The organism is Avibacterium sp. 21-599, from assembly GCF_026226765.1.
GTDB lineage: Bacteria > Pseudomonadota > Gammaproteobacteria > Enterobacterales > Pasteurellaceae > Avibacterium.
On record NZ_JAKKOB010000001.1, the window covers coordinates 172,029 to 229,699 of the forward strand.

Below are 57,671 nucleotides of genomic sequence, written 5' to 3' on the forward strand. Positions count from 1 at the left end.
GCTAATACCCTCAGACGTTGGCAAACTGTCATAACCATTAAATAAAGCAATCCACACCACGGCAATAGCGAAACAAATACTCTTAATTAAACCATTGAGAATATCCGTTTTCCAAGTTACAGCGTTTTGCATTACCGACCAAAAACTCCCCGCATCAACGCCTTTCCAATCCACACCAACCAATGAACCGCCCCAAATACCAATAGCGATAAAAATGATTGATAAAATTGGCATTGCAATCACCCCCGCCCAAAAACGTGGTGAAATCACACGGCGAAGAGGATCTACCGCCATCATTTCAAGGCTTGAAAGTTGCTCCGTTGCTTTCATCAATCCTATTTCAGCCGTTAGCGCTGAGCCAGCCCGTCCCGCAAACAATAATGCGGTAACCACAGGCCCTAATTCACGCAATAAGGAAAGCGCGACCAATTGCCCAAGGCTCGTTTCAGCAGAAAAATCCACTAACACCACGTAGCCTTGTAGTCCAAGCACCATACCAATAAACAAGCCTGAAAGCATAATAATAAGTAAAGACTGTACACCTAAAACATATAGCTGTTTAATAAGTAACGGAAAATGTTTTCTCAATTGCGGTGTACCAATCAGCGCGCCCCACAGCATAAACCCTGAACGCCCAGTCCCTTTACAGAAATTAATTGCACTACGACCCAGTGCGCAAATCATCTCACTTATCATTAAATAACTCCTGAATATAGTCTCCAGCAGGATAATGAAAACGTACTGGACCGTCCGCCTCTCCACGGATAAATTGCTGTACCTGTGGATCTTGACTTGCTAATAAGGCTTCAGGTTTTCCTTCTGCAATCACCCGTTTATCCGCAATAATATAAGCATAATCAGCAATGCTTAATACTTCTTGCACATCGTGAGATACGACAATCGAGGTGAGTTGTAACGCTTCATTTAATCGTTTAATTAAGCTGACAATTACCCCCATACTTATAGGATCTTGCCCAGTAAAAGGTTCATCATACATAATTAACTCAGGATCAAGGGCAATAGTTCTCGCTAACGCGGCACGTCTTGCCATACCGCCAGATAACTCAGAGGGCATTAACTCTGCCGCCCCTCGCAATCCAACTGCTTCAAGTTTCATTAATACCATTTCTCGAATTAATTGCTCTGGCAGAGTTGTATGTTCACGAATCGGAAAAGCGACATTATCAAAAGTAGACATATCGGTAAATAATGCCCCAGATTGAAATAACATACCAATACGCTGACGTAATTTATACAGCTCTGCACGGGACATTCGACAAATATCTTTGCCATCAACGAGAATTTCACCGCTATCAGGCGAAAGCTGTCCACCAATAAGGCGCAATAATGTCGTCTTGCCAATCCCTGATGGCCCCATTATGGCGGTAATTTTCCCCTGTTCAACGCGTAAATTTAGACGTTCATAAATGATACGCTCACCGCGTTTAAAAGTGAGATTTTTTACTTCTACAAAAGAACGAGCCATAGCACGTTTATTCACCTGTATTATTCAAAATGTGGCAATGATATGCGATGCAAGCAGAATGTCAAAGGCTGTTTTCCTATTTTCTTTATTCATTTTGCGGTGAATTAAGCTTAAAATACAATAAAAGTATGCAAACTTAGTCTTTTTTAGCTGAATTTCGCTGAAAATAAACTTTGTAAAAAATTGTAAAAATTTATACCGCACTTTGATTTACGTGGAATTATTCTTGCTTTTGGCAAAATTATGCTATCATTTCGCACTTACATTAATCTTGAAGAAATGAGCCATTCAAACTATGAATATTCGCTTGAATATTGTTTTGTCGGTGATTGCCTTTGCATTATTTGCTTGGTTTTATAGCCTTCAACAGACGGATACAGAAAAACTTGCCGGTTTGATTAAATCGCAAGATAGTCCTGAGTATATCGGTGAGAAAATGCAAACTACGGTTTATTCTCCGACCGGAGAAAAGCAATATGTTGCGATCGCTGACAAAGTGGAACACTATGCCTCTAATGGAAACACCGATTTTCAGAATCCTGTGGTTTATCTTTATAATGTAGAAGATGAAACCTTAGGCTCACAAAGTTGGAAGATCAGTGCTAAAAATGCCAAATTAACCAAAGATAATCTTTTATATTTAGACGGTGATGTATTGGTACAAAGTCTATTGCGCGATTCCCGTTTACAGCGTGTTAGTACAGAACGCGCGACAATAAACCTAAAGACGCAAGATATTCACTCTGATACAATGGCAACCATTACTGGCTTAAATTTTACTTCCAGTGGTTCGCAGCTCACTGGGAATTTACAGCAACAAATTGCAACCTTAAAGGAACAGGTGAAAACTTACTATGAAATTAACAAGTAAATCGCTTTTATTTTTTGCCACACTGATGACGTCAATGTCAGCTTTTGCTTTAAAAGATGATACAAATCAACCGATTAATATTGAATCAAACAACCAAGCACTCGATATGGAAAATAAAACCGTTACCTTTACAGATAACGTTGTGATCACCCAAGGGTCAATTTTAATTAAAGCCGATAAAGTCGTCATTACTCGTCCAGATGAGAATAGTAACAAAAAAGAAACCGTCGATGCTTATGGACGTCCAGTAACGTTCCATCAACAATTAGACGATGGTAAGCCAGTAGATGGCAAAGCGAATAAAGTCCATTACGATCTTGGTACTGAATTTTTAACCCTCACAGGAAATGCAGAATTAAAACAACTAGACAGTAAAATTACGGGACAACGCATTACTTACGATGTAAAAAAACAACAACTAAAAGCCACCGGTTCCAGTAAGTCTCGCGTGAAAACCGTATTAATTCCGGCACAATTAAATAATAAAAACAAATAGGACAAGCCTTATGCCAACGCTTTATGCAGAACATTTAGCCAAAAGCTACAAGAGCCGAAACGTGGTTTCTGATGTGAGTTTAAACGTGAAATCCAATGAAATTGTGGGATTACTTGGGCCTAATGGTGCAGGCAAAACCACGACATTCTATATGGTTGTCGGCTTGGTGCAACAAGATGAAGGCAACATTCGTATTGATGATGAAGACATTAGCTTATTACCAATGCACGATCGCGCAAGAAAAGGCGTGGGCTATTTACCCCAAGAGGCGTCGATTTTCCGTCGCCTAAGTGTATATGATAACTTAATGGCTGTGCTTGAAATTCGTAAAGACTTAAATAAACAGCAACGGCAACAACGTGCGGAAGAATTGATTGAAGAATTTAACATTGGTCATATCCGCGATAATCTAGGTCAATCGCTTTCAGGCGGGGAACGTCGCCGTGTGGAAATTGCTCGTGCTTTAGCCGCCAATCCCAAGTTCATTTTACTTGATGAACCCTTTGCTGGAGTCGATCCCATTTCCGTCATTGATATTAAAAAAATTATTATGGATTTACGTGATCGCGGATTAGGTGTATTAATAACCGATCATAACGTGCGTGAGACCCTTGATGTGTGCGAGCGTGCTTACATTGTAAGTGCAGGAAAAATGATCGCCACAGGTACACCTGAAGAAGTGATGAATAACGAACAGGTGAAACGGGTTTATCTAGGTGAAGAATTTAAACTATAACTTATGACTAAATTTACACAATTACTGAGTCTTGAAAATATTCGCCAAGGACTGGTTTGTTCTAGCAAGAAACGTGTGTTTGAAACAATCAGCCGTATTGTGGCAGATCAAATTCAAGGCGATGAAGATCCCGAGCATAGCAGTTTTGATTGCTTATTTAACCGAGAAAAATTAGGTAACTCTGGTTTAGGAAATGGTGTTGCAATGCCAAAAGGGCGTTTACATACAGGCGATAAACCTATCGCCGTATTTTTGCAGCTCGCCACACCTATTGATTATGAGGCGGCAGATCACCGTGATGTGGACTTAATTTTTGCCTTGCTTATTCCTTCCGAGGTGTGTGGCGAGTTTTCCCAATCTGTTCTACCTGAATTAGCCGAAAAATTGTTGGATAAATCGCTTTGTAAGCAATTAAGAGCAGCACAAAGTGCGGAAGAAATTTGGCAAATTTTTGAATATATAGATAACCATTCTGATGACGAACAAGAAAATCAGAATAATGAACAAGCGATAGAAACAGAAACTGAACAGTAATCATCATTCAGGGGAGAAATCAGATGGAAATCATCATTATTAGCGGACGCTCTGGTGCAGGTAAATCAGTTGCATTACGGGCTTTAGAAGATATTGGTTACTATTGCGTTGATAATCTCCCTGTTACACTTCTTCCTGAACTGGCTACTATTTTGGCAAAGCAACAATCTTCTGTTGCCATTAGTATTGATATTCGCAATCTTCCTTCCTCACAAACAGAGCTAGAACAAAGCCTTGAGCAACTGCAACAGACCTATCAAGTAAAAATTATTTTCCTTGATAGTGAACGAAACGCCTTGATTAAGCGTTATAGTGATTCACGTCGTTTGCACCCACTTTCATCTGATTCACTTTCTCTTGAAGCCGCGATCGATGCAGAACAACACTATCTTACCCCACTCATTGATGCCGCCAATTTAATCATTGACACCACCCATCTTTCCACCCACGAACTGGCAGAACGCCTGCGTGAATTTTTACTCGGATATAAACAAAAAGAATTAAAAATTATTGTAGAATCTTTCGGCTTTAAATACGGCATACCACTTGATGCCGATTACGTTTTTGATGTGCGTTTTCTCCCTAATCCCCATTGGAATCCAGAGCTTCGTCCAATGACAGGATTAGACCAGCCAGTAATAGATTTTCTCAATAAACACAATGAGGTAAATCATTTTATCTATCTTACCCGAAACTATATTGAAACCTGGCTTCCAATGCTTGAACAAAATAACCGTAGCTACCTCACCATTGCGATCGGCTGTACAGGTGGAAAACATCGTTCAGTCTATATAGCTCAACAACTTGGCGAATATTTTCAAGCAAAAGGGAAAAATGTTAGCATCCAACATAAATCTCTTGAGCAACATAAATAGAAAACTGCTTACGATAATATCCTAAGCAGTTTCATCTATTTTAGCTCGCAATCTTCCCAAACTCCTCAAAAAAAGTGGGGAATGTTTTTGCTGTACATTTCGGATCGAGAATGGTAACTGGCGTATTTGAAAGGGCGATAAGTGCGAAGCACATTGCCATTCGGTGATCATTATAAGTTTCAATTTCTGCGTGCTTAAAATCTGTTAAAGAGAGCGGTTGGATACGGATATAATCCTCGCCTTCTTCAACTTCAGCGCCAACTTTACGCAGTTCGGTTGCCATTGCACTTAAGCGATCTGTTTCTTTGACGCGCCAATTATAAATATTGCGGATAACCGTTTCGCCTTCGGCAAATAATGCTGTCGTTGCAATGGTCATTGCGGCATCAGGGATATGATTCATATCCATATCAATGCCTTTTAATTGCCCTTTTTCGGCTTGAATAAAATCCTCTCCCCAAGTAATTTTTGCACCCATTTTTTCTAACACATCGGCAAATAAACGATCGCCTTGAATGGAGTGTTTACCAATGCCTGTTACTTTCACCTTGCCTTTAATTGCACCTGTAGCAAGAAAATAAGAAGCTGAAGAGGCATCGCCCTCCACTAAATAGCGTTTAGGTGAAATATAGCACTGATTACCTTGCACAAAAAAGGTATGGTAGTTATCGTTGCGTACGGTTACCCCAAAATCTTTCATCATTGCTAGCGTGATGTCAATATAAGGTTTGGAAACCAGCTCTCCGATGATCTCTATCTCCATATCCCCTTCTGCCAATGGGGCAGCCATTAAAAGTGCGGTCAAAAATTGCGACGAAATTGAACCATCAATTCGCACTTTTCCGCCTTTTAACCCTGTATTTTGAATGGCAACAGGGGGATAGCCTTCATTTTCTAAATAGCGAATATTCGCCCCGACTTGGCGTAATGCGTCTACCAAATGTTTGATTGGACGCTCTTTCATTCGAGGCTCGCCAGTAAGAACCACTTCAGCAAGCTGTTCGCCTTTTAAACATAATGCTGCTGCCAAAGGGCGCATTGCTGTACCTGCGTTGCCTAAATAGAGAGATAAGCCACTTTGCCATTGAAACGCACCGCCAATGCCTTCAATTTCGCACACGGATTTATCTTCAGAAAGCTGATATTTCACCCCAAGGGCTTGCAAGGCGTTGAGCATATGGCGAATGTCATCGCTATCAAGTAAATTGGTCACTTTTGTTGTGCCTTTCGCAAGCGCCGCAAGTAACAAAGCACGGTTTGATAAACTTTTTGAACCCGGGAGGTTAATTTCTCCCTCTACCAAAGAAATAGGTTGTAGTGTTAATTTTTCCATCTTCTCTTTAGCCCTTATTTAATACATTTAAAAGTGCGGTGAAAAATTTATCATTTTCTTCCGGTAAACCAATACTCACACGCAAGTGATTAGGCATTCCGTAACCTGCGATAGGGCGAACGATCACCCCCTCACGCAATAATTCTTCATAAATAGGCTGAGCAGGACGTTTAAAATCAATGGTAATGAAATTGCCTTTGGACGGAATATATTCCAATTGATGTTGCTGACAAAATTGCTCATAGCGTTGCATTTCAGTGCGATTATTTGCCGCCACTTTTTCTACGAAAGCATCGTCTTTCAACACAGCACTAGCGGCAGAAAGTGCCAGTACATTACAGTTAAACGGCTGGCGCACGCGGTTTAATAAATCGGCAATTTCAGGGTGAGACACCGCATAGCCAATACGTAATCCTGCTAATCCATAGGCTTTAGAAAGAGAGCGAGAAATAATTAAATTTGGATATTTTTTTGCTAATGCAAAAGAATCAATACGTTCTTCTGGACGGGTAAATTCGGTATAAGCCTCATCTAGCACAACAATAATATGGGCTGGTACTTGAGCCAAAAATTGCTCAAGCTCTTGCTGTGTAAGAAAATTTCCTGTTGGATTATTTGGGTTAGCAATAAAGATAAGTTTTGTTTTGTCATTAATGGCTTGCAAAAAACCGTCTAAATCGTGTCCCCAATTTTTTGCCGGAATTTCTCTTGCCACTGCATTAATGGCTTTGGTAACCAAAGGATAAACAATAAAAGCATATTGCGAATAAATAATTTCATCTTTTTCACTGGCAAATGTGTGGGCGAATAATTCCAATAAATCGTTTGATCCATTACCAAGGGTAATTTGTTCTGCTTTAACGCCAAATTTTTCAGCAATGACGGTTTTTAATTCAAAACCGTTGGCATCGGGGTAACGAGTGAGATGTGGCAACTGTGCTTGAATGGCATCAATGGCACTTTGTGGAAAGCCAAAAGGATTTTCATTAGAGGCTAATTTCACAATATTTTGCACACCAAGTTCACGTTCTAATTCTTCAATTGGTTTACCTGCTTGATAAGGGGAAAGGGATTTCACCCCTTCATTCGCAACATCAATAAATTGCATTTTTGTTCCTTGTGTTTAATGTTGATACAGCGAAGGCTTGCCCATATCAATCAGCAAGCCTTTGATAATTAATAAAATTAACGATTTTCAGTAGCAAATTTTTCCATAAACGCAATTAAGGCTTTTACCCCTTCAATCGGCATTGCGTTATAAATGGACGCCCGCATTCCACCAATCACTTTATGCCCTTTTAATGCTTGTAAGCCAACTTCTGTGGCTTCAGTAACAAACTTCATATTGAGTTCATCATTGCCTGTGCTGAAAGTAACATTCATTAAAGAGCGGTTGTTTTTTGCCACAGAATTGTGATAGAAATCGCTTTGATCTAAATAATCATAAAGCAACTGGGCTTTTTCTTGATTGCGTTTTTCGGCCGCTTTCACGCCCCCTTTCGCTAATAAATACTTAAAGACTAAAGAACAGAGATACCAAGCAAACGTAGGTGGCGTGTTAATCATTGAATCACTGTTGGCTTGCACGGCATAATTCCAAATAGATGGCGTGGCTTCACGTGCCTTACCAATTAAATCTTCACGCACAATGACAATAGTAATGCCCGCAGGCCCTAGGTTTTTCTGCGCTCCTGCATAAATAATCCCAAATTGGTTAATATCCACTTCACGAGAAAGAATATTTGAAGACATATCCGCCACTAATACCGCCTTCCCCACTTTTGGCACATCAAAAATTTCTACCCCACTAATGGTTTCATTCGGGCAATAATGTACATAATCATACTGTTCCGCAATATCGCTGAAATCAAGCTGTTCTACGCTTAATTCATTACCTTGCGATAAAATATTGACTTCATCCACTTCACAAAACAAACGCGCCTCTTTTGCGGCAGTCGAAGACCAATGCCCACTGGTTAAATATAAAGCTTTGCCTTTTTCACCAATTAAATTCATCGGTATGGCGGCAAATTGCCCACGGGCGCCTCCTTGCAAAAAGAGGATTTTATAATTATCAGGAATGTGATACAGCTCACGGAAATCTTTTTCAGCTTGAGTGATTAATTCCATAAATAATTTACCGCGATGGCTCACTTCCATAACAGAAGTATGCTGACCTTGCCAATTTAATAATTCTGCTTGTGCTTGTTCTAACACCTCACGAGGCATCATTGCTGGCCCCGCACTAAAATTAAATACCTGTGTCATTTTCCATTCCTAATGATGATTGTTGTGTAAAAATAATCTGCTAGTTTTATCACCTCAAAGAAAGCGAATCAATGACTTTTATTTAATTCAGAAAAATTTTTGATCTTATCCACAAAAAAGCACGGAAGTCTTTGACGAAAAAAGTAAAAAAGACTACATTAATTAACGCAATGCAATCGATAAATCTTATTGAATTTATTATTAATCTATTAGAGAGTTGAAACTTATGGAAACAGTCAATAAACAGTCTTTCCAAGATGTCTTGGAGTATGTGCGTATGTATCGTTTAAAAAACAAACTATTGCGTGATATTGATGACAATAACCGCAAAATCCGTGACAACCAAAAACGTGTTCTATTATTAGACAATCTTAATCAATATATCCGTGATGATATGAGTGTGGAAGATATTCGTGTGATTATCGAAAATATGCGTGAAGACTATGATAGCCGTGTTGATGACTACCGCATTCGTAATGCAGAACTTGCTACACAACGCCGTGAAATTAGCGCAAAAATGAAAGAACAGAAAAAAGCACACGCTGAGCGTGTAAAAAAATAATGAGATTAAACAAAAAGGGAATGGCTCAGCATTCCCTTTTTACTTATGCAGTTGATTAATCATTAGTGTAATACAACTTACCAATTTCGATCTTCTGCCTTCCGTTTGCTTCACGCCATTTATTGGTATCACGTAAGGAATACACGCATCCACAATATTCTTGTTGGTAGAAACGTTCACGTTTGCTGATTTCAATCATTCGTTGTGATCCGCCCCCTTTACGCCAGTTGTAGTCCCAATATTCCACATCATCATATTTCGCTGCGGCACGGTGTCCACAGCCGTTAATTTGGTTCATATCTTTCCAACGAGAAATACCTAAACAGCTGGTAAATACCGGAAAACCGTTTTCGTGCGCATATTGTGCTGCTTTTTCAAAACGCATATCAAAACACATTGTGCAACGAATACCTCGCTCCGGCTCGTTTTCCATACCTTTAGCTCGGTCGAACCAGTTTTGTCGATCATAATCAGCATCAATAAATGGAATTCCCCATTTTTCTGCAAAACGGATATTTTCTTCTTTGCGGATTAAATATTCTTTCAATGGGTGAATATTCGGGTTGTAGAAATAAATGGTAAATTCAATGCCTGAGGCGTGAATAGCTTCCATCACCTCGCCTGAACAAGGGGCACAGCAAGAATGTAATAAAAGTTTGTTATGCCCATTTGGTAAACTCAATTTTTCACGCACAAAAGGAGCATTAGGATCTTTTTTGGCTTTGCGTGAAGTGCGGTTAGATTTTTGCGAAAATTGCACCGCACTTTCGTCTGTTTCGTAATTGGTTTGTTGTTCCATAATAAATAATAGCAAAAAATAAAATTAGGTTGTTCTATCAACAGATAAATAAGCAAGGGAAATTAACGCTTGTTTATAATCACTTTGTGGCAAAATGGCAATCGCATCCACCGCTTTTTGTGCCTCTTGGCGGGCGCGTTCAATGGTGTATTCAATAGAACCATATTGTGCCATTATCGCTAAGACGTCATTTAAAATTTCACGTTGTCCGCCTTGTTCAATGGCATTGCGAATTAATTGACGTTGCGTTTCATCACCGCTGTGCATCGCGTGTAATAATGGTAAGGTTGGTTTGCCTTCCGCCAGATCATCACCAATATTTTTGCCAAGCGTTTGCGCATCGGCTTGATAATCTAACACATCATCTATTAATTGAAATGCGGTGCCAAGATAACGCCCGTATTGTTGTAAGGCAAGCTCTTGCGCTTGATTGGCACCAGCAATAATCGCAGCACATTGGGTTGCGGCTTCAAATAAACGGGCTGTTTTGCTGTAAATCACCTGCATATAACTTTCTTCGCTGGTATCGGGATCGTTCATATTCATTAATTGTTGAACTTCCCCTTCGGCAATCACATTGGTGGCATCTGACATTATTTTAAGAATTTGTAGCGAATCGGTTTGTGTCATTAATTGGAAAGAACGTGTGTAAATATAATCCCCAACCAATACACTTGCCGCATTGCCAAATTCACTATTTGCCGTTGGCTTACCGCGACGCATAGCAGATTCATCAACAACATCATCATGTAATAATGTTGCTGTGTGAGTAAACTCAATAAAGGTTGCACAGTTAATATGCCCCTCTCCTTGATACCCCAAAGCATTCGCGGCCAAGACAGCAAGCATTGGGCGAATGCGCTTGCCACCACTTTGAATTAAGTAATAACCAAGCTGATTAATCAATGAAACCTCAGAATTAAGCTGTGCCAAAATTTTGGCATTCACTTTCTGCATATCTTCATTAATTAACATTTGGATTGCATTTATATCCATAAGATTGCGTGTATCTGTCATCGTGAATATCTACCATTGCCTAAAGTGCGGTTGATTTTACCTGATTTTCTTGGCTTTCTGAAATCAAACCAGCAAAAATCTAACTTTTTTTATTTTATTGTAAATAAGTTCTTGCTATCAGATTTGTTTTTCCGTAGAATTTGCGACCTATTTATATGAATTTTAATGTGCGAAATGAAATTAACATTAAAGCACAATATATAGCGGAGTATTTATGTACGCAGTTTTCCAAAGTGGCGGTAAACAACACCGAGTAAGCGAAGGTCAAGTTGTTCGTTTAGAAAAACTTGAAGTTTCAACTGGCGAAAGCGTTGAATTCGACTCAGTGTTAATGGTCGTTAATGGTGAAGATGTTAAAATCGGTGCACCAGTTGTTGCTGGCGCAAAAGTAGTGGCTGAAGTTGTAACTCACGGTCGTGGCGATAAAGTAAAAATCGTTAAATTCCGTCGTCGTAAACACAGTCGTAAACAACAAGGTCATCGTCAGTGGTTCACAGAAGTGAAAATCACTGGGATTCAAGCATAATTTCAGAGGAGATCAAGTAGATGGCAACTAAAAAAGCTGGTGGTTCAACTCGTAACGGTCGTGATTCTGAAGCTAAACGCCTTGGTGTGAAACGCTTCGGTGGCGAATCTGTATTAGCAGGTAGCATTATCGTTCGTCAACGTGGTACTAAATTCCACGCTGGTGCTAATGTAGGAATGGGTAGAGATCACACTTTATTCGCAACTGCTGATGGTAAAGTAAAGTTTGAAGTTAAAGGCGAGAAAAATCGTAAATACGTGAGTATCGTAGCTGAATAATCTTACAAATAAACAGAATAAAATGCCTCACAGTTTTGTGGGGCTTTTTTATTATTTATAAATAAAACATTCCACCTCAAAACATTACCGAGTAAGATAGCTATGACAAACATAGCTTCACATAACAATTTCAAGCGTTAAAGCTGAGTTCGATTAAGGAGGCAGCGTAATGAAACAACAACCCCTATTAGGCTTTATCTTCGCCCTAATTACAGCAATGGCTTGGGGATCATTACCCATTGCATTAAAGCAAGTATTAAATGTGATGAACCCACAAACTATTGTTTGGTATCGTTTTGTTACCGCCAGTGTTGTCCTCTTGTTATTATTAGGTATCAGTAAAAAGCTACCCAAATTAGCAAACTTTAATCGCTATTATATTGGACTATTTATTTTTGGGGTGATTGGGCTTTCTGGCAATTTTTCTTTACTTAATACATCATTAAAGTTTGTTGAACCCTCAGTGGCACAGATTTTTATCCACCTTTCATCATTTGCAATGCTGATTTGCGGTGTCATTATTTTCAAAGAGCGGTTAGGTTTGCACCAAAAAATTGGGCTAGCGGTATTAATTATCGGGCTAGGTTTATTCTTTAATAACAAATTGGGCGAGTTAGCACAATTAAATAGCTATTTTATTGGTGTATCATTAAGTATTGGTGCCGCATTAGTGTGGGTTGCTTATGGGCTTGCGCAGAAATTACTCCTCCGTCAATTTACTGCCCAGCAAGTTTTATTAATGTTTTATTTTGGTTGTGCGATGGTATTTACCCCTTTTGCACAGGTTTCACAAGTACAAGGATTAAGTGGTTTAACCCTCGCTTGTTTCCTTTACTGCTGTTTAAATACCTTGATTGGCTATGGCGCTTATGCCGAAGCCTTAAATCGCTGGGAAGTGGCCAAAGTAAGCGTTGTGGTTACCCTTGTTCCTTTGTTTACTATTGTATTTTCCCATCTTTTACATCACCTTAGCCCCACTCACTTTGCTGAGCCAGAGTTAAATCAGCTTAGTTATATTGGTGCATTTGTAGTGGTGATTGGTGCAATGTTCTCAGCGATTGGACACAAATTTATAAAGAATAAGAAATAGGAGAAAAAATGAAATTTATTGATGAAGCCTTGATTCGTGTCGAGGCAGGTGATGGCGGAAATGGTTGCGTGAGTTTTCGCCGTGAAAAATTTATCCCGAAAGGCGGCCCTGATGGCGGTGATGGTGGCGATGGTGGCGATGTTTATTTAATTGCCGATGAAAACCTTAACACCCTGATTGACTACCGTTTTGAAAAACGTTTTGCGGCACAACGGGGCGAAAATGGTCGTAGTTCAGATTGTACAGGTCGTCGTGGTAAAGATATTACCTTAAGAGTGCCGGTAGGAACACGAGCTATAGACAATGATACCAAAGAGATTCTGGGCGATTTAACCCAACACGGGGCAAAAATGCTCATTGCCAAAGGGGGCTATCACGGCTTAGGCAACACCCGTTTTAAATCTTCAGTAAACCGTGCACCACGTCAAAAAACGAATGGCACACCGGGGGAAAAACGGGATCTTTTATTAGAGCTAATGTTACTTGCCGATGTGGGAATGCTCGGCTTACCCAATGCGGGCAAATCCACCTTTATCCGAGCCGTTTCTGCGGCAAAACCGAAAGTGGCCGACTACCCTTTCACCACACTTGTACCAAGTTTAGGGGTAGCACGTATTGATGCGCATCGTAGCTTCGTGGTGGCTGATATTCCGGGCTTAATTGAAGGAGCTTCAGAGGGGGCGGGCTTAGGGATCCGTTTCTTAAAACATTTGGAGCGTTGTCGTGTGCTGATTCACCTTGTCGATATCAATCCAATTGACGGTAGCGATCCTGCGGATAACATTGCAATTATTGAAAGTGAGCTTTTCCAATATAGCGAAAAACTAGCAGAAAAAACACGCTGGTTAGTGTTTAACAAAATCGACACAATGTCTGATGAAGAAGCGCACGAGCGTGCTAAAGAGATTCTGCAACGCTTAGATTGGGACGGTGATTATTATCTAATTTCCGCCGCCACTGGCAAAAATGTTGAACCACTTTGTCGTGATATTATGGATTATCTCGATGCCCATCCAAGGGAAGAAGAGAAAGAACCTGAAAATCCAGAAGAAGTAAAATTCAAATGGGACGATTATCACCAAGAACAACTTTCTGAACATCAATTTGATGATGAAGATGAGGATTGGGACAATTGGTCAGAAGAAGATGATGAAGGCGTAGAAATCATCTATAAACCATAAATAATTAGGGCAGAACATTCTGCCCTATTTTTCTATCCTGCAATCAAACTAAAATTCGCCCAAATAGGCAAACTCAAGGCGATAAAAAAGAGCAACAACAACGTTTGATAACTGAACTTGGTTTTCGTCAAAATCGGCAATGCAATCATTGATACTACAACCAAATGCAAGAAAAAATAAAGCGCTAAGGCAAATTTATTCGGAAAAATCACCGCACTTTGATGTGCAAAGTAGATCAATAACGTGGACAGCACACCATTTAATAATAAGAAAATCATCATCGCAAGTGGCAATAAGGCAATAAAACTTTGTAAGCGATTTTTAGCAATCACTAAAAAAAGATTTGCCAGAATGATCCCAATAAAGCATTGCCCAAAGAAATTGTAAGGCAACAAAGCAAGCCAAGGTAGTTGCAAAAAGATCAAGCCATAAACCACCACACCAAGCACGCCAAACAAGCTAGCAAACACTAAAATAGCTTTGCGTAATTGCATATCCGCCGGTTGAAACCAGATTGCCAGTGAAAGACCAATACCGCATAAACTCACCATATCAGTCAGCACATAATGATGATTTGAGCATACACTCAGCAGTAGCCAATATCCCCAATAAACGAACAAATAGCCATTCACTGCAACTAATCGACTTCGTTGCCCATTACAAATTTGCCCTTTATAAAACACCAGTAAACAGACTAATTGTGCCGTAAGCACCGCTAAGCTCAAATGAGAAATGGCTTTCGGCTGTCCTTGTAAATATAAGGCAAAGTTATCCAGTAAAAGTAACAAACAAAGTGGGATTGCACTCAGTATAAAGGTCAAAGATTGAGAGCGACTTTCTGACATAATTTTTCCTTTCTATCGTAATAAGTGGCACATTATGCAGAAATTTAAAAGTGCGGTCAAAAATCTCTGTATTTTTATCCTTGTTACACCGCCTATTCCCCTCTAAAATAACAGAAATTTTCACCGCACTTTAATGAAGGCGATTATGCTACTGAGCATTTTATATATTATCGGCATTACTGCCGAAGCAATCACAGGGGCTTTAGCCGCAGGACGCGAAAAAATGGATATTTTTGGCGTAATTATCATCGCTTCAATGACCGCCATTGGCGGCGGCTCGGTGCGAGATGTGTTGCTTGGGCATTATCCACTTGGCTGGGTGAAAAACCCTCATTATTTTTTAATTGTTGCCAGTGCGGCGGTATTAACTGTATTTATTGCCCCGTTTATTCGCCATTTTATGCGTTATTTTCGCACCATTTTCTTGGTATTAGATGCCTTAGGGCTTATCGTGTTTTCCATTATTGGCACGCAAATTGCATTAGATATGGGGCATAGCTTTACCATTGCCATTATCGCTGCCATTATTACGGGTGCATTTGGTGGCGTACTACGCGATCTGTTATGCAACCGAATCCCCCTTGTGTTCCAAAAAGAGCTCTACGCCAGCGTTGCATTATTTGCCGCAAGTATTTATATTGGTTTAAGCCAATTAACGCTTAATCATAGCCTTGTTGTAATTGTTACCCTCATCAGTGGCTTTACGATTCGGCTATTGGCAATTCGTTTTGAATGGCATTTACCCGTCTTTGATTATCAAGAACAAGAAATCGCAGAAAAGCATAGCAATGACAAATTACCGAAAAAAATAAAATAATGAAGGATAATACAATGAATTTAGAACAAATGGGAAAACAAGCCAAACAAGCGGCTTTTGCACTGGCACAATGTAGCGAAAAAGAAAAAAATCACGCCTTACAGTGCATTGCGGATCAGTTAGAACAGCAAGCCGATCGCATTCTGGCTGAAAATGCTAAGGACATTCAAATTGCCAAGCAAAATGGCTTATCTGACGCATTAATCGACCGCCTATTGCTCACCCCAGAACGCTTGCACGCTATTGCACAAGATGTTCGCCATATTATTTCTCTGCCCGATCCTGTTGGCAAAATTATTGATGGTGGTACGCTAGAAAGTGGGTTAAAAATTGAACGTGTTCGTGTCCCACTTGGTGTTGTTGCCACCATCTATGAAGCTCGCCCGAATGTTACCATTGATGTGGCAAGCCTTTGCTTAAAAACAGGTAACGCCGTGATTCTACGCGGTGGAAAAGAAACCCAACATTCTAACAACATCTTAGTGGAAGTGATACAGCAAGCCCTATTACAAGCTAATTTACCGCAGTATGCGGTGCAAGCCATTCGCGATCCTAACCGTGAACTTGTAATGCAATTAATGAAATTAGATCGCTATGTAGATATGCTTATTCCAAGAGGTGGTGCAACGCTACATCAACTCTGTAAAGAAAACGCCACCATTCCAGTGATTATTGGCGGTGTTGGCGTGTGCCATACGTTTGTGGAAGAAAGTGCCGATTTACAACGTGCCTTAGCCGTGATTAATAATGCAAAAACACAACGCCCAAGCACCTGCAACACACTGGAAACACTTTTAGTACAAGAAAGCATCGCCGAACAATTTTTACCGATGCTGGCTGAATTTAACCAAGCGAAAATAAAATTTCACGCAAATAGTACCGCACTTTCCTTATTAACCAAAGCCGGGGCAGAGGTTGAGCCATTAAACACCGAAGCATTACAACAAGAATGGGGATCGCCTGATCTTAACGTAGTAATTGTAAACGATATTGATGAAGCTATCGCCTTTATTAATCAATATGGTACGCAACATTCCGATGCGATCTTAACCAGCTCACAGCGTTTAGCACAACAATTTATCAATCAAGTTGATAGTGCGGCGGTTTATGTCAATGCAAGTACACGTTTTACCGATGGTGGACAATTTGGTCTTGGTGCAGAAGTCGCGGTGAGTACGCAAAAATTACATTCTCGTGGGCCAATGGGATTAGAAGCCCTTACTTCCTATAAATGGGTGGGCGTTGGCGATTACCTTTCTCGCCCTTAATTGAAAATTATTTGATTATCAGGGGTAAAATCTTAAAATATCGAAACGTCATTTTAGAAATGGCGTTTTTTATTGGATTTCATAAAATATTATTTGACAATGTTTGGTGAAATCGTTATTTCTAAGGCTTTAAATACAACATCTTTTATTTTTATCAGAAGGAATGAATTATGTCTCATCTATCGGTAGCAAAATTTGGTGGCACCAGTGTTGCAAATCATAGCGCAATGAGTGCCTGTGCGAACATTGTCATCGCCGATCCGAATACGCGCGTGGTTGTCCTTTCAGCCTCAGCAGGGATCACTAATTTACTGGTGGCGCTTGCTAATGGTAAAGAAGCCGAAGAGCGTAAAAAATTAATCGCAGAAGTGCGTCAAATTGAAGAAAATATCCTTGCTGAACTGCAAGACGACAGCCAAGTGCGGGCAAAAATCGAAGAGATTTTAAGCCATATCGAAACCTTAGCCGATGCCGCCAGTGTTGCAACTTCCCCAGCCTTAACAGACGAACTAATCTGCCAAGGTGAAATGATGTCCACCCTACTCTTTGTTCAAGTATTAAAAGAGCTTGGCGCGAAAGCCACTTGGGTTGATGTGCGTACCATTGTTGCCACAAACAGCCACTTTGGTAAGGCAGCACCCGATGATGCGCAAACACAAAAAAATAGCGATACCTTATTAAAACCTTTATTAGCGCAAGATAATGACACAATGATCATTACACAAGGCTTCATCGGACGTGATCCACAAGGCAAAACCACCACCTTAGGACGTGGCGGTAGTGATTATTCAGCGGCTCTCTTAGCTGAAGTCTTAAATGCGAAAGATGTCTTAATTTGGACCGATGTCGCTGGGATCTACACCACCGATCCACGCATTGTGCCGAATGCAAAACGCATTGACACAATGAGCTTTGCTGAAGCCGCAGAAATGGCAACGTTCGGCGCGAAAGTGTTACACCCTGCTACCCTACTTCCAGCGGTGCGTAGTAACATTCCTGTGTTTGTTGGCTCAAGCAAAGCCCCACAAGATGGTGGTACTTGGGTAACCAAAGATCCACAACCACGCCCAACATTCCGTGCCATTGCATTACGCCGTGATCAAACATTGGTTACCCTCTCAAGCCTCAGTATGCTACACGCCCAAGGCTTCCTCGCGAATATTTTTAATATCCTCGCTAAACACAAAATTTCCGTGGATACCATCACCACATCAGAAGTGAGTGTCGCCCTCACCTTAGACAAAACCGGCTCTGCCTCATCAGGTGCGGAAATGCTTTCCCCTGAATTACTGGCTGAACTCCGAGAAGTGTCAAGTGTGAAAGTGGATACGGGGCTTTCTTTAGTGGCATTAGTCGGTAATAACTTACATATTACCAGTGGTATCGCAAAACAAATTTTTGATACCTTAGAAGCCTATAATGTAAGAATGATAAGCTACGGTGCAAGCACAAATAATATTTGTATGCTAGTACAAAGCGAACAAGCAGATGATGTGGTAAGAGCATTACATCAAAATCTATTTGAATAACCCCTCATCACCGCCGCTATTCACCTCGCGGCGGTTTTTATTTCCCTCTATATTTACACAAAAAAGCACATTTATTGCACCGCACTTTTCGTGCAATAGCTCAATTAAAGCGAATGATTATCATCTTAATGCCAAAGCGAAAACAACACTCAAGTGAGCATTTATAGGCTAAAAAGGATTAAAGGAAATTCACCTTTTCATTCAAAAGTGGAATGATATAATGCTACAAAAATCATTATTAGTAGGAGAAACCACGTTTTATGAATAACAGCACAGCACAGCACAGCACAGCACAGCACAGCACAGCACAGCACAGCACAGCACAGCACAGCACAGCACAGCACAGCACAGCACAGCACAGCACAGCACAGCACAGCACAGCAAGATTGTAGTGCCAGCCTGGCACAACAGCAAGCCTTTTTAAATGATTTAGATGCTCGTCTATGGCAAGCAGCAGATAAGCTGCGTAGCCAACTTTCCGCCTCTGATTATAAACATATCGTTCTAGGCTTAATTTTCTTAAAATACGTTTCTGATAGCTTCACCACATTTCGCAAAAAACTTCACACCAAGCTACAAGATCCACAAGACCCCCTTTATCTTGATCCAAATGGTTATTCTGCTGAAGAATATCAAAACCTCCTCAATAGTGAAATGGAGCTACAAGACAACTACACCGCAGAAAATATCTTCTGGGTACCACAACAAGCTCGTTGGGAAACCATTCGCAACATCGCAACGCTCAATCAAGGTAGCCAATTACCTTGGGGTGGCTCATTCCGTGGCGTGGCAAATCTTATTGATAACGCATTTTCTGCCATTGAAAATGAAAATCCAAAACTTAAGGGGATTATCCAACGTATTTCAGGTTACGACATCAATGATAAAACGCTGATCGGCTTGCTTAACACCTTTTCTGATACCGATTTCAGCCAACCTACTTATAACGGCGCACCGATTTCAATGGCGGCAAAAGATATTCTTGGCCACGTATATGAATATTTCCTTGGTGAATTTGCCGCGAAAGAAGGACAAAAAGGGGGGGAATATTTCACCCCTAAATCCATTGTCAGCCTGATTGTTGAAATGCTTGAACCTTACCACGGACGTATTTATGACCCAGCAATGGGATCGGGTGGTTTCTTTGTGCAAACAGAAAAATTTATCGCGGCGCACCAAGGCAATATCAACCAAGTCTCTATCTACGGACAAGAATACAACCCCACCACTTGGAAGCTAGCTGCAATGAATATGGCAATCCGCGGCATTGAATTTAACTTTGGTAGCCGCGGCGACAGCTTCACTAATCCACAACATATTGATATGAAAATGGATTTTGTAATGGCTAATCCGCCATTTAACGTGAAAGACTGGTGGGACGAATCCCTACAAGGCGATCCACGCTGGGCATACGGCGTGCCACCAAAAGGCAACGCCAACTTTGCGTGGATTTCGCATATGCTCTACCACCTTGTGCCACAAGGGCGAATGGGCATTGTGCTAGCAAACGGCTCAATGAGCAGCCAAACAAATGGTGAGGGTGAAATCCGCCGCCGTCTTGTGGAAGCGGATTTAGTGGAAGCAATGGTTGCCCTGCCTAGCCAGCTTTTTACCAATGTTCAGATTCCCGCTTGTATTTGGTTTTTCAACAAAGCCAAAGCCCGTAAAGGCGAAGTGCTGTTTATTGATGCACGGCAAGTGGGCTATATGAAAGACCGCACTCTGCGCGATTTTACCCCTGAGGACATAGCCCACATCGCCAACACCTATCATGCTTGGCAGCAAAACAAAGGCTATGAGAATCAAGAAGGCTTCTGCTATGCCGCAAGCCTTGAAGAAATCGCCAATAATGATTTCATTCTCACCCCCGGGCGTTATGTCGGCACGCCTGAAGAGGAAGATGACGGTATCCCTTTTGAAGAAAAAATGGCAGAACTAACGACAAAACTGGCGGAACAGTTTGCACAGGGACGAGAGCTGGAAGAGGCGATTAAGAAGAGTTTGGGGGGATTGGTATGAAAAATAGAGAAATAATGAGTGAGTGGAAAGAATATAGTTTAGGTGAATTACTTGAAATAACATCAAGTAAAAGAATTATGCGAAGTGAATATACATCTCAAGGAATTCCTTTTTATCGCTCGAAAGAAATTATAGAATTGACCCAAGGAAATAAAATTTCTACAAAATTATTTATATCTGATAATAGATTTAATGATATTAAAAATAAGTTTGGAGTTCCCGTAGAAAATGATATTTTATTAACTTCAGTTGGAACTTTAGGTATTCCCTACCTAGTTAATAAAGATGATATATTTTATTTTAAAGATGGCAATCTAACTTGGTTCAAAAACTTTTCTAATAAATTGAACAGTAAATTTCTATTTTATTGGTTTTCATCTGTAATAGGTAAAAAGCAAATTGATAATATTGCTATTGGCTCAACACAAAAAGCATTAACAATAGCATCTTTAAAAAAGATAGTTATTAAATTACCACCAATAGAATATCAAGAAATAATTTGCTCTATTCTTTCAAAGATAGATAAAAAAATCGCCCTCAACACCCAAACCAATCAAACCCTAGAAGCGATTGCCCAAGCGATTTTTAAACATTGGTTTATTGATTTTGCCCCTGTACACGCCAAGGCGGAAGTCTTGGCAGCAGGCGGCAGTGCCGAAGATGCCGAGCTTGCCGCCATGGCTTCCCTAAGCGGCAAAACCCTAGATGCCATCACCGCCTTAGCCCAAAGCGATCCCGATGCGTATCAAACCTTACGGCAAACCGCCCAAGCCTTCCCCAGCGCCTTTACCGACAGCGAATTAGGTTTAGTGCCAGAGGGGTGGGAGGTGAAGCCAATCAATGAAGTATGCCGTATTATCTATGGTAAAGGTTTGCCGAAAAAACAATTGAAGCAATCGGGATACCCTGTTTACGGTGCCAACGGTATCATTGGATACAACGATCGATATTTATACGAAGAAAGACAGGTATTAATTGGTTGTCGTGGAACGGTGGGAAAAGTATCTGTAAGCAAGCCATTTTCATACATAACAAGTAATTCACTGGTTATTGAATATCAGAAAGAAAACCTAAATCTTTATTTTCTTGAAAATCATTTGAAAAATTTTGATTTAAGTATGTTTGCATCAGGTTCAGTTCAAGCACAAATTACCATTCAAGATTTATCTAAACTAAAAATCATGTTACCCGAGAAAACTATATTGGATAAATTTTATGATCAGGTAAATTTTATCTATAGTCTAATTTATAAAAATCATGATAAAAATATAACCTTATCAGAAACTAGAGACACCTTACTACCAAAACTTTTAAATGGAGAGATTGAGTTATGAATGATGATTTACTAAAAATTATTTTAAAAGGCATTATTTTTCACCGAATTACTGATAACGATGATCAACAAGAAGGTTTTGATATTGATAAAGATAAAGGATATTCCTATTCAATCCCGTATTCTAAAGCTGATAAATACGCAAAGGGAAGAATTGTATTGGTCGAGCGCATTCATAATAGCTCAGATTCTAAAAATCAACTATTTCTATTTATTATTAAAAATAAGCAAAAAGCTGATTCCAGTCATAGGAAAATTATTCTCTCAAAAGAAAATTTTGAGATTGATTTTGATCTTCAAAATTTCGAAGAAACCCTAGATCCAAATAAACAAAGAAATTTCAAAGAAAAATATAAGGAAGAAAATGCTACCTTCTCTAAAAATATAAGTTTAAAAATTTTTGAATCGATAGCAGAAAAAAATCCAGATGCTAATGATTTTATTTTAAATATATTATTCAAACCAATTAATATTGAGCTTGAACAAGAAGCAAAGAAAAATTTATTTAGTTTTGCTGGTTTTCACCAAGACACTCACAGTGAAGAAATCATTTTTGAAGATAATGCTATTCCTCATGAAATTAAAATGATGCTGCCAGAACATAATATTGATCAATTTGGTTGTTATTCATATAAAAGCTATGATGAAGAATTATTTATAATTATGGCTAATAGAAATAAAATAGAAGATTATTTTGGTGTTGATTTGGTCTTTATGAATGATATAGATCAAAATTTAATCATGATTCAATACAAAATGTTGAAATATTCATCTAATAGCTGGGGCTGTCGTGATAGGCGATTAGAAGAACAAGTTAGAAAAATGCAAGACACCATAAGATACATTAGCGAGAACATACAATCACCAGAATTGGAAAGTGAGGATATTTATAGAATGAATCAAAATCCTTTTTTTATTAGATTTTTAAAAAATAAAGAAACACAGGAAGGTTTTAATTCATACATCATCCCATTGCAGCTATATGAAATACTAAAAAAACAAGGTAAGTTTAACGGTGAAAGAGGTGGTCTTTGCATAACAGATACTGTTTTAAAAGGAAAAAGTATAGGTATTTCTGATTTGTCCAACTTAATCAAAAATGGTTATATTGGCACTTATCCATCAGCTTATAAAGTGATTGCTCAACTTGTCAGTTTGCTAAGCAAAAGGAATAGTGAACACCCTTTGATTTTAGGGTATAAAAAAGCCTTAAATAAAAATAATGATGAAAATCCCCAATCATCTTTATAAAAGGGAATTTTCCAGTTCAGAAATAAAATAGGAATACCCACATGGCAAAATTACATAATATATACACAGAAGAAGAATTAAATCTTATTCTTGATGAAATATCAAAATATATTGAAGTGGATAATAAAACTGATTGTTGTATATGGAAAGGGCTTACTGATAATACAACACCTTATCTTATTATTAACTCAGGATATAAAAGAATTTACATTACTATAAAACGTTTTTTCCTAATGTATGAAAATCCTGATAGAAATTTTAAATATAGAATTAAGGTAGATTCTACTTGTGGAAATATGATGTGCGTAAATCCTTACCATTTAAAAATCATCGAAGAATCAAGTAACTATATGGCTAATAAAAAAATTGAGAATGCAATGCCACAAAAGATGAAAAAGGTTACTCAGAAAATGGTTGAAGTTCTTCGATTCTATAAAAACAATAGATATTTATATGATACTGATGGAGAAATTGCCATCAAATTAGAAATCAGCAACTCTACGCTTTCAAAATACCTTAAGATTTATAGAGAAAACCCTGAACCTTGGGATATATTAATTAATGAATACAACGAAAAAAACGATGAATAAGTTAGATGACTTATATTCAAAAGACGAAATTGAAAACATCATCAACAATATCTATAAATATATTATTATTGATGAAGATACAGACTGTTTTATTTGGACTCATTCTATGAATGGCATTCTTCCCTATTATTACCTAAGAAAACAAGACAAGGTTATTTCCATTTCTGTTAGATTATTTTTACTTATGTATGAAAATCCCAATATATACTATCCAAAATGGTTAGTTATTCGAGAGAATTGCCAAAATCCAAAATGTGTAAATCCTTATCACTTAAAAATAAAGAAGAAAAAAGAATTTACAGGTAAAACAAAAATAAAAATTGCAAAAGCGATCATTTTCTACAAAGAAAATGTATTACGATTAAAATCTAATGCTGCAATAGCAGAAAAATTAGGAATTTCTGCCATTACTTTATCAAAATATTTAAAAGAATATAGAAAAAAACCTGAAGAATGGGATGAAATTATAAATAAAATAATTAAATAACTACGTTCTATGAACTAATATTAAAAAATATCAATCACATTCTCTACAAATTAGCTTTTTATAAAAGAATAAAGGAAAATTCAGAGAAATAATAAAAAGGATCCCCAATGCAAATCAACGAATCCACCATTGAAAACCTTGCTATTGAACAATTGCAATCTCTTGGTTGGCAATATGCCTATGGCAAGGAGGTATTGGCTGAACAGGATTGCCCTTGGCGAGAAAGTCTAACGGAAGTGGTGATAATACCTCACTTATTACAAAGTTTACGCCAGATTAATCCTCACTTACCACAATCTGTCTTGCAAAATGTTGTACAGCAAATTACACAGACTAATATTCTCTCAGTAGAAGAACGCAACAAGCAGTTTTACAATCAGTTAAAGCAAGGGATAAAAGTACATTATCAGGAAGATGGGCAAGAAAAGCACGATGTGGCACTGCTGGTGGATTTTAAACAGCCTGAAAATAATCTCTTTTATGTGGTTAATCAATTGGAAATTGAAGGGGATAAAGGCAAGCGTATCCCTGATATTCTCTGTTTTATTAATGGCTTACCATTAGTTATCTTTGAGCTTAAAAATCCCCTTGATGTGAGTGCGGATTTAGATAAAGCATTTAACCAACTGCAAACCTATAAACGAGAAATGCCGGATCTCTTTGTGTTTAATCAATTAATGGTGATTTCAGACGGTACAATCGCACGCGTAGGATCGCTCACGGCGGATTTTCAGCGTTTTATGCCTTGGCGTGTGGTGGATGAAAGCCAAGGCAGCCTGCGTATAAACTTTGAAAATGAGCTTTCAGGCTTATTACAAGGGCTGTTTTCGCCTCAGGTATTACTTGATTATCTGCAATCTTTCGTTGTGTTTGAGGCGGATAATAAAGGAACAACGGTGAAAAAAATTGCCGCTTATCATCAATTTTATGGGGTGAATGCGGCTGTCGAAGCCACCATTGCTGCGCAGTTAAGTGATAGTCGTAAAATAGGTGTGGTGTGGCATACGCAAGGTTCTGGGAAATCGCTTTCAATGTTGTTTTATGCGGGTAAGCTGATTACTCAGCCTGAATTAAAAAACCCAACTATTGTGGTGGTAACAGATCGTAATGATTTAGATGGACAGCTTTTTGCTACCTTTAGCCAAGATCAGGAAATAACACGACAAACGCCCATTCAAGCAGATGATCGAGAAGCATTGCGGGCAGAATTGGCCAAACGAGAAAGCGGTGGCATTATTTTTACCACAATTCAAAAATTTGCTTTACGTGAAGGTGAGCTGCAATACCCTGTATTAAATGAACGCCATAATATTATTGTGATTAGCGATGAGGCCCATCGTTCGCAGTATGGATTTAGTCAGAAAATTAATCAACAGGGGGCTTATCGTGAGGGCTATGCAAAATATTTGCGTACGGCATTGCCCAATGCGAGTTTTATCGGCTTTACTGGTACGCCTGTGAGCTTAGAAGATCGTGATACGCAAGAAGTGTTCGGTAGATATATTTCTATTTATGATATTCAAGATGCTGTGCAAGATGGGGCCACAGTACCGATTATTTATGAAGCACGACAAATTCCATTACAAGAAAGTCAAGCCTTTCGACACGCTGTGCAAGAAGCGCAACGTTTACTTGATGATGACGAAGAAAGCTATTCTTTCCGTTTGCGTGAACAGTTAATGGGAACAGATGAAAGAATCGCAAAATTAGCTGAAGATTTGGTGCGGCATTTTGAGAGGCGGACTGAACTCGAAGAGGGTAAAGCCATGGCAGTGGTAATGAGCCGTAAAATTTGCGTAAAACTGTATGATGAGATAATTAAATTACGCCCTCATTGGCATAGTGATGATATCAATCAAGGGGCGATTAAAATTATGATGACGGGTAATGCCAGCGATCCCGAAACAATGCAAAAGCATATTTATACTTCGCAAGATCGTAAAACCTTAGAAAAACGTTTTAAAGATCCTGATGATCCACTAAAAATAGTCATTGTGCGAGATATGTGGCTAACGGGGTTTGATGCCCCAGTATGTAATACGATGTATATTGATAAACCAATGCAAGGGCATAATTTAATGCAGGCGATTGCGAGAGTGAATCGTGTATTCCGCAATAAAAGCCGTGATAATGGCGGTTTAATTGTGGATTATGTGGGTTTAGCCGAAGAATTAAAACAAGCAACCAAGCAATATACAAATGCGGGGGGTAAAGATCAGGTTAAAACCAATATTGAACAAGTCTTTCAAAAAATGCTTGAATATATTGATATTATTCGTGGCCAATTTGCAACACCTGTTAATGGTAACCCTTTTGATTTAGCTAAGGTATTAACATTAGATGATCCGACTGCGTTACTCAATGCCATTCGCTTTGGTGCAAACCATATTTTAGCCTTAGATTATCAAAAAAATCATTCACAAAGTGCGGTGGAATTTTCCCAAGATTTTTCTCACCATACCGATACACCACGTAAAAAAGCCTTTTTGCAAGCGGTGCGTTTAGCCAAAAAAGGCTTTATGCTTTGTAGTTCAATGCCAAATATTCAGCCTTATCGCCAACAGCTCGCCTTTTTTGATGCCGTACGTGCCACCATTATGAAAGCAGAAAATCAAGGCAATCACACAAGTTCTACAAAGGAAAAGCAAATTAAATTAATCAGTTTACTTAATCAAGCTGTTCATTCCGATGGCGTGGTTGATTTATTTGAATTGATGGGGGAAGAACGCCCTGATCTTTCAATTCTTTCTGAAGATTTTATTGGAATGGTAAAACATAGCAACACGCCTACCCTATGGGCTTGTGCAATGGAAGGCTATTTAAAAAGCGAAATTCGTAATAAAGCAAGTAATAATATTGCTATGCAAAAAACCTTTGAGGAAAAACTCAAAGAGATGATGAACCAATATAACAATCATAATTTGACTGTCATGGAAATCATCCGTGAATTAGTTGAGCTTGCTAAAGAAATTGAATATCAACTCGCTAAAGGGGAGAAATTAGGGCTAACTCATACTGAACTTGCTTTTTACGATGCGTTGATTCGTAACCAAAGTGCGGTGGAAAAAATGGAAGATTCCGCCTTGATTCTTCTTGCTAAAGAAATCACCGATCAACTACGCCGTTCCGTTACGATAGATTGGCAGCAAAAAGAGGCCGTTCGCGCTAGAATGCGTGTATTAATTAGACGCACATTATTAAAATATAAATATCCGCCCGATCTTGCCACTGAAGCCATTGAATTTGTCCTTAAACAAGCAGAAGCGGTGGCGGAGGAATTGGTTAGCGCATAAATAATCACTCATTTCAATTTTCATTGATAAGGCAGGATTTTTCTAATCGCCAAAATGAATAAATTTTAAACCGCACTTTAGATAAAAAATCTATCACAAATCGTTATTTTACGTTGAGATTATGAGCATAAAATAGTAAAGTAGCTCACTGTTTTTCATTCATTACAACTCAGCTAAGGCGGATTTTATGGGAAAAAGTGTCGTTATCTTAGGCGCTCAATGGGGCGATGAAGGTAAGGGAAAAATCGTTGATCTATTAACAGATCGCGTAAAATATGTTGTTCGTTATCAAGGCGGACATAATGCAGGGCATACCCTTATTATCAATGGCGAAAAAACAGTATTACGTCTTATTCCATCAGGTATTTTACGTGATAATGTAACTTGTTTAATTGGTAATGGTGTGGTGCTTGCACCTGATGCATTAATGCAAGAAATGGGGGAACTTGAAGGACGTGGCATTAATGTTCGTGAACGTTTACTTATTTCTGAAGCTTGCCCATTAATCCTACCTTATCACGTAGCAATGGATAAAGCACGTGAAGCCGCATTAGGTAAAAAAGCGATCGGCACAACAGGACGTGGTATTGGACCTGCCTATGAAGATAAAGTCGCTCGCCGTGGTTTACGTGTGGGTGATTTATTTGACCTAGAAAATTTTGCTGAAAAACTTAAAGCAATCTTAGATTATTATAATTTCCAATTAGTACATTATTACAAAGCAGAGCCTGTTGATTATCAAAAAACATTAGATGATGTGATTGCTGTTGCACCGATTATTACAGGTATGGTGGCTGATGTTACGGCCATTCTTGATGTGGCGCGCAAAAATGGTGATAACATTCTTTTTGAAGGTGCGCAAGGTACAATGCTTGATATTGACCAAGGTACCTATCCTTATGTAACCAGTTCAAATACCACCGCTGGCGGTGTTTCCACAGGTTCGGGCTTTGGGCCTCGCCATATTGACTATGTTTTAGGCATTATTAAAGCCTACTGTACGCGTGTTGGAGGTGGACCATTTGCAACAGAATTATTTGATGAAGTTGGCGCTGAAATTGCACGTAAAGGTAATGAATTTGGTGCGGTAACAGGTCGTCCACGTCGTTGTGGTTGGTTTGATGCAGTAGCAATGCGTCGAGCGATCCAAGTAAACTCTATTTCCGGTTTCTGTATGACAAAACTGGATGTATTAGATGGCTTTGATGAAATCAAAATCTGTGTCGGTTACAAAATGCCAAATGGGGAAATTGCTGAATTTGCGCCACTGGCGGCAAAAGACTGGGAAGGCGTTGAACCTATTTATGAAACATTACCGGGCTGGAAAGAAAGCACCTTTGGCGTGACAGACGTGAATAAACTGCCTGAAAATACACGTAACTACATCAAACGCATTGAAGAAGTAACTGGTGTGCCTGTAGATATTCTTTCAACTGGGCCAGATCGTGTTGAAACAATGATTCTTCGTGACCCATTTGCTGAATAAAATCAAATGCACAATAAAAACGCCGTTTTCCAACGGCGTTTTTTTATGAATATCTATTATTTTTTAGGTTCTAACACAAATTCACCAAAAGAAGAATTAATGTGGAAATTTGGTTTCTCTGTTTTTGGATCAACCCAAGTAATCCAATTTGCTTGTTCTTTGCCTTTCCCTTTAATAATAGAAAATTCTGCACGATAAGCACCTGCGCGAATTTTATTGCCTTGAATTAAATGATGTTCTTTTAATTCACTTAATGCAATTTTACCTTCTAGGGTATAACCTTTTTCAGTACGAACCCCAACGGTTTGTAAGGTTTTAGGATCCCATTCTGCATTAATGTTTTTTTCGACATCACGCAGCATAGATAAGCTACGACCTTTGTAGTCCATTTCTAATGCGACATATTTTGGATATTTACCGTCAGCTTGGGGTTTATCAATTTCACCGGGCGCCATAAATAATTCTACGCGATCTTCACGGGCAACCATCCATTCGTGATCAGTGCTGTCATAAACCACCACATTTGGATCTTCAACATCAAATGAAAAATAGAAATTTTCATCATCGTGAAACGCTTTGAACTCCGTTTTTGGCATTTCCGCTTGTTCCCAAGGATTCACAAAATCAGTAACGCCTTTTACTTTACCCCATACTGCATCATCCAATCTCCCATCTAACACGGGAGCTTGCGATTCAAATGCGACATTATAGGTTTTGGCTGGGCCTTCTGCTGCAACATTCATTGAAAATGCCGCTGTACAAAGGGTCGCAAGTAATAATTTTTTCATAACAATTTCTCCTATAGTAAATAAAACATTTATCTCTGTTTTTGTCGCATTAAGCGAATAATGGTGATGGGATATATCACGATAGGCGTGTTTTCAAATAACCTGCCCACTAAAATTCTCACTGAAAGATGAAACCAAACCCAGCTGAGTAATATAAATAAACCTGAATTTAAATGAGAATAGCCATTCTGTCTATGAGTAAGTTTTGATTATGTGATCTTGATCTAAAATTTTCAAAACGATGCTTTAAATAAAAAGCGGTCTAAAATAGACCGCTTTTCTGTTCATTACACGATAAGATTAAATGTCTAACGGCTGAGCTGTTTCTTTTAATACGCTATTCAATGCTTCAATATTGGCTTTACCTTCAGTAAGTAACCATTGTTTTGCTGCTTCTGCGCCTTGGGCTTTAAAAATTTCAGCAGCCCCTGCCCAAGTGGCACGTCCGCATAGTACGCCATTGAAATCACAGCCAGCCGCTTTAGCAAAACGTAAGGTATCTAGGAATAGCTGTGCGCTCACGCCTGCACTGAGGAAAATAAATGGAAGAGAAGTTGCCTCACTTTGTTCTTTGAAGTAGGCTTTTGCTTGCTCTTGGCTATATACGGCTTCTTGTTCTGCAAAACCTTCAACAAATTTCATATCCACTGGCACTTCCACTTTTAACACATCAACGCCAAAACGGGGTTCGGAGAAGCGTTTCATTGCTTCGATCACTTTGCGTGGTTTAACTTTCGCATATTCTTTTGGATCAGAAATAGTTGCGTCATAGCTTACAAGTTCAAGGAAAAATGGCATTTCTTCTGCTTTACATTCTGAGGCAACACGTTCAACAAAGGCTTCTTTGCGGTCATTGACCTCTTTTCCTTCATCAATATCAATGTAAAGTAATAATTTAATGCCATCTGCGCCTTGTGCTTTTAAGCGTTGCACGGATACATCATCAATTAAATCAGGATAACGACCCGGTTGTGTTTTGTCATACCCTGTTTTTTCGTATGCCATTAATAATCCGGCATTTTCTGAGCGTTTTTGTGCGGCATTCCAACCCACCTCTGGATCTAATAAAATAGATGACGCATAAGGGGTTAAATACTCTGAAACCAAGACTTTAAATTCTGCTAATTGGGCATTGGTAGCATCTTCACCAAGCATACGGCGTAATGCACCACGTTGATCAATTGCCAATGCGGCAATTAAATTGTCTTGGCTACATAATTTTTTTAAACGTTCAGTTCTTAAATTTGACATTATTTTCTCTCCATTTTTGTAACTATAAAAAATATTAAATTTTTTCACCGCACTGATATACAGGCTTACCTTGAATATAAGTGGCTTGCACTTGTAATGCTTTGTTTAATAAGGTGAAATTGGCTTCTTTACCTACTGCGATATCGCCAATGCGATCTGCTACGCCTAAATAAGTGGCGGGAATGGTGGTAACCATTTGAATGGCTTCCCATACTGGTACATTGGCTTTAAACACCATATTGCGCAACGCTTGATCTAAGCTGCAAGTGCTACCTGCAAGCGAGCCATCAAAGGTTCTTGCTTGCCCATTTTGTACGCGTACCGTTTGTACGCCTAAGGTATATTCACCATCAGGTAAACCGCCTGCGCGCATACAGTCTGTAATCAACACCATTCGGCGATAAGTTTTTAATTTATACGCTAAACTTAATACCGCTGGGTGAACGTGAATGCCGTCTGCAATAATTTCTGCCAGCATATCGTGATATAACACGGCGCCCGTACACCCCGGTTCACGGTGATGCAACGCACTCATTCCGTTGAATAAATGTACGCCACAATCCGCGCCTAAATAATAAGCTTTGGTGACCTGTTCAAAGGTGGCGTTAGTGTGTGCCACAGATACTTTTACGCCATTTTCCACTAGCCATTTAATTGCTGGCTCGGCATTTTCTATTTCAGGTGCGATGGCTACGCGTAATAAAGTGCGGTCGGAAATTTGCAATAATTCTTCAAGTTGAGGAATGGTTGGGGGCATTAAATATTCTGTTGGGTGTGAACCACGATGACGTTCCGTGAAATAAGGACCTTCCATAAAACTGCCCAACAATTCTGCACCAGATTGATGACCTTGTTGAATGTAATCTTTCATTCGTTGCATTGATGAAAGAATAGTTTGCCAAGGGGCTGAAACCGTCGTCCCTACCCACGCGGTAACGCCTGTTTGTGGTAAAGCTTGGGCAATCGTTTGAAGTGCGGTGTTATTTTCATCCATCACATCTGCCCCTGCGCGTCCGTGAATATGCACATCAATAAATCCCGCTGAAAGATAGCTGTCTGGATAATAATGCACATCGCAATCTGTGGGCTTGTCTTCTTGGATACGTTCAATTTTACCTTGATTTATCACCACATAGTTATTCAGTAATTCGCCTGATGCGGTCATTACTTTTTCGACTTTAATCGCATAACGCATTCGTTTTTCCTCTTAATCGACAATAATCACTTCAATATTGTTTTCTTGAAGTGCGGTTAAATATTCAGAAGAAATTCCAGAATCCGTAATTAACACATCAATATCCGCAAATTTTCGGATAATGTGGCAACTTTTTTTATCAAATTTACTGGAATCGGTAACGGCAATGACTTGGCTGGAAATATCACACATAATACGATTTAAATTCGCTTCTTGTTCATTATGTGTTGTGATGCCCGCTTGAATATCAAACCCATCCACACCAAGAAAGACCTTGCTAAAACAATAATTTGCTAAACTTGCATCGGCTTGTGGCCCTGAAAAAGACATTGCATTTTTACGTAATTTTCCACCAGTCATTAAAATTTCAACATTTTCAGCATCTGCTAATTCAGAAGCAATATCTAGCCCGTTTGTCATTACAAGTACATTTTTGATCGCTGATTTTTTCAATGCGGTGGCAATTTCTCGGGTTGTGGTGCCTGAATCTAAAATAATAATGTCATTATCATTAATAAACTTTAATGCAGCTTCTGCAATCTTATTTTTCGCGCCTAAATTTCGATGCCTTTTTTCCGAATTACTCAGCTCGGAAATCATCCCCTTATTCGGTATCGCTCCCCCATGAGAGCGAACAATGTAACCATTTTTTTCTAAAAAATTGAGATCTTGGCGAATAGTAACGGTAGAAACAGAAAAGGTTTCAGCCAAATCTTCTACACGAGCAGAAGAATTTTTATTGACTATTGCAACGATCTCCATACGTCTTTCTATTGCACTTTTCATCTGTTTATCTTCGTTCATTGAAATATCTGGTGTAAAAATTATAGAGTAAAATAAAGATAAATGAAATAAAACGAAATAAAAATTTAGGGTAAAAGATTAATTTTAATCCATAAAATATTTATTTACACTTTCGATTTCTTCCTTTTATCTTCATTTTATTAATCAAGCATTTTTCCCAACACTTCAATTTGAGTTAAGGCAGTAAATGGCGAAGGATCAACGCCTTTTACAAAATTTGTCAAAATGAGATGATCACAATAACGTTTATCAAAATGAAATACCTGCGGTTGCCCTGTTCTGGCTAATGTCAATATTTCCTCTGAGCCATCAGAAAATCGAACACTTATATTCTGCCACCACGCATCATGGGGGAAATCCGCGCGGAGTATTAAAATCAGGCAATCCACTTCCACATTTCGACCAAATTCAATGTTTAATTCTGCATTAGGATCTTGTGCATTACTCCAAGAAGTAAAAGGATACGAGCCGTGGGCATTGCTATCAAAAATGCCGTCAATCACGTTATAAGGGGCAAAACGAATATTACTTGGTTTGATATTACTACTAATGCGTGGGTACATTCCGCTCTGGTGCGGTTGAAAATAAGGATTAAAGGCAAGGTTTGTATATTGTTGTATCTCATACTCTCTTGCAACGCGTATCCATAAAAAGTGAATGCCTCCTTGAAAGGATTTGTCACTATTAAATAACCGTTTGTTATCACCAAAAGGAATGTGATACTCAATCCGTGGTTCAGTTAAATAGATAAGGCTACTTTCTAAACTATCCTCCAAGCGACACTTTAAATAGCAAGGTGTGGTATCTGTTTCAATGCAGATACGATCACCTTCTTGATATTCCCCCTTATAAGTAAACATTAAAAAATCAAAAGCACTTTTACAAAATTTAATATTATTCTCTTTATCTATAATACTTAGTGTGAGTTTTACCATTATTCCTCCTAAAAAAATCAGCCACGCTCGCGGTGGCTGATAAATAACATTATTTTACTTCTGCTGATGCTTCAATCGCTTGAAACTCTTCTGGATTCCATACCATTGGTTTAGGTTGTTTGCTAATCCAATGATGAAATGCTGTTTGTAGCTCTTTTACTTTTTCTGGATACTGGCTCGCTACATCCTTGCTTTCAGCAGGATCCACCTTGTCGTGATACAAATGTAATTGATTGCTACCATCATTATAGAAATACAAGGCCCAATCTTTATCACGGATAGCCCACGAACTTTTTGATAATTTTTCTAAGTGTGGATTTTTCGGTGCTTGATTAGTGTTGTAGGTAATATATTTCCAATAGTCTGCCCAGAATTGCTGATTCTCTTCACTATAATGTTTGGCTCCGGGGCCTGCCCAATAGAGATATTGATGAGGTGAGACCGTTTCTTTACCTGATAAGATCGGTAAAATATCTTTCCCATCTAATTTTAACGAATCAGGCAACGAAATTTTTGCCGCTTTAAGTGCGGTTGGTAAAATATCTATTGCCGAAATAAGCTGATCATTTTGGCTATTGGCTGGAATATGATTTGGCCACGATACGATGAATGGAACACGTAATCCGCCATTATAGAGCTGCCCTTTGAATCCTCTATCCATACCATTTAAAGGCATTGGCGCTTCGTGTACGGAACCGTTATCAGAAAGGAAGAAGATCAAGGTATTCTCTAATTTTCCTTCTGCTTTTAATTTATCTATAATTTTGCCAATCCCTTCATCTGCTGCATTAATGGCTGCAAAATATTTATCTGCTTCAACATTCCCAGTATTAAAACGATCCATATATTTTGCTGGTGAAGCTTCTTCTAAAGGAATATGTGGCACACTATAAGCTAAATTTAAAAAGAAAGGTTTATCCCCGACTTTATCAATAAATTGTAGCGCTTCGTTGGTTAAATTGTGTGTTAAATATCCCGGCGAGGCAACAGGCTTGTCATTACGCCATAATGCAGGAGAATGCCACAACGCCGCCCCTGAAACGAAATAACTATAAGAGTAATCAAAGCCACGATCTGTTGGGAAATAGCCTTTTTCTGGGACTGAGGAAAAATTATCGTGATAATCCCGTGTTTTGAGATCTTCTGGCTGTGTGATTCTGCCAATTTTACGATCTCGGTTTATTTTTGCATTATGGTATTTACCAATATTCGCTGTGGCATAACCATTTTCTTGGAATAATGCGGGTAATAATTTCACATCAAGTGGAATGCCATTAAAGGAATCATCATTGCTGTAAATACCAAAAGAGGCAGGGTAACGTCCAGTAAAAATGCCTGCTCGAGAAGGCCCACATACAGGATGTGCCACAAACGCATTTGTCATTTTTACACCTGATTCGGCTAATTTAGACACGTTTGGCATCGCTTTTTGTGCTGCCTCAATCATTTTATTAATATCGCCTTGATAGCGTGCTGCCACTGGACGCTGATTTAATGCCTCGGCGTCTAAACTATCTATCGCAAAATCTAACTGCCCTGAACCTAAGTCATCCATAACGATAACTAAAACATTTGGCCTGGTTGGTTCAGCCGCCTGTGCCTCAAAAGAAAATTGACTGACACCTGCCACCATAGCAGATAACAAACAAGTACTAAGCAATGAACGTTTCATTACGCCCTCCTCAAAAAATGCTAGTTGATCATTTTCATAATCTCTGCCGCTAACCCACCTTGTTGAATAATATCACGCATTCGGTGCATTAAAGGTGCCGTTTGACGAAAGAAAAGTTGATAAGATGGACACAAATAGTTGTGCTTAAATTTCTCACCTTTTAAATTGACAATACGATGTTTCGGGCAACCGCCATGACAAATCATTCGTACATCACATTTCTCACATGCTTTGGTTAGGGTTTCTTTTTTCGCCTGCCCGAACTTTTGTTGCTTTGGCGAACGTGCAATCTCTGATAATGGCTGATGATGGATATTACCAATCCTATAATCAGGATAGACATAGTGATCGCACGAATAAACATCGCCATTTGCTTCCAGAACTAATGCGGAACCGCAAGTTTCAGTTTGGATACAACTCGTTGAAGGATAACCTAGCCACTGTCCTAATAAATTATCAAATTCACGGACAAAAATTTGCCCAACATCTTCTCTTACCCACACAGAAAACACATCAAGCAAAAAGCGTCCATAACCATCAGGCGGAACAGAAAATCCTGTCATTCTATAATTTTTACCCGGATTATAATCGCTACGTTGTAAAGAATAATTGGCGACTTCGACGATAGGAATAAACTGCATAAAAGTTGAACCGAGCGCTTTTAATGCTTGGTATGTTTCACGTCCTTTATGCCAATTTTTATCGTTGATAACCGTTAAGGTATTAAATTCCACTTCATACTCTTTCAAGAGATCAATAGCTTTTTTTACTCGTTCAAAGGTCGGTTGTCCATTTACGGAAATACGATAGCGATCGTGAACATCACTTAATCCATCTACAGAGATACCAATCAAAAAATTGTTTTGTTTAAAGAATTCTGCCCATTGTCGATTTAATGCAATCCCATTTGTCTGAAAACTATTTGTAATGGTTTTCCCATTGGCAAATTCTTGCTGAAAATCCACCGCTCTTTTAAAAAAATCCAAACCTAATAAAGTGGGTTCACCACCTTGCCAAGCAAAATCAACCTGATCGCCCGCGTGGGATTGAATATAATTTCGGGTGTAATCTCTCAATGTATCTTCTGACATCAAGCGGACATTATGCGTTAGAACCTGCTCTTTCTCTAAATAAAAGCAATACTCACATTTGATATTACAATGAAAGCTACTCGGCTTTGCCATCATATGAAAATAAGCGGGTGGGGACTGACGCATAAACACCTCCTAATGCGAAATTATCGTCATTTAATTTTAAAATAATCGCTGTTACACCTTTCTATATCAATCTATATTACTGATATGATCTTTGGCTCGTTACTTTGTATTATTTTAAATATTAATGGCTATAGTCAGAACAACGAAATTCGTTAAACAAAAAAATTAATAGAGGGGGAATTCCTTTCCCCCTTTTTATCGGATTAGCTATTTAAAACTTCCGTAACATAAGCACGAATTTCATCATCTTGGCAGTTATCAAAGAAACATTGTTGGAAACGTTCTCCGCTTACTGCTGTTTTGACTAATTCAGGATCAATGGCTCGTAAAGTATCTAAGTAATTCTCTTTTGCCACAGCCGCTTTGACTTGATTTAAAATCCCTGCATTACGCACTTGTGGTTCGCGGCGTTCCACTGGATAACCTTGACCGCGTTCACCTTCAAATGCTTTTTCAAACATATAGCGAACATTGAGTTCAGCGCCCCAACCAAATCCTTTAGCAAAAGCTAATGAAAGTGCATTCCCATTATTAATTTGTGAGAATAAGAACGCATCTGCTGGTTCAAGGCAGTAACCACATACTACCCCCGGATGAAGGTTTAATGACATTAATGCGCCTTGACCCGTACCACAACCTGCAACAACAAAATCCACTGCTTTAGAATTTAATAAAATACTCGCCATAATACCCAAGTGGATATAAGTAAGATGATGATCTTGTTCACTATTCATCCCTACGTTATAAACACTGTGTCCTTTTGGCTCAACCACATTTTTAAGTTCATTTAAGATAATTGGGTTTTTTGCCGCTTGGCTATTTTCCATCATTAATGCAATTTTCATTTTTCTTTCCTTTATATTAAAAAAATTTATGCTTATTTCGCTTGTAATTGATACATTTCGGCTCCGGCTAATAAAAATGCGCCTACGCCATAATCAATATTATCTTCCGCTTTCACTTCACGAGGGTTAAAGGCCGGTAATTGAATCCACCCTAATTTCCCGTCATTATCGACCACGCTGACTAAACCAGACCACGCTTTTTCTACCACTGGAAGATAAGTTGCACGATCTAATACGCCTGAATTAATTCCCCAAGCCAGGGCATAGCAGAAAAGTGCCGTTGCACTACTTTCTTTCGCTGGGAATGTTTGTGGATCAAGTAAACTTGCTCGCCAGAAACCATCTTCGTGTTGGAATGGCAATACAATTTCCGCTAATTGACGATAAAGATCAAGATAGCGTTCACGCTCAGGGAAATCTTCTGGCATATCACGGAATAATCGAGGAATCGCAGCTATCACCCAGCCTACACCTCTTCCCCAAAAGACTTTCTCACCATTTTCTTCACGTAATTCACCCCCTTTTCCATCTGGAATATAGCGATAATCACGATAGAACAATCCTGTTTCTTTATCTTGTAGATGATCAACCGAATCCCACCAAGCTTGGTTAGCATAATCACGATATTTGCTTTCCCCTGTTAAGGTAGAAAGGGTAAAAAACACTTGTGGAGCCATAAAGAGTGAATCACACCACCACCAATCTTCACGTCCCGGTTTTGGATTCGCCAACATATCTTCCACAAAGTTAATGGTCGGTTCTAAGGCTTCAGGTTGGTTAAATAATGGATACACATCAAGGTAAGGTTGTGCGCATACTAAATCATCGGCAAAACGTGCATGTGGTCCAGTACGGAAACCGGTATGCAAAGTGTAATTTAGCACACCATCTAAGAAAACTTGTTCGCCCGTTACTTTCCACGCATTAGACACACTCGCCCAAAATACAGCTCTATCCCAATCTGTATCTTTAATAAAACGGATACGTCCTGTACGGCGTACCACGGTACGGGTTTGATTTGCCGCTTGCCATTGATACACGTTCTTCATTACCGCAAGGGTTTGTTGTTGAGCGGTCATATTATTTCCCCTTATATTTTCTTTTTTACGCTATTGTTTTCTAAATTGAATTTATTTAGCGCTAATTTATAGCCCATCTTCTTCGCTATCATTATCTTGCGAAAGATTATTGATATCTTCACGTAAATCTTTTATTTGGCTAAATTCGCCTCTTGCCAAACATTCGGTTAATTCTTTCAGTGAAAACTCTTCACGTTCTAATGCAGCATTCACAATCATTGATAAATTTGTTCCTGCAATCACTTCGACATTTTGATCATTTAATAAGATATTGATTGCGCGATTACAAGGTGAGCCACCATAAAGATCAACAAGGAACAATACGCCATCACCAGAATCCACGCGCGCTTTTGCAGATAAAAGTTGAGCCTCTAAATCATCTGTTGTCATTGACTCTAAAAAATCGACAAATTCTAATTGCGGTTGTTGCCCAACTATCGCCTCTACGGCAGAACGCATACCTGAGGCAAAATTGATATGACCTGATACTACGATACCTAACATAAACTGTCCTTACTTCTTGTCTTTTATCATTATCTGGTTTTGCAACATTTCAAAACCTAAAAGACTATATTATTCTAGAAAGAAAATGAGGTTTCCCTCATTTTCCTTAATTTAGCATTAATGGATTAAATAATGCCTATTAAATGTCCGATTACCCCGAAGGCAAGTGTACTGAAAATCAATACGGGTGGTTTTGCCCAAAATCCTGTTCCTTTCACTAATTTAAACATTAGGAAGACCAGTGCAAGCGGTAATAAATTTGGCATAATTTTATCGAAAAGTGCGGTCTGTAATTCCACCACTTTTCCACCCATCTCAATACTTGCGGTGGTTTTAAATCGTATAAAGGTGGCACACAATGCCCCGATAACGAAAATCCCCATAATATTTGCCGCTTTAGCTAAACGTTCCGTAGAATCGCTCATACTCACCATTGCGGCTGTACCCGCTTTATATCCCATAAACATTAAGCTGAAATACACAAAGAAGTGCATAATTTGATATAGGATAAAGAAGACAAATGGACCTGCAATTGAACCTTCCATCGCAATAGATGAACCTAGTGCAAGGGTTAATGGCATAATCGTCATATGGTCAATACCATCACCAATCCCACCTGTTGGTCCCATACCTGCTACTTTCATTACGTTAATCGTAGAAGGTTTTTCTTTATTTTCTTCCATTGCAATCGCTGTACCGAGCAAGAAAGTGAATAACTTAGGACTTGCATTGAAAAATTGAAGATGGTTTTTCAATGATTTAGCTAAATCGTATTTGTTATTGCCGTGGATTTTTTTCAATGCGGGAATGATTGAATACGCCCAACCACCTGCTTGCATACGTTCAAAGTTGAAGTTTCCTTCCATGAACAAACCACGAATTGCACATTTCCACAGATCGCCTTTTGTGATCACTTTACGAACAGTCGTATCTTGATACGCATCAATATCATCAACAAGGTTTTCTGCTACTTGGTTGTTTACATTTTTAGATTCCATCTTCGAACTCCTGTGCTTGAGATTGGTTATTGTTATTGCCATTACCTGAGAAGTAGAAATAAAGTACTGCGATTGATCCACCGATAATTGCCACCGCCATAATTGGTAGTTTTAAGTAAGTTGTGGCAACGAAACCGATGAAAAATACGCCTGCCACTTGTTTTGACCACATAATTTTCAATAACATAGCAAAACCGATAGCGGGTACTAAACGCGCACCTAAACCTAATCCTTCCAAAATTTCTTTTGGTGAATTATTGTTGATCCAATCTGCTGCGTGTTCACCGAAGTAAACGGTAATAAATGCAACAATTGCATAGAGTAAAGAACGTAATGAAATTGTTGAAATCAGTAAGAAATCAATCCCTTTTGTATTTGCTTGCTCTGCATATTCATCAGCTTTACCCATGGTAAATGAAGTTAAAGCAAAGAAACCAATTACTAACATTTGCATAAGTACAGCAATCGGCATACCCACACCCATTGCCACTTCTGCACTTTGTCCTGTCATTACCGCAAAGGCAACCGCCGCAATCGTCCCCATTGTTACATCAGGTGGTTGCGCCCCCGCATTAGGCACTAAACCTAACCAAGCTAATTCTAACGTTGCCCCTGTAATAAGACCTAATTGCAAATCTCCCATAATCAAGCCAACAACAGGGCCTGTAATTAATGGACGGTGAATATTAAGTGCGACATCGTATTTATCAATACCGCAGAAGAACGCCCAAACGGCGACTAATAATGCTTCAGTTAACATAAATGCTCCTTACGAATATTAAAGATACTGTTTAATATCAATTTCTTGAGCATCTGGCGTATTTTGGATGGTGCAAGTTACTCCTGCATTTACCATACGACGGAAAGCATCAAGATCTTTTTCATCAACAGAAACGGTTTTAGTAATTTGGTTTTTGCCTTCGTGATAGTGCATATTCCCAATATTACAGTGTTTGATTGGCACCCCACCTTCCACTAAGCGTGCAACATCTGTTGGATTGTTGCATAAAATGAAAATTTTCTGTTGTGGTGAGGCTTTATGAATCACATCAATAGTTTTTTGAATTGTGAAAAAACGTACTGCATATTCACCACCTGCTGAAGCTTTCATTCCTGCTTGCATAAAAGGGGCATTTGGACCTTCTGCGGCTTCATCATTCGCGACTAAAATTAAATTTGCTTCAGAATGCTTACCCCACGTAATCTTAATTTGACCGTGTAATAAACGTTCATCAATTCGCGTCCATACAATATTCGGTGTTGACATAAAACTCTCCTTAATAATTATAAATGAAATGGGTGAATGATAACGCCTTGAACCACACGGTTTACTTCACCTGTTGGGCAAGGATTATCTGTGGTAATACCACGGGTAAACGAACTATAAAATGAATTAATTTGTGCAAAGACAATGTACGGGAACAATAGTGCATAATCTGGTGCATCAGCAAAACCTGCGATATTCACCACATCTCGTCCTTCTACGCCCGATTGTGCGGTTAAGCACACAATGCGTGTTGCAATGCCATCTCTACATAATTCATTATATAAATCAATATCATACAAACGTGTATAAGGTTGATTTGAAAGGAATTGAACCACCGTTGTTTTATTATTAACAATAGATTTTGGTCCGTGACGGAACCCAAGGGAAGAATCATAAGTGGCAACAATACGTCCCGCAGTTAATTCTAAAATTTTTAGTGCTGATTCTTGTGCTAATCCTTGTAATCCACCACTACCGAGGTAAATAATGCGATCAATATCCACTGTGGCTAACTGACGTGCAACTTCAACATACTGTGGAATTAATTTTGCTGTGGCATCTGTAATGAAACCTAATTGATCCGTAACTGAGCCTTTTGGTAATAAAAACACGGATAAGGCAGAAAGCATCATTGAGCTAAAACTAGATGTCATTGCAAATCCACCATCATTGGTTTGAGGTGGCATTAATAATGCTAAAGTGCGGTCATTTTTTTGCGCATTTTGATATAACGCCCCTTGCTCGTTACAAGTAATAAATAAATGATAGCAATTCGTTAAACATTGATTTGCCAATTCCACTGCTGCCACACTTTCAGGACTATTTCCAGAACGAGCAAATGAAATAAGTAATGTTGGCACATCTTGAGCGAAATATTGGTAAGGATTAGAAACAATATCCGTTGTCGCAATTGACTCAACACGTTTATCCGTCATTGTAAGCACAAAAGGTTGCAAAGAATGCCCGACAAAAGCCGATGTTCCTGCACCGGTAAAAATAATGCGTCCATTTGCTGCATTTATTACGGGGGCAATAAAATCGAGAATTTCTTGACGGCGCTGATCCAACATTTGCAAACTTTCTTTCCACGCTTGCGGCTGCTGTTCGATCTCTTTTGCTGTCATAATGGCTTTCCCTGCCACTAAATCATTCTCCGAGATACCTAAATAAGTTGTCATATTTCTATCCTTTCCTTAATGATTAAAAAAACTGGCTTTGGCATATTGTCTAACCACAGCACGCACTTTATCTAGCACAAGATCTTTTGCTTTAGGCAATATTTTTCCTTCACGTACAGCCAAATATTGTTCTGGTAAGTACTGGCTAAGTAATGGAAGTGGAATATCCATTTGAGCAAAATTGGTAAATAATTTATCCACTGCCTTAGCAATATCAGGATTCGTCCAGTAATAACGAATACGATCACTAAAGCTAAAACTTCTTGCAAAACACTGTTCTAATTCGCTGCCGTGATAATATTTTTTCCAGTTTTCAGGGTGTGCAAGCATTTGTGCTTCTAATACAGTACGTAAATTTGAACATTGTGCGGCTGGGAATAAGTATTCTTCCATTGCACACAGTGCATATAAACCTTCACGTAAAGCAAAGGTGAGCGCTGGCCCCACTTTCAAAATGGCAAAATGATTTTTAACTAACGCCTTATAAGCTTCTTCTGTTTGATAATCGGTGGAGTGCGCTTCAAACACAAGATTTTCATAATCATTCACCACTTGGCTTAATGCTTGTGCTTTCTCAGAAACAAAATCAATCACTTTAGTATGGTCAAATTCCACTCCCGGTTGTACCACTAAGCCAACAACACGTGGCCAAATATGATCTAAGCCAACGCGAGAAAAGGCTTCTTGATGTGCATTAATGGTCGCTTTTGCAGCTTGTGGCGAAGTCACCTCTAATTCTGCAATTTCTTCTGCTTCCCCACCCGGTACAGGAACTTCTGTTCCAACAATATAAACGATACGATTTGCTAATCCTTGTTTCTCTGCGGTTTGTTCTGCTATTACAGCTAAACGTGCAGCACGTTCTGCGACAATGCTATCTGAAAGAGGAATAGGATCACCTTGACAAGACATACTGCAATCTAAGTGGATTTTTTCAAACCCCGCAGCAACATAAGCTTCAATTAATTTTTCTGCATTTGCCATAGCCTCTTCTGCTGGCAATCCTTGCCAGCGGTTAGGCCCTAAATGATCGCCACCTAAAATTAATTGCGCTCTTGGAAAACCCACTTGATCTGCCAATTGTTCAACGAAATGACGAAAATCTGCTGGTGTCATTCCTGTATAACCACCAAATTGATCCACTTGGTTGGATGTTGCCTCTATCAACAAAGGGGTGTTATCTTCTTTGGCTTGTAATAAAGCGGCTTCTAAAACAAGCGGGTGAGCAGAGCAAACAGAATAAATTCCGACAACTTCACCTGCTTTATGTCTTTTAATAAGGTTGAGCAATATACTCATTTTTGTTTACTTCCTTTTAGGTGGGTCAAATTTCGTTTAATAAAGATGAAAGAAATCACGCTTTCGTATTACTTTAACTGAATTATAATGAAAGCAATCAAAACATAAAAACACCAAAATCGAAATCTGTGATCTAATTCACAAAATAAAATAATTTTTCTAAAACGACGTTTTAAAATATGGAGATTACCATTTTTTTATGAAAAAATAACCGCACTTTGTTTCATTAAGACGTAGCGCAAAGTGCAACTTAATCAAAGATAAGGAGTAATCAGATGAGTATTTCACGTCGTAATTTTATTAAAGGTGTTGCGACAACGGGTGCGGTAGCTGCGCTGTCAAGCACTGCGGTGAATGCAGTCGCCAATAATAATGCTAAAGAGTCGGCAAAAAAATCTAACAATCCCCCACTTAACCTATTAATCGTGTTTCCTGATGAAATGCGTGCAATGGCACAAGGATTCAAAAAGCAAGATCCTGCAATCACACCACATTTAGATGCCTTTGCTCAAACAGCAAAAGTGATGGATCAAATGGTTTCTAACTATCCATTATGCTCTCCATTCCGTGGTATGTTTATGACCGGTAAATACCCACAACATAGTGGCGTAACAGGGAATACGCACGACTATGGTGGTAAAGTCGGTATTGAGTTATCACCTTATGCAAAATGTTGGTCTGATGTATTAAAAGATGAGGGCTATTCATTAGGTTACATCGGTAAATGGCATTTAGATGTACCACAAGAACCCTACATTAAAAGCTACAACAACCCAATGGAAGGACGCTACTGGAACGACTGGACACCACCAGATCGCCGCCACGGTTTTGATTTCTGGTATTCTTATGGTACTTATGATCTCCATTTAAAACCAATGTACTGGGGAAATGACACACCACGTGAATATCCTCAATATGTGGATCAATGGGGACCAGAACACGAAGCGGATATGGCAATTAAATACCTTCGTAATGAAGAAAATAAATATCGTGATCCAAACAAACCATTTGCATTAGTGGTTTCAATGAACCCGCCACATTCTCCTTATGATCAAGTCCCACAAAAATATTTGGATATGTACCCACAAAGCTCTAAAGAACTCAACAGCCGTCCAAATGTCGATTGGGATAAAAAATATCAAGAAGGCTATGGCCCTCAATATTTCAAAGAATATCTTGCAATGGTTTCAGGCGTTGATGAACAATTCGGTCGTATCCTTGCTGAATTAGACAAACAAGGTTTAGCGGATAATACATTAGTGGTCTTCTTCTCTGATCACGGTTGCTGTATGGGATCTCACGGTAAACCAACCAAAAATAATATCTATGAAGAATCTATGCGTGTGCCAATGATGTTCCGCTTACCGGGTAAAATCCCTGCGGGTGTCAATGAGAGCTTAATGTCTGCGCCAGATATTTATCCAACGATCTTAGATTTACTTGGTTTGAAAGGCAGTATCCCTGATAGTGTAGAAGGCGTTAGCCTTGCTGAACAGGTATTACACGATAAAGGGGAAAGCCCGACTTCTCAACTTTATCTCTTTGTCCCTTATGGTCAGCCATCATTTGGTCGTCGTGGCGTGCGGACCAAAACGCACACCTTAGAAATTGACCGTCAAGATGGTGAACCACTTAAATACACACTCTTTGACAATGTGTCTGATCCATACCAAATGAAGAATATTGCGGAAAGCAATCCTGAATTGGTACAAAAATTAATCAAAGAAGAATTAATCCCGTGGTTAGAAAAAACGGGCGATTCTTGGCGTCCCGTTGAGTTTATTACTGGCCCAACGAAAAAAATGAAAAAGCAACTTGAAAGCTGTGCTACACCAAAAGCTTAATCGTTGCTAATTGCTCTCACTGAAGCTATTTGTGTCTTCAGTGAGAGTATATAGGAGCAAATAAATGACAACAGATCCCAAAATTCGCTTTACTGAACGACCTTATTTAGCTCACGAACATCCTCAATTTCAGGATTATTGGCGAGCCTTTAAGGAAAGATTGCAGCGTTCAATAAAACGAAAAGCCTGCTTTAGCAAAACCGATCCTCTTATTGATAAACAGCTAAAACAGGCATTTACGCAAGATTCCACTTTTTCACAAGAAAAGTTTGAATTACTGGTTGAATATTTTATTCGCTCCTTTTTTCATTATGCCAATGATGACTATGCCCGTGCCGATTATCACGGTTATCCATCAGAACAAGGAATGGTGTCTGATTCTATTGAAGGGGCGGCACGCAATTATCCTCTGTTAGCCGCCTATTTACATTATCAGTCAGATCCCTCTCATCCTCTTTTTCAGCAAGTTCAACAGGCTTTATCAACGGGTTTTCTCAATGCAACCAATCCCAATCATTCAGGTTACTGGGGAAAGTTAAAAAGTTTTCAGCAAACGATCTGCGAAAGTGCTGATTTCGCCCTTGCCCTTTGGCTGAGTAAAGCCCATATTTGGCAACACTACAACGCTTCACAACAGCAACAGATTATTGATTGGCTACATCAAATCAATCACGTGCAAACGGTGGACAATAACTGGCATTTGTTTGTCTTATTAGTGCAATTGGTCGTCAAAGATCTTGCTGGCATTGATGAAATCAATCAAGAACGTTATCAACGCATTAAAGAATTTTATGTTGGCAATGGCTGGTTTAGAGATGGCGAGAAAGGTAATTTTGATTACTACAATTCTTGGGGCTTTCACTATGGGTTATTTTGGCTCGATCAAATCGATCCAGATTTTGACCGCACTTTTATTCAACAAAGTGCGGTGCAATTTTGTCAAGATTTTCATTATTTATTCGCGCCACAAGGTTTTGCTTTTTTTGGGCGTAGCCTGCCTTACCGTTTTGCTGCACCAACGGCGTTAATCAGCACAATGATTCAGCAAGAAAAAACGAATGGACAAGGAAAACGTATCCTATCCCAACTGACCCATTTTTTGATTCAACAGCACGCTATTCAACAAGGCAATGTTACCCAAGGACTCTTTGAAACAGATAGGCGACTGGTTGATCCTTACAGCGGTGCGGCAAGTGGGTTGTGGTCGTTACGTCCTTTTATTTTATTACTTTATGCTGGTCAAAAGATTCATTTCTGGCAAACTGCCGAACAGCCACTTGCCATTGAAAAACAGGATTATGATATTCAAATCCCAGCGATTAATTTACGCATTATTGGCACACAGGCAACCCAAGAAATTATCGCCCAATTTCAGCATCAACAATACCCCAATTTGCCGTTCCAACAAGCCTGTTTACAACAGCAAAATGGACGAATGAAGATCATAGAATGGCTTTGTGGGCGTTCCACTCGAGGCAAAAATAATTTACTACGAAAAGGGGTAACGACATTTTCATCAAAACTCTCTCTTTATCTTTCCAATAAAGAGAAAAAATAACAAAAAAACCACCGCACTTTTCTATGCAACAGTTTTATGCGAAGGATAAATTAGCAAAAAATAAGGCGGAATAATCCGCCTTAACCAATTTTGCAATGCTATTCCGCGACAGGATAATGCTGATACCCTAACTGTTTAGACACATTTCTGCCTGCTTGATGAAGCATCTCCACCAGCTGAGCAAGGTTTTCTTTTTCAAAACGAACTAGCGGTAAAGAGAGAGAAATCGCGGCAACAATATGCCCTAGACGATCATAAATAGGTGCGGCAACACAATGTAAGCCAACTTCCTGCTCCTCTTTATCTTCTGCATAGTGCTGTTCGCGTACTAACGCCAGTTCTTGTTTAAGCGCTTCAACATTCGGTAATGTGTTTGCGGTATGTTGAACAAACTCAACATTTTCCAGCAAGGTTTCCACTTCCTCGTCCGTCAGCGCCGAAAGCAATACTTTTCCAATCGCCGTACTATAAGTGGGATTTCTACGCCCCACACGAGAATACATTCTTAGGCTGTAAGTAGAATCAATTTTATGCAAATAAACAATTTCATTGCCATCTAATGCACCTAAATGCAAGGTTTCGCCTGTTTGCTTTGAAATCACTTCCATTTCTTTATTGGCAAGCTCAATAAGATCCACATATTCTAACGCCCTTGCACTAATTTCAAACAATTTCAGAGTGAGGCGATATTTATCTGTATCTCCTTCCTGTGCCACAATACCAAGGGATTTCATCGTTTGTAGAAAGCGGTAAATGGTGCTTTTGGACATCATCAAACGCTGAGCCAATTCTGTTACACCAATTTCTTTTTTCTCGCTGAGTGCATCCACAATGCCAAATACTTTTAGCACGGAGGAAACCACATCGGGTTGAGTATCTTTTTCCATATTTCTGTAACATCTCAAAATTTAGTCAATTGTCCTCAATATATTAACACAAGCTATAATTTTGAAAAGCCACAAAACAAAATGAAACTATATTTCAATTTTATTGAAAGAAAAAATAAATCCTCGTATAATTTATTTATTTTCACTTGCCTGATCACAAAAGGAGGAAAAACAGTGAAAAAAATTGCAATTATCGGCGAATGTATGATCGAACTCAACGGTGAACCATTCGGGAATATGTGGCAAACCTATGGAGGTGATACCTTAAACACCGCCACTTATCTCTCTCGCATTAGTTCCCCTCACGACATCGAAGTTCACTACATTTCCGCAATGGGTAATGACAAACTCAGCCAACAAATGCTCCAACATTGGCAACAAGATCACATTCATACGGAAAATGTGCTGATTGATCCCTCACGCCAAGCGGGGCTTTATTTAATCCAGTTAGATAAATTTGGCGAACGCACTTTCCTTTACTGGCGTTCTGAATCTGCCGCACGTTATTTACTCCAACACCCTGATTATCCTCAAGTACAAAACAGCCTTGCTGAAATGGATATGATTTATTTGAGCGGAATCTCTCTTGCGATTTTACCTGATGCAGATCGTAATGCCCTCATTAGCCAGCTTCAACAACTGGCTAAACAAGGGGTAAAAATTGCTTTTGACAGTAACTACCGCCCAAAACTTTGGGAATCCGTACAAAAAACACAAGAAATTTACACCGCACTTTATCCGTGCATTCATCTTGCATTAGTCACCTTTGATGATGAACAAGCACTCTGGGGAGATGAACAACCAGCACAATCAATACAACGTTTAAAACAACTTGGGGTAAAAAATATTGTCCTGAAGCAAGGTAAAGAAGGTGCATTATTCTGCGATGAACAAGGTAACGAACAGAATGTAAGTACCACGCCTGTTACCAATGTGGTTGATACCACTTCGGCAGGTGATGCGTTCAATGCCGGTTTTTTAAATGGCTACCTGCGTAATAAACCTGCACAACAATGCTGTCAACAAGGTAATCAAGTGGCGGGTATCGTCATTCAGCATAAGGGGGCGATTATTGATAAAACCGCCACCGAACATCTCATTCATCAATTTAACTAAGGAAGATAAAATGAATACCACGCAAATCGTTGAAAAACTTCGTCAATTAAAAGTCATTCCTGTTATTGCCTTAGACAACGCACAGGATATTATCCCACTTGCGGAAACCCTCGCCAATAATGGGTTACCCGTAGTGGAAATCACTTTCCGCTCAGCGGCTGCCGAAGAAGCCATTCGTTTAATTCGCCAACATAACCCGAATATTCTGATTGCGGCAGGTACAGTTCTGACCAGTGAACAAGTTGTTCAAGCCAAAAATGCAGGTGCCGATTGCATTGTTACACCGGGCTTCAATCCAAAAATTGTCAAACTTTGCCAAGAATTAAATATCCCTGTTATGCCGGGGGTGAACAACCCGATGTCGATTGAAGCGGCATTAGAACTAGGCGTAACCGCAGTGAAATTCTTCCCAGCCGAAGCCTCTGGTGGAGTGAAAATGATCAAAGCCTTACTTGGCCCTTATGCGCAATTACAAATTATGCCAACCGGCGGAATTAGCGTAAACAATATTAAAGACTATTTAGCCATTCCAAACGTCGTGGCGTGCGGTGGCTCTTGGTTCGTAGAAAAATCCCTTATCAACAGCCAAAACTGGGACGAAATCGGTCGCTTAGTGCGTGAAGCGGTGGCAATCACCAACGCCTAAAGCCGATTAGTTGCAACACCTTAAAAGAAAGAGCGGTAAAATTTTTTGGTATTACATCTCAGTTGTACAAAACACAAATTTGAACAATGAACCACAAAAAGCCTTTAGCTTGATAATATGCTAAAGGCTTTTAAATTTAAAAGGAATTTAAAGAAAGATAACTTACTCAGAAAAGCGGTTTGTATATTTTATAACGCTAAAAAAAACAATAACTTGCCAACTCATCGGTCAGGTCTCATTGCTGAATTTTAGATACGCCAATGTAGATATTTTGGGACGGTAGTAAAATAACAGCTTACTCATTCATCAGCTCACCAAAGAATACCCCATTGCAAATAAAATCCGATAATAATAAACTTGATGGAAAATGCGACGATGAACGTTTTATCAACTGTTTTGACAATGTAACAGAAAAAATGAAAAACTTTATTTACGTTTTTACAATGTCCAAAACCCAATTTTTAAAAGAGATAACCGCCATTTTATCCGCTTTATACTCAGGATAAACCACAAAATAACACAGCTTAGATGGATAATCATATTCAGGATATAAGCGTATCAGTCGCCCACTTTGTAGATCCTGTTGAGCCATAACACTTCTTGCCAATGCCACGCCTTGTCCGTCTATGGCTGCTTGCAAAACCGCTGATGAGTTATTAATTTTTAGACCGTGAAAAATGGTGGGCTTAGGCAAACCAACAAATTCAAACCATTTTGCCCAGCTCATAAATCCTTGTGCATCATCAAGCGTAGTATCGTGAATGAGTGTCGCCCCGAGCAAATGTTCAATATCAAATAAAGAAAATCTTTTAGCAAAATCAGGCGAACACACAGGGAAAATCTTCTCGTCCATCAGTTTTGTAGCCATTAGCCCCGCCCAATCGCCCATACCGTAACGAATGCCCACATCAATATCCAGTACGCCAAAATCACTATGACGGCTGTCGGTATGCAAACGTACATCAATCTCAGGATACTGATGCTGAAAACCTTCTAAACGTGGTAACAGCCATTTGCTCGCCAATGCCGGACTCACTGTAATGGTAAGCTGTTTATCATCAGCAAGCATTAATTTAGCAAAGCCTTGCTCTAAACGTGCAAAGCCCGCCTGAATGTCTGGCAACGCATTTTTGGCATTATCCGTTAGACTAAGCCGTGCTTCTCGACCTTTAATTCCTCCCAAGCGACGGTGGAATAAAGGCACGCCTAAAGTGTCTTCTAGACTTTTTACAAGCTGCCCTACCGCCGCTGGGGTAACGAATAGTTCATCACTTGCTAAACTAAAACTTTGGTGACGAGCGGTGGTTTCAAAGGCTTTTAGTGCTTTTAGATAGGGAGTAATGTTTTTCATATTATTTTGCTAAAAATTCCTAATAATTTCGCTTTCATCTTTTTCATCATCAAAATTATCAGAAAAACAAAAGATTAACGTTTTATCCTCTTTAAAATAACTGTACACATCAGGAACAAGCAGAGGCGCTTTATTATCTAACATCTTACACACCAAATTAACTAAAGATTTTCTTTACTAGAACCCAATTTTATCTCGTTTGTAGCATACCTTCAATATCCGCATAATACCGTCATCGCAACACAGTGTTGCGTTTAATCAATTTAAGAAATTATTTAGGAGTAATCAAATGTACAATTTTTCAAATAAAGTGGCAATCGTAACTGGTGGTGGTTCTGGTATGGGATTGGAAGTCGCTAAACGTTTGGTACAAGCTGGCGCCAAAGTTGTGATCGGTGGTCGTAATGAAGCGAAGTTACAAGCTGCTGCAAATGAGATTGATACCAGTGGTGCGAATGTGCGTATTTTTGCTGGAGACATCGCCAAACCTGCCACTGCCCAAGGCTTAGTAGAAACTGCTGAACGTGAATTTAGTGGCGTGGATATTTTAATTAACAACGCGGGGGTATTTAATCCAAAACCATTTTTAGATGTGGCCGAGAGTGAATACGATTGGTTCTTAGATACCATTTTGAAAGGTAAATTCTTTATGGCACAAGCCGCAGCAAAAGCGATGAAAAAACGTGGCGGTGGTGCAATTGTGCAAACAGGTTCACTGTGGGCATTAGAAGCAATCAGTGCAACCCCCTCTGCCGCCTACTCAGCAGCGAATGCTGGTGTTCACTCTTTAACCAAAAATTTAGCGATTGAGCTTGCCAAAGACAACATTCGTATTAACACGGTTGCACCAGCGGTAGTGGAAACACCAATTTACAATACTTTTATGAGCGATGAGCAGGTCAAAGAGACATTGCCAACCTTTAATAATTTTCACCCATTAGGGCGTAACGGCACACCTACGGATATTGCTGAAGCGATGTTGTTCTTTGCTAGTGATAACGCAAGCTGGATTACTGGCACAATTTTACCAGTGGATGGTGGTGTAATGGCTGGGCGTTAATCGTTTAGCGTGTAATAAAAGTGCGGTCAGTTTTACAAGGATTTTTGTAACATTGACCGCTTTTCATTTTGGGAAAAAATAATGAAAAACTATCACACTATTGTTATTGGTGGCGGTTTGGCTGGGCTGTATGCGGCATATCGTTTACAGGAGCAGGGGATTCACTCTTCTCTTGTATTGGAAGCTAATCACGAATTTGGTGGTCGAGTACAGGCAAGTGCAGACGGTTTTGATCTGGGCGCAACGTGGTTTTGGCCGGAATTTCAACCTGAACTGGTGGCGTTGATGGATAAATTTCATCTTAACGCCTTTCCCCAATATGCCCAAGGCGATATGCTGATTGAACGTTCTTTACACAATGTTCAACGTATTCGTGGCTTTGCATCATCACCCCAGTCTTGGCGGCTTGAAGGGGGGATATACCGCTTGATTGATGCTTTAAAGCGATCAATTTCTTCAGATAAATTACACACTAACCAAAAGGTTATCCGTATTGAACGTAAAGATGGGCAAAGCGTTGTGTATACACAGTCGGGCGAACATTTTACAGCCCTAAATATATTGCTGGCTTTGCCACCACGCTTGGCAACTCAAATTCAATTTATCCCCAGTCTGCCCGAAACACTGTTACAGCGTTGGCAAAATACGCCGACGTGGATGGCACCGCACGCCAAATATATTGCTATATATGATCGTCCATTTTGGCGTGAGCAGAAATTGTCGGGGGCGGCATTTAGCCAAGTGAGTGATTTGGGAGAAATACACGATATTTCTATGCCTAATGGTAAAGCAGCCTTATTCGGCTTTTTTGCCATACCGGCACAAACACGCACAAATATAGATGATGAAACATTAAAAGCCCATTGTCGCGCTGAGTTGCAACGTTTATTCGGTGAGCAGGCTGGTAATCCCGAGCAGGAAATCATCAAGGATTGGGCAAAAGATCCCTTAATCGCCACTACGATGGACAACAATCCGAATATCAATCACCCTTTTGCAGGGCAAAATTGCGTTTCTCAAGGTGATTGGCAACATAACCTATGGGGAGTGGCAACAGAGTGGTCGCCGAATTTTGGCGGTTATCTTGCCGGTGCAATCGAAGCGGTGGATATTGCCTTAAAGATGTTATTAGGAGAGAAAAAATGAAAACTTATACCGCCTTTCAAGCAATTAACGGCGAATTACAAGAAGTTCGTCTACCAATTCCATCCCCAAATAACGAACAAGTGTTAATTAAAGTGGAAGCCTGTGGTATTTGTGGAGCGGATAAAAATGATGTGGCAAATGCAAAAGTACCAAGAGTTGTCGGACACGAAGTGATCGGACGAATTGTCGTGGTCGGTAAGAATGTACCGAAACGCTGGGCTATCGGACAACGGGTAGGCGTGGGGCGATTAGGCGGACATTGTAACGAATGTGATACCTGTCGTCGTGGTACATTTAATCTTTGCCCTAATCAGACCATCATCGGAGCAACAGCAGACGGCGGTTATGCCGAATATGTGCTAGTAAGGCACACCGGTTTGGTGTCTGTACCGAATGAATTAGATCCCGTACAATCTGCTCCATTGCTGTGTGCAGGTCTAGCAACATTTAATGCCTTAAAAAAGAGCGGAGCAGAAGCGGGTGATTTGGTCGCGATAGTAGGTGTAGGCGGATTGGGGCATTTGGCAGTGCAATATGCTGTCAAAATGGGCTTTGAAGTGGCGGCTATCGGCAGAAAAACCGAACTTGCCGAGCGTGTTTATGCACTTGGCGCCCATCATTATTTAACTGGTGATAATATCGTTCAACAATTACAACACTTAGGTGGAGCAAAGGCGATTATCAGCACCATAAATCACGCGGACACAGTTGCTGAGATAGTCAAATCTCTTGCACCACAAGGGAAATTGGTGCTACTCGGTGGAGATAAAACACCACTGGCTTTATCTATCGGACAATTTATTGGTGGTGAACGTAGTGTAATTGGGTCATTAACCGGCACGCCACTCGAAAATGAGAAAACGTTGAAATTCAGCCGATTAAGCCATATTCAAGCACAAATCGAACGCTATCCGTTAAGCCAAGCAAAAACCGCTTTTGAACGAATGAAAAGCGGAGAAGTCAGATTTAGAGCGGTATTAGAAATGAAGTAAAAAACAAATCGTAGATAATATGACCAAACATTCGGAAAGAGACAGCTATGCGTGAAGTGGAATTTGATAAGTACCAGATTCAAGCAGAAAATTATCCCTGTTTATCAACCAAATACCTTATCAACTTATAGCAGAAATTACATTCATACTAGCCAAGTTATCTATTCAAAATAAAATGAATATTAATACTGCTTATCTTGTCGTCATTGCAAAACTCCATCGTTTGAAATGCATTACCCGCAATATCAAAGACTTTGAACATTGCGGGTGGAAATTATCAATCCTTTTCTTAATTAAAGGTTTGTTGGCGAATTGTTAAACTCTCTTCATTTAATTCATCAATAAGGCGTTTTGCCTGCTTTTTCAATTAATGATTTGAGATACGGAATATCATCGTGGCTTAGCATATCGATCAAGCCTTCACGTAACCATTGGATAATTTCACTTTCTGTATCATAGCCATATTTTTGGTTATACATTGCTAGCACAGGCATTTCTTTTGATTCGTGCAAATACATTCTCACCGATAATCCCGCTTTTTTGTAGGCAATTAAATCTTCTTTGCCGACATAGTGATATTCCACACAAACACTGCTGGCATTTGATCCCAATACTGCACTCAGTTGATCGTTATAGCGCGCAAGGGTAACCACTTGCAACCGCAAGGCTGGCAATAAGGCTTTCACTTTATTAATTAAAACGTGATCAAAGCCTAATAATAAAATTTGATCCACTGTATTGGTACGTTGCAAAATCTCAGCTAAGACTTCCGCAAAACGCTGATGATTGCGACGTTGTTTAGCTTCTACAATTAACCCTACATTATTTTCTTGCGCCCATTTTAAAACGGTTTCTAACTCTACAATGTGCGTGCCTTTGAAAGCGGGGGAAAATTTCTCACCGAAATCATACTGCTGTAATTCAGCAAGTGTCATTTGTTCCACATATCCTTCACCATTAGAAACACGTTCAATCGAAAAATCGTGAATAACCACAATTTTTTCATCTTTTGTCATTGCAATATCAAGTTCAATGCTATGTGTTCCCGCTTCTAATGCGCCAATAAAGGCAGGCATTGTATTTTCTGGATACTTGGCACTATAACCACGGTGGCTATTTGCGAGAATGATTCCTTTCTCTGTTACATTAAATTCAAATGCCATTTTTAACCTCTCTCTTACATTCAATTTAAAAACTAAACTCATTTTAGAGACAATAGAAATATCACGCAAACACTATTGCAATCAAAGGGAAAAAATATCTAATTTTCGTGATCAAACTCACAAAAACAAACTTAAATGAGTTTATTTTTTAAATTGTAATTGATCGCGCTTTATCTTCTAGTTTAGAGTATTCACGAAATTATCATCGAGGAGAAATCGATTATGGCAAAACTAGAATTACGCAATATCACCAAAAAATTTGGTGATTTCTATGCAGCAAATAACATCTCTTTTACTGCTGAAGAAGGGGAATTCGTTACACTACTCGGTCCTAGTGGCTGCGGAAAAACCTCTTTGCTTAAATTAATTGCAGGCTTTCACCGTGCCGATGAGGGGGAAATTGTCATTGGCGATCGTCAAGTCAATGACATTCCACCAGAAAAACGGAATACCGCAATGTGTTTTCAATCCTATGCGCTTTTTCCTCACTTAAATGTTTCTCACAATATTTGTTATGGCTTGAAACAAAAGAAAATTCCTATTGATGAACAAATCGCACGCTTAAATGTGGCATTAAAACAAATGGATTTAGAAACCCAGAAGCTAAAATTACCTTCTGAGCTTTCAGGTGGTCAGCAACAGCGTGTTGCCCTTGCCCGTGCAATGGTTACCCGTCCTGATGTGATTTTATTCGATGAACCACTCTCTAATCTTGATGCCAAACTGCGTGAAAGCGTACGCTTTGAAATTAAGCAACTTTCTCATCAATATAATCTGACCAGTATTTATGTTACCCACGATCAGGCGGAAGCCTTGTCAATGTCAGATAAAATTATCGTGCTAAATAAGGGATCAATTGAGCAAGTGGGAACACCACAAGAAATTTATTATCAACCGAACAACCGCTTTATTGCTGATTTCATTGGTGTCGCAAACATCACCAAAGCAAACGTAAAACACTGGCAAGAGGATCTCTATCAGGTGGATTCCTTATGGGGCAAATTCGTTGTGCAATCGGCACATAAACCTGTGGCTGAGAATATTTATATTTGTTTCCGTCCTGAAGATGCGATCCCTTGTGAAGCTAATAGCAATGTAGAAAATAAATTTAGTGTCAAGGTTCTACAAACCGCCTTTATGGGGAATATGACTGAGGTGCAAGGCTTGGTTACCTCTGGCTTGCCAAATGAGAAAGTGCGGTTGCAATTAACCAAGTTTTCACCGTTATTAAATCAGTCAGAACAATTACATTTCACCCTTGCTCGTGATGCCATTCGTTTCTTGGAGGCGGTATGAAATCCTTAAAACAAGATCTCAAAGCCTGGCTACTGCTTGGAACAGGGCTTGGCACCATTTTATTATTAATGGGTTCGACCTTTTATTTAGTGGTTGCACAAAGCTTTGGCTTACAGAATATGTATGGTGAACCGTCCCACTTCACGTTTGATTATTGGCAAGAAGTGTTAAGCAACCCTATCTTTCATAAATCATTTTGGTATTCGGTGCGAGTTTCTTTTCTGGGTGCGGTATTTTCCATTTTAGTGGCTTACCCCATTGCATTATGGTTACGCAATCCGATTAAGGGCAAAGAATTTATCGTTACCTTTTTCCGTATGCCAATGCTTGTGCCGGGATTAGTGGCGGCATTCTTATTTATGAATATGATTTCCTACCACGGTATTCTTAATGAAACCTTAGTTTGGTTAGGCATTTGGGAACAACCAAAATCCTTGCAAAATGACAGCTTTGGTTGGGGAATTGTAATTTTGCAAATGTGGAAAAATATTCCATTCGCCTTAATTCTTGTTGGCGGTGCAGTCAATTCGTTAAAAAGCGATCTCTTTGATGCCGCTTCAAACCTAGGTTCAAACAGTTGGCAACGTTTTATTTATGTGATTTTTCCACT

At 39.3% G+C, this 57,671-nt stretch carries 57 protein-coding genes (2 of these 57 cut by a window edge); 30 read left to right on the plus strand and 27 right to left on the minus strand.

The features are described 5' to 3' along the window. Positions 1-696: the 5' portion of a lipid asymmetry maintenance ABC transporter permease subunit MlaE gene (mlaE, locus tag L5B83_RS00825; protein WP_265777253.1), read on the minus strand. The gene continues 90 nt to the left of window position 1, outside the view; only the first 696 of its 786 coding nucleotides appear in the window; it begins with the start codon at positions 694-696; its stop codon lies off the left edge, out of view. Beyond that, entirely contained in the window at positions 686-1,486 is an 801-nt protein-coding gene (mlaF, locus tag L5B83_RS00830) for a phospholipid ABC transporter ATP-binding protein MlaF (RefSeq protein WP_250350656.1), read from the minus strand. The genes mlaE and mlaF overlap by 11 nt, the downstream gene beginning before the upstream one ends. Before the next feature lie 295 nt (positions 1,487-1,781). Between mlaF and lptC the strand changes: the two genes are divergently transcribed. Genes lptC through rapZ form a run of 5 tightly spaced genes read left to right on the plus strand, consistent with a single transcriptional unit; the run spans position 1,782 to position 4,998 of the window. Further along, a complete protein-coding gene (gene lptC / locus L5B83_RS00835; protein WP_265777254.1) occupies positions 1,782-2,357 on the plus strand; it encodes an LPS export ABC transporter periplasmic protein LptC in 576 nt (191 codons plus the stop codon). After that, on the plus strand, positions 2,341-2,853 hold the full coding sequence (lptA, locus tag L5B83_RS00840; RefSeq protein WP_250350658.1) for a lipopolysaccharide transport periplasmic protein LptA: 513 nt from the start codon (positions 2,341-2,343) through the stop codon (positions 2,851-2,853). Before lptC ends, lptA begins: the two co-directional genes overlap by 17 nt. A 10-nt stretch (positions 2,854-2,863) precedes the next feature. Continuing rightward, positions 2,864-3,589 (plus strand): LPS export ABC transporter ATP-binding protein, encoded by a 726-nt coding sequence (gene lptB, locus L5B83_RS00845; protein WP_250350659.1) that lies wholly within the window; start codon positions 2,864-2,866, stop codon positions 3,587-3,589. 3 nt (positions 3,590-3,592) lie between these two features. Then, entirely contained in the window at positions 3,593-4,123 is a 531-nt protein-coding gene (gene ptsN, locus L5B83_RS00850; RefSeq protein ID WP_250350660.1) for a PTS IIA-like nitrogen regulatory protein PtsN, read from the plus strand. A gap of 23 nt (positions 4,124-4,146) precedes the next feature. Then, complete coding sequence (rapZ, locus tag L5B83_RS00855) at positions 4,147-4,998, plus strand: RNase adapter RapZ (protein WP_265777255.1); 852 nt, start codon at positions 4,147-4,149, stop codon at positions 4,996-4,998. Positions 4,999-5,038: 40 nt separating this feature from the next. Here rapZ and aroA read toward each other — a convergent pair whose 3' ends face one another. The 3 genes from aroA to serC form a co-directional block, all read right to left on the minus strand. Beyond that, positions 5,039-6,331, minus strand: coding sequence for a 3-phosphoshikimate 1-carboxyvinyltransferase (aroA, locus tag L5B83_RS00860; RefSeq protein ID WP_265777256.1), 1,293 nt, complete (start codon positions 6,329-6,331; stop codon positions 5,039-5,041). A gap of 7 nt (positions 6,332-6,338) precedes the next feature. Beyond that, a complete protein-coding gene (gene hisC, locus L5B83_RS00865; protein ID WP_265762151.1) occupies positions 6,339-7,439 on the minus strand; it encodes a histidinol-phosphate transaminase in 1,101 nt (366 codons plus the stop codon). Between the two features lie 77 nt (positions 7,440-7,516). Further along, complete coding sequence (gene serC / locus L5B83_RS00870; protein ID WP_265762152.1) at positions 7,517-8,599, minus strand: 3-phosphoserine/phosphohydroxythreonine transaminase; 1,083 nt, start codon at positions 8,597-8,599, stop codon at positions 7,517-7,519. 226 nt (positions 8,600-8,825) lie between these two features. Between serC and L5B83_RS00875 the strand changes: the two genes are divergently transcribed. Beyond that, positions 8,826-9,161 carry a DUF496 family protein gene (locus L5B83_RS00875; RefSeq protein ID WP_265777257.1) on the plus strand — a complete coding sequence of 112 codons (336 nt, stop codon included), beginning with the start codon at positions 8,826-8,828 and terminating at the stop codon, positions 9,159-9,161. 55 nt (positions 9,162-9,216) lie between these two features. On the opposite strand, the gene L5B83_RS00880 is transcribed toward L5B83_RS00875, so the two are convergent. Beyond that, a complete protein-coding gene (locus tag L5B83_RS00880; protein WP_265777258.1) occupies positions 9,217-9,960 on the minus strand; it encodes an epoxyqueuosine reductase QueH in 744 nt (247 codons plus the stop codon). A gap of 24 nt (positions 9,961-9,984) precedes the next feature. Beyond that, on the minus strand, positions 9,985-10,956 hold the full coding sequence (gene ispB, locus L5B83_RS00885) for an octaprenyl diphosphate synthase (protein ID WP_265762546.1): 972 nt from the start codon (positions 10,954-10,956) through the stop codon (positions 9,985-9,987). 235 nt (positions 10,957-11,191) lie between these two features. Here ispB and rplU point away from each other — a divergent pair, with 235 nt between their 5' ends. From rplU to cgtA, 4 genes are all read left to right on the plus strand, one after another. Next, a complete protein-coding gene (rplU, locus tag L5B83_RS00890) occupies positions 11,192-11,503 on the plus strand; it encodes a 50S ribosomal protein L21 (RefSeq protein WP_250350677.1) in 312 nt (103 codons plus the stop codon). Positions 11,504-11,523: 20 nt separating this feature from the next. Continuing rightward, positions 11,524-11,781: a 50S ribosomal protein L27 gene (gene rpmA, locus L5B83_RS00895; RefSeq protein WP_103853279.1), complete on the plus strand. Its 258-nt coding sequence runs from the start codon at positions 11,524-11,526 to the stop codon at positions 11,779-11,781. A gap of 169 nt (positions 11,782-11,950) precedes the next feature. Next, positions 11,951-12,871 carry a DMT family transporter gene (locus tag L5B83_RS00900; RefSeq protein WP_265777259.1) on the plus strand — a complete coding sequence of 307 codons (921 nt, stop codon included), beginning with the start codon at positions 11,951-11,953 and terminating at the stop codon, positions 12,869-12,871. 8 nt (positions 12,872-12,879) lie between these two features. Next, the gene (gene cgtA, locus L5B83_RS00905; RefSeq protein ID WP_265777260.1) at positions 12,880-14,052 is read left to right on the plus strand and encodes an Obg family GTPase CgtA; all 1,173 of its coding nucleotides are present in this window, start codon (positions 12,880-12,882) and stop codon (positions 14,050-14,052) included. A 32-nt stretch (positions 14,053-14,084) separates the two neighbouring features. Here the strand turns inward: cgtA and L5B83_RS00910 are convergent, their stop codons facing one another. After that, positions 14,085-14,897, minus strand: coding sequence for a hypothetical protein (locus tag L5B83_RS00910; protein ID WP_265777261.1), 813 nt, complete (start codon positions 14,895-14,897; stop codon positions 14,085-14,087). Between the two features lie 145 nt (positions 14,898-15,042). Here L5B83_RS00910 and L5B83_RS00915 point away from each other — a divergent pair, with 145 nt between their 5' ends. The 11 genes from L5B83_RS00915 (at position 15,043) to purA (ending at position 28,970) form a co-directional block, all read left to right on the plus strand. Further along, positions 15,043-15,714 carry a trimeric intracellular cation channel family protein gene (locus tag L5B83_RS00915; protein WP_250350681.1) on the plus strand — a complete coding sequence of 224 codons (672 nt, stop codon included), beginning with the start codon at positions 15,043-15,045 and terminating at the stop codon, positions 15,712-15,714. Positions 15,715-15,728: 14 nt separating this feature from the next. Beyond that, positions 15,729-16,982 (plus strand): glutamate-5-semialdehyde dehydrogenase, encoded by a 1,254-nt coding sequence (proA, locus tag L5B83_RS00920; protein ID WP_265777262.1) that lies wholly within the window; start codon positions 15,729-15,731, stop codon positions 16,980-16,982. A gap of 170 nt (positions 16,983-17,152) precedes the next feature. Next, positions 17,153-18,511 (plus strand): lysine-sensitive aspartokinase 3, encoded by a 1,359-nt coding sequence (gene lysC / locus L5B83_RS00925; protein ID WP_250364283.1) that lies wholly within the window; start codon positions 17,153-17,155, stop codon positions 18,509-18,511. Between the two features lie 260 nt (positions 18,512-18,771). Next, a complete protein-coding gene (locus L5B83_RS00930; RefSeq protein ID WP_265777263.1) occupies positions 18,772-18,903 on the plus strand; it encodes a hypothetical protein in 132 nt (43 codons plus the stop codon). Between the two features lie 7 nt (positions 18,904-18,910). Further along, complete coding sequence (locus tag L5B83_RS00935; RefSeq protein ID WP_265778354.1) at positions 18,911-20,530, plus strand: class I SAM-dependent DNA methyltransferase; 1,620 nt, start codon at positions 18,911-18,913, stop codon at positions 20,528-20,530. Next, the gene (locus tag L5B83_RS00940) at positions 20,527-21,864 is read left to right on the plus strand and encodes a restriction endonuclease subunit S (RefSeq protein ID WP_265777264.1); all 1,338 of its coding nucleotides are present in this window, start codon (positions 20,527-20,529) and stop codon (positions 21,862-21,864) included. The genes L5B83_RS00935 and L5B83_RS00940 overlap by 4 nt, the downstream gene beginning before the upstream one ends. After that, complete coding sequence (locus tag L5B83_RS00945; RefSeq protein ID WP_265777265.1) at positions 21,861-23,114, plus strand: hypothetical protein; 1,254 nt, start codon at positions 21,861-21,863, stop codon at positions 23,112-23,114. Before L5B83_RS00940 ends, L5B83_RS00945 begins: the two co-directional genes overlap by 4 nt. A 41-nt stretch (positions 23,115-23,155) precedes the next feature. Next, positions 23,156-23,704, plus strand: a complete 549-nt coding sequence (locus L5B83_RS00950) for a hypothetical protein (protein WP_265777266.1) — start codon at positions 23,156-23,158, stop codon at positions 23,702-23,704. Continuing rightward, positions 23,697-24,191, plus strand: coding sequence for a hypothetical protein (locus L5B83_RS00955; protein WP_265777267.1), 495 nt, complete (start codon positions 23,697-23,699; stop codon positions 24,189-24,191). The genes L5B83_RS00950 and L5B83_RS00955 overlap by 8 nt, the downstream gene beginning before the upstream one ends. A 107-nt stretch (positions 24,192-24,298) precedes the next feature. Beyond that, complete coding sequence (locus L5B83_RS00960) at positions 24,299-27,484, plus strand: type I restriction endonuclease subunit R (protein ID WP_265777268.1); 3,186 nt, start codon at positions 24,299-24,301, stop codon at positions 27,482-27,484. A gap of 187 nt (positions 27,485-27,671) precedes the next feature. After that, a complete protein-coding gene (gene purA, locus L5B83_RS00965; protein WP_250364277.1) occupies positions 27,672-28,970 on the plus strand; it encodes an adenylosuccinate synthase in 1,299 nt (432 codons plus the stop codon). Positions 28,971-29,026: 56 nt separating this feature from the next. On the opposite strand, the gene L5B83_RS00970 is transcribed toward purA, so the two are convergent. The 15 genes from L5B83_RS00970 to kbaZ form a co-directional block, all read right to left on the minus strand. Next, on the minus strand, positions 29,027-29,758 hold the full coding sequence (locus L5B83_RS00970; RefSeq protein WP_265777269.1) for a carbohydrate-binding family 9-like protein: 732 nt from the start codon (positions 29,756-29,758) through the stop codon (positions 29,027-29,029). A gap of 300 nt (positions 29,759-30,058) precedes the next feature. Further along, the gene (locus tag L5B83_RS00975) at positions 30,059-31,009 is read right to left on the minus strand and encodes a tagatose 1,6-diphosphate aldolase (protein WP_265777270.1); all 951 of its coding nucleotides are present in this window, start codon (positions 31,007-31,009) and stop codon (positions 30,059-30,061) included. A gap of 34 nt (positions 31,010-31,043) precedes the next feature. Then, positions 31,044-32,204: an N-acetylglucosamine-6-phosphate deacetylase gene (gene nagA, locus L5B83_RS00980; RefSeq protein WP_265777271.1), complete on the minus strand. Its 1,161-nt coding sequence runs from the start codon at positions 32,202-32,204 to the stop codon at positions 31,044-31,046. A 12-nt stretch (positions 32,205-32,216) separates the two neighbouring features. Then, entirely contained in the window at positions 32,217-33,008 is a 792-nt protein-coding gene (agaR, locus tag L5B83_RS00985; protein WP_250350693.1) for a transcriptional repressor AgaR, read from the minus strand. A gap of 140 nt (positions 33,009-33,148) precedes the next feature. Further along, positions 33,149-33,943 (minus strand): hypothetical protein, encoded by a 795-nt coding sequence (locus tag L5B83_RS00990; RefSeq protein WP_265777272.1) that lies wholly within the window; start codon positions 33,941-33,943, stop codon positions 33,149-33,151. A 49-nt stretch (positions 33,944-33,992) separates the two neighbouring features. Beyond that, entirely contained in the window at positions 33,993-35,615 is a 1,623-nt protein-coding gene (locus L5B83_RS00995) for a sulfatase family protein (RefSeq protein ID WP_265777273.1), read from the minus strand. 20 nt (positions 35,616-35,635) lie between these two features. Next, on the minus strand, positions 35,636-36,832 hold the full coding sequence (locus L5B83_RS01000; protein WP_250350696.1) for an anaerobic sulfatase maturase: 1,197 nt from the start codon (positions 36,830-36,832) through the stop codon (positions 35,636-35,638). Between the two features lie 203 nt (positions 36,833-37,035). Then, positions 37,036-37,677, minus strand: a complete 642-nt coding sequence (locus L5B83_RS01005; RefSeq protein ID WP_250364266.1) for an RpiB/LacA/LacB family sugar-phosphate isomerase — start codon at positions 37,675-37,677, stop codon at positions 37,036-37,038. 32 nt (positions 37,678-37,709) lie between these two features. Continuing rightward, positions 37,710-38,756, minus strand: coding sequence for a glycoside hydrolase family 88/105 protein (locus tag L5B83_RS01010; RefSeq protein ID WP_265777274.1), 1,047 nt, complete (start codon positions 38,754-38,756; stop codon positions 37,710-37,712). 66 nt (positions 38,757-38,822) lie between these two features. After that, positions 38,823-39,260, minus strand: coding sequence for a PTS galactosamine/N-acetylgalactosamine transporter subunit IIA (gene agaF, locus L5B83_RS01015; protein ID WP_250350699.1), 438 nt, complete (start codon positions 39,258-39,260; stop codon positions 38,823-38,825). Between the two features lie 125 nt (positions 39,261-39,385). Beyond that, positions 39,386-40,258, minus strand: a complete 873-nt coding sequence (locus L5B83_RS01020) for a PTS system mannose/fructose/sorbose family transporter subunit IID (RefSeq protein ID WP_265777275.1) — start codon at positions 40,256-40,258, stop codon at positions 39,386-39,388. Continuing rightward, the gene (gene agaW / locus L5B83_RS01025; protein ID WP_250350701.1) at positions 40,248-41,018 is read right to left on the minus strand and encodes a PTS N-acetylgalactosamine transporter subunit IIC; all 771 of its coding nucleotides are present in this window, start codon (positions 41,016-41,018) and stop codon (positions 40,248-40,250) included. Before agaW ends, L5B83_RS01020 begins: the two co-directional genes overlap by 11 nt. Before the next feature lie 18 nt (positions 41,019-41,036). Then, on the minus strand, positions 41,037-41,525 hold the full coding sequence (gene agaV, locus L5B83_RS01030; protein WP_250350702.1) for a PTS N-acetylgalactosamine transporter subunit IIB: 489 nt from the start codon (positions 41,523-41,525) through the stop codon (positions 41,037-41,039). Positions 41,526-41,542: 17 nt separating this feature from the next. Further along, complete coding sequence (locus L5B83_RS01035) at positions 41,543-42,703, minus strand: SIS domain-containing protein (RefSeq protein ID WP_265777276.1); 1,161 nt, start codon at positions 42,701-42,703, stop codon at positions 41,543-41,545. Positions 42,704-42,718: 15 nt separating this feature from the next. Beyond that, positions 42,719-44,002, minus strand: coding sequence for a tagatose-bisphosphate aldolase subunit KbaZ (gene kbaZ, locus L5B83_RS01040; protein WP_265777277.1), 1,284 nt, complete (start codon positions 44,000-44,002; stop codon positions 42,719-42,721). Between the two features lie 275 nt (positions 44,003-44,277). Between kbaZ and L5B83_RS01045 the strand changes: the two genes are divergently transcribed. After that, positions 44,278-45,846, plus strand: coding sequence for a sulfatase-like hydrolase/transferase (locus tag L5B83_RS01045; RefSeq protein ID WP_265777278.1), 1,569 nt, complete (start codon positions 44,278-44,280; stop codon positions 45,844-45,846). A 64-nt stretch (positions 45,847-45,910) separates the two neighbouring features. Then, a complete protein-coding gene (locus tag L5B83_RS01050; protein WP_265777279.1) occupies positions 45,911-47,404 on the plus strand; it encodes a DUF2264 domain-containing protein in 1,494 nt (497 codons plus the stop codon). Between the two features lie 98 nt (positions 47,405-47,502). Here the strand turns inward: L5B83_RS01050 and kdgR are convergent, their stop codons facing one another. Then, positions 47,503-48,291, minus strand: a complete 789-nt coding sequence (gene kdgR, locus L5B83_RS01055) for a DNA-binding transcriptional regulator KdgR (RefSeq protein ID WP_250364259.1) — start codon at positions 48,289-48,291, stop codon at positions 47,503-47,505. A gap of 174 nt (positions 48,292-48,465) precedes the next feature. Between kdgR and L5B83_RS01060 the strand changes: the two genes are divergently transcribed. Further along, positions 48,466-49,407, plus strand: a complete 942-nt coding sequence (locus L5B83_RS01060) for a sugar kinase (protein ID WP_265777280.1) — start codon at positions 48,466-48,468, stop codon at positions 49,405-49,407. A 10-nt stretch (positions 49,408-49,417) separates the two neighbouring features. Beyond that, positions 49,418-50,053: a bifunctional 4-hydroxy-2-oxoglutarate aldolase/2-dehydro-3-deoxy-phosphogluconate aldolase gene (locus tag L5B83_RS01065; protein WP_265777281.1), complete on the plus strand. Its 636-nt coding sequence runs from the start codon at positions 49,418-49,420 to the stop codon at positions 50,051-50,053. Between the two features lie 430 nt (positions 50,054-50,483). On the opposite strand, the gene L5B83_RS01070 is transcribed toward L5B83_RS01065, so the two are convergent. Then, positions 50,484-51,404: a LysR substrate-binding domain-containing protein gene (locus L5B83_RS01070; RefSeq protein WP_265777282.1), complete on the minus strand. Its 921-nt coding sequence runs from the start codon at positions 51,402-51,404 to the stop codon at positions 50,484-50,486. Positions 51,405-51,413: 9 nt separating this feature from the next. Further along, positions 51,414-51,548 carry a DUF6037 family protein gene (locus L5B83_RS01075; protein WP_265777283.1) on the minus strand — a complete coding sequence of 45 codons (135 nt, stop codon included), beginning with the start codon at positions 51,546-51,548 and terminating at the stop codon, positions 51,414-51,416. Between the two features lie 145 nt (positions 51,549-51,693). On the opposite strand from L5B83_RS01075, the gene L5B83_RS01080 reads away from it, so the two are divergent. The 3 genes from L5B83_RS01080 (at position 51,694) to L5B83_RS01090 (ending at position 54,602) form a co-directional block, all read left to right on the plus strand. Beyond that, complete coding sequence (locus L5B83_RS01080) at positions 51,694-52,464, plus strand: SDR family NAD(P)-dependent oxidoreductase (RefSeq protein ID WP_265777285.1); 771 nt, start codon at positions 51,694-51,696, stop codon at positions 52,462-52,464. Between the two features lie 81 nt (positions 52,465-52,545). Continuing rightward, positions 52,546-53,610, plus strand: a complete 1,065-nt coding sequence (locus L5B83_RS01085) for a flavin monoamine oxidase family protein (protein ID WP_265777286.1) — start codon at positions 52,546-52,548, stop codon at positions 53,608-53,610. Further along, entirely contained in the window at positions 53,607-54,602 is a 996-nt protein-coding gene (locus L5B83_RS01090; protein ID WP_265777287.1) for an alcohol dehydrogenase catalytic domain-containing protein, read from the plus strand. Before L5B83_RS01085 ends, L5B83_RS01090 begins: the two co-directional genes overlap by 4 nt. Positions 54,603-54,940: 338 nt before the next feature. On the opposite strand, the gene L5B83_RS01095 is transcribed toward L5B83_RS01090, so the two are convergent. Next, a complete protein-coding gene (locus tag L5B83_RS01095) occupies positions 54,941-55,765 on the minus strand; it encodes a glycerophosphodiester phosphodiesterase (RefSeq protein ID WP_250350715.1) in 825 nt (274 codons plus the stop codon). Between the two features lie 222 nt (positions 55,766-55,987). On the opposite strand from L5B83_RS01095, the gene L5B83_RS01100 reads away from it, so the two are divergent. Next, on the plus strand, positions 55,988-57,061 hold the full coding sequence (locus L5B83_RS01100) for an ABC transporter ATP-binding protein (RefSeq protein WP_265777288.1): 1,074 nt from the start codon (positions 55,988-55,990) through the stop codon (positions 57,059-57,061). Then, positions 57,058-57,671 carry the 5' portion of an ABC transporter permease gene (locus L5B83_RS01105; RefSeq protein ID WP_250350717.1) on the plus strand. 256 nt of this gene lie beyond the right edge of the window, so the window shows 614 of its 870 coding nt (coding positions 1-614); it begins with the start codon at positions 57,058-57,060; its stop codon lies off the right edge, out of view. The genes L5B83_RS01100 and L5B83_RS01105 overlap by 4 nt, the downstream gene beginning before the upstream one ends.

Coding starts and splice junctions, on each gene's coding strand:
- L5B83_RS00970 (WP_265777269.1), bottom strand. CDS start 29,758: ATGAAAAAATTATTACTTGCGACCCTTTGTACAGCGGCATTTTCAATG.
- rplU (WP_250350677.1), top strand. CDS start 11,192: ATGTACGCAGTTTTCCAAAGTGGCGGTAAACAACACCGAGTAAGCGAA.
- L5B83_RS01090 (WP_265777287.1), top strand. CDS start 53,607: ATGAAAACTTATACCGCCTTTCAAGCAATTAACGGCGAATTACAAGAA.
- L5B83_RS00995 (WP_265777273.1), bottom strand. CDS start 35,615: ATGAAACGTTCATTGCTTAGTACTTGTTTGTTATCTGCTATGGTGGCA.
- L5B83_RS00915 (WP_250350681.1), top strand. CDS start 15,043: ATGCTACTGAGCATTTTATATATTATCGGCATTACTGCCGAAGCAATC.
- L5B83_RS00910 (WP_265777261.1), bottom strand. CDS start 14,897: ATGTCAGAAAGTCGCTCTCAATCTTTGACCTTTATACTGAGTGCAATC.
- rpmA (WP_103853279.1), top strand. CDS start 11,524: ATGGCAACTAAAAAAGCTGGTGGTTCAACTCGTAACGGTCGTGATTCT.
- L5B83_RS01070 (WP_265777282.1), bottom strand. CDS start 51,404: ATGAAAAACATTACTCCCTATCTAAAAGCACTAAAAGCCTTTGAAACC.
- nagA (WP_265777271.1), bottom strand. CDS start 32,204: ATGCGTTATGCGATTAAAGTCGAAAAAGTAATGACCGCATCAGGCGAA.
- L5B83_RS01005 (WP_250364266.1), bottom strand. CDS start 37,677: ATGAAAATTGCATTAATGATGGAAAATAGCCAAGCGGCAAAAAACCCA.
- lptB (WP_250350659.1), top strand. CDS start 2,864: ATGCCAACGCTTTATGCAGAACATTTAGCCAAAAGCTACAAGAGCCGA.
- L5B83_RS00950 (WP_265777266.1), top strand. CDS start 23,156: ATGGCAAAATTACATAATATATACACAGAAGAAGAATTAAATCTTATT.
- L5B83_RS00960 (WP_265777268.1), top strand. CDS start 24,299: ATGCAAATCAACGAATCCACCATTGAAAACCTTGCTATTGAACAATTG.
- L5B83_RS01080 (WP_265777285.1), top strand. CDS start 51,694: ATGTACAATTTTTCAAATAAAGTGGCAATCGTAACTGGTGGTGGTTCT.
- L5B83_RS01065 (WP_265777281.1), top strand. CDS start 49,418: ATGAATACCACGCAAATCGTTGAAAAACTTCGTCAATTAAAAGTCATT.
- cgtA (WP_265777260.1), top strand. CDS start 12,880: ATGAAATTTATTGATGAAGCCTTGATTCGTGTCGAGGCAGGTGATGGC.
- ptsN (WP_250350660.1), top strand. CDS start 3,593: ATGACTAAATTTACACAATTACTGAGTCTTGAAAATATTCGCCAAGGA.
- L5B83_RS01020 (WP_265777275.1), bottom strand. CDS start 40,258: ATGGAATCTAAAAATGTAAACAACCAAGTAGCAGAAAACCTTGTTGAT.
- L5B83_RS01100 (WP_265777288.1), top strand. CDS start 55,988: ATGGCAAAACTAGAATTACGCAATATCACCAAAAAATTTGGTGATTTC.
- L5B83_RS01000 (WP_250350696.1), bottom strand. CDS start 36,832: ATGCGTCAGTCCCCACCCGCTTATTTTCATATGATGGCAAAGCCGAGT.
- lysC (WP_250364283.1), top strand. CDS start 17,153: ATGTCTCATCTATCGGTAGCAAAATTTGGTGGCACCAGTGTTGCAAAT.
- lptC (WP_265777254.1), top strand. CDS start 1,782: ATGAATATTCGCTTGAATATTGTTTTGTCGGTGATTGCCTTTGCATTA.
- L5B83_RS01050 (WP_265777279.1), top strand. CDS start 45,911: ATGACAACAGATCCCAAAATTCGCTTTACTGAACGACCTTATTTAGCT.
- aroA (WP_265777256.1), bottom strand. CDS start 6,331: ATGGAAAAATTAACACTACAACCTATTTCTTTGGTAGAGGGAGAAATT.
- L5B83_RS01035 (WP_265777276.1), bottom strand. CDS start 42,703: ATGACAACTTATTTAGGTATCTCGGAGAATGATTTAGTGGCAGGGAAA.
- hisC (WP_265762151.1), bottom strand. CDS start 7,439: ATGCAATTTATTGATGTTGCGAATGAAGGGGTGAAATCCCTTTCCCCT.
- L5B83_RS01075 (WP_265777283.1), bottom strand. CDS start 51,548: ATGTTAGATAATAAAGCGCCTCTGCTTGTTCCTGATGTGTACAGTTAT.
- L5B83_RS00880 (WP_265777258.1), bottom strand. CDS start 9,960: ATGGAACAACAAACCAATTACGAAACAGACGAAAGTGCGGTGCAATTT.
- rapZ (WP_265777255.1), top strand. CDS start 4,147: ATGGAAATCATCATTATTAGCGGACGCTCTGGTGCAGGTAAATCAGTT.
- L5B83_RS01095 (WP_250350715.1), bottom strand. CDS start 55,765: ATGGCATTTGAATTTAATGTAACAGAGAAAGGAATCATTCTCGCAAAT.
- proA (WP_265777262.1), top strand. CDS start 15,729: ATGAATTTAGAACAAATGGGAAAACAAGCCAAACAAGCGGCTTTTGCA.
- L5B83_RS00945 (WP_265777265.1), top strand. CDS start 21,861: ATGAATGATGATTTACTAAAAATTATTTTAAAAGGCATTATTTTTCAC.
- L5B83_RS00955 (WP_265777267.1), top strand. CDS start 23,697: ATGAATAAGTTAGATGACTTATATTCAAAAGACGAAATTGAAAACATC.
- mlaF (WP_250350656.1), bottom strand. CDS start 1,486: ATGGCTCGTTCTTTTGTAGAAGTAAAAAATCTCACTTTTAAACGCGGT.
- purA (WP_250364277.1), top strand. CDS start 27,672: ATGGGAAAAAGTGTCGTTATCTTAGGCGCTCAATGGGGCGATGAAGGT.
- agaV (WP_250350702.1), bottom strand. CDS start 41,525: ATGTCAACACCGAATATTGTATGGACGCGAATTGATGAACGTTTATTA.
- L5B83_RS01045 (WP_265777278.1), top strand. CDS start 44,278: ATGAGTATTTCACGTCGTAATTTTATTAAAGGTGTTGCGACAACGGGT.
- L5B83_RS01085 (WP_265777286.1), top strand. CDS start 52,546: ATGAAAAACTATCACACTATTGTTATTGGTGGCGGTTTGGCTGGGCTG.
- serC (WP_265762152.1), bottom strand. CDS start 8,599: ATGACACAGGTATTTAATTTTAGTGCGGGGCCAGCAATGATGCCTCGT.
- L5B83_RS00930 (WP_265777263.1), top strand. CDS start 18,772: ATGAATAACAGCACAGCACAGCACAGCACAGCACAGCACAGCACAGCA.
- L5B83_RS00875 (WP_265777257.1), top strand. CDS start 8,826: ATGGAAACAGTCAATAAACAGTCTTTCCAAGATGTCTTGGAGTATGTG.
- L5B83_RS00940 (WP_265777264.1), top strand. CDS start 20,527: ATGAAAAATAGAGAAATAATGAGTGAGTGGAAAGAATATAGTTTAGGT.
- ispB (WP_265762546.1), bottom strand. CDS start 10,956: ATGGATATAAATGCAATCCAAATGTTAATTAATGAAGATATGCAGAAA.
- L5B83_RS01010 (WP_265777274.1), bottom strand. CDS start 38,756: ATGACCGCTCAACAACAAACCCTTGCGGTAATGAAGAACGTGTATCAA.
- lptA (WP_250350658.1), top strand. CDS start 2,341: ATGAAATTAACAAGTAAATCGCTTTTATTTTTTGCCACACTGATGACG.
- agaF (WP_250350699.1), bottom strand. CDS start 39,260: ATGTTAGGTATCGTAGTATCAGGTCATATCAATTTTGCCTCAGGTATG.
- agaW (WP_250350701.1), bottom strand. CDS start 41,018: ATGTTAACTGAAGCATTATTAGTCGCCGTTTGGGCGTTCTTCTGCGGT.
- agaR (WP_250350693.1), bottom strand. CDS start 33,008: ATGAACGAAGATAAACAGATGAAAAGTGCAATAGAAAGACGTATGGAG.
- kdgR (WP_250364259.1), bottom strand. CDS start 48,291: ATGGAAAAAGATACTCAACCCGATGTGGTTTCCTCCGTGCTAAAAGTA.
- kbaZ (WP_265777277.1), bottom strand. CDS start 44,002: ATGAGTATATTGCTCAACCTTATTAAAAGACATAAAGCAGGTGAAGTT.
- L5B83_RS00990 (WP_265777272.1), bottom strand. CDS start 33,943: ATGGTAAAACTCACACTAAGTATTATAGATAAAGAGAATAATATTAAA.
- L5B83_RS00900 (WP_265777259.1), top strand. CDS start 11,951: ATGAAACAACAACCCCTATTAGGCTTTATCTTCGCCCTAATTACAGCA.
- L5B83_RS00975 (WP_265777270.1), bottom strand. CDS start 31,009: ATGTCAAATTTAAGAACTGAACGTTTAAAAAAATTATGTAGCCAAGAC.